This is a genomic window from Aeromonas schubertii (assembly GCF_000820105.1).
GTDB classification, from domain to species: domain Bacteria; phylum Pseudomonadota; class Gammaproteobacteria; order Enterobacterales; family Aeromonadaceae; genus Aeromonas; species Aeromonas schubertii.
Genome location: NZ_CDDB01000017.1, coordinates 57,672 through 108,810 on the forward strand (window position 1 = coordinate 57,672; position 51,139 = coordinate 108,810).

The following is a 51,139-nucleotide window of genomic DNA, read 5'->3' on the forward strand; positions in this document are numbered from 1 at the left end:
CACTCCGGCATCGGGCAGTGCCGCCAGGATCTGCCTGGCTATTTGACGACCCGTCTCCTGCACCTCGAGGGAGTGGGTGAGACGGCTGCGTACCGACGCCTTCACATCCAGGGGAAAGACCTGGGTCTTCTGCTGTAACCGACGCACGGGCGCTGCCTGGACAATGCGGGCCCGATCCCGTTCGGTCGCCTCGAGCAACCCCTCCCCGACCGGCCGTAAAGAGCGCAGGGGGGGGATCAAACGTGCATACATGGGTCTCTCCTCAGCTCTCTAGCCAGCGCCGCAGCGCCTTGAGATCCGCCGGATATTCACGGCGCATCGCCTCGATCCAGTCCTCCACGTTCTCCCACCAGGCGGGGAGATCGGGGCTCTGGATCTGCTGGGCCAGCCCCTGAATGCGGCGCAGCCCGATGGAGCCCGCGGCCCCTTTGATTTTATGCGCCTCCTCGGCAATCCCCTTCTGATCCCGCGCCGTCATGTTGGAGTCGAGCACCGCCATATAGTCGGGCATCATCTTCTCGAAGAGATCGACGCTGGATCGCATCAGCGGCTTGCCCACCGCCCCGGCATAATCCTCCAGGAAGGCGAGATCGAGCACACCGCTGCCACCGCTCTCAAGCGGCGCCTCCTCATCCATGCCTGCAAACAGCCGCCCCAGCACATGGCGTACCGCCGCCGAACCGATGGGTTTACGCAGCACATCGACCATGCCGGCATCGAGGTAGGTCTGGCGATCGGTCACCAGATTGGCGGTGAGGGCCACCATGGGGGGCAACACCTCCCCGTATCGCTCGAGCAGAATGCGGGCGATATCGAAGCCGGTCATATCGGGTAGCTGAATATCGAGCAGGATGAGATCGAAATCATCCGGATTGGCCTTGGCCAGGGCCTCGGCCCCGTTTCGGGCCACCTCGACCCTGTGGCCAAACTTCTGCAGCAGGGCACTCGCGACCGTGATGTTGAGCTCCACATCCTCCACCAGGAGGATATCGAGGCTCGGTATCTCGCCAAGCTCCCCCGGTGCCTCCGGGGCATCGGCCAGATCGACCTCCAGCTCCACGGTGAAACAGGCCCCCTCTCCCTGATCGCTGTCGACCATGAGACAGCCCCCCATGGCCTCCACCAGCTGACGCGAGACCGCCAGACCGATGCCGGTGCCGATGGCGTGCTTCTGCTCCCCCTTGACCTGATAGTACATGGCGAAGATCTTCTCCTGCTCCGCCGGGGCGATACCGATGCCGGTGTCCTCCACCTCGAAGTGCAGCGCCAATCGCTGCTCGTCGTCACCCGGATGAACCAGACAACGCACCGTCACGCCGCCCTCGTCGGTAAACTTGACCGCATTGCCCACCAGGTTCCAGAGGATCTGTCGCAACCGGGTGCCATCGGCCATGACGAAGCGAGGCACATCCCCATCCCGGTCGAAATGCAGATAGAGCCCTTTCTGCTCCGCCTGAATACGCGACAGGGTTTCGAGTTCGTCGAGGAAGGCCGGCAGCTCGAGACGGGCCGGGGCTATCTCGAGGCGACGGCGGTCGAGTTTGTCCAGATCGATGATGTCGTTGAAGATATTGCCCAGGGTCACGGCGCTCAGGTGGATGGTCCTGAGCTGCTGATGACGGGTCTCGTCGAGGGGGGTATCGAGCAGGATGCGGCTCAAGCCCACGATGCCGTTGAGCGGTGTACGCAGCTCGTGGCTAATGGTGGAGATGAAGGTGGTCTTGTCGCGGCTCGCCTTCTCCAGCTTGTCCTGATACTGCTTGCGCTCGGTGATGTCACGGCCAAAGCCGAGCAGGCCCAGGCGCTTGCCGAAGCGATCGTAGAAGGGAACCTTGCGCAGCTCGAAGTAGGCCTTGCGCCCGTCCGGATACTCCAGCCACTGCTCATAGGTGAGCGGACTGTCGTCGTTAAAGACCTTGCGATCCGTCTCCACGATACGGGCCGCGATATCAGCCTTGTAAACATCGAACGGGGTGAGACCGATAAGCTCCGACTCGCTGCGCCCGGTCAGCTCCTCCATGGCCCGGTTACAGCCGGAGAACTGCTCCTGTTCGTTGCGGTAATAGACCAGATCCGGTGAGCAGTCGATAAAGGAGCGCAGCAGGGCGGTGCGCTCCTCCAGATGGAGCTGGGCCTTCTCCCGCTGGAACACCTCGTTTTCGAGATCCTCGATGGCCTGCTGGCGGGCCTTCTCCAACTGCTGGGTCTGGCCAATCTGGGCATTGAGGCGGGTGATGTTCTCCTGCAGTTGGCGGTTAAGCTCCAGATCCCGCTCACGCATCTCCTGCAGCTTGGTCACCATACGACTCAGGCGCTGGCGGGAGTCTTCCAGCTGGTCGACCACGATGGAGAGAAAGTAGACGGCCCAGGGGGTCACCAGCAGGCCGAAGAAGATGGAACGCACCAGATCGACCATGTCGACCGCATTGCGTAAAAACAGGGTCACCCCCATCTGTATCGACACCGCCAACACTATGATGCCGGTCGCCAGCAACATGCTGAAACGCACCAGACCGAGCTTGGTCATCAGGTCGACGTAATACTGGGCCCACGACTTGATCTGCTTCATCCATCCGATCCCTTCTCATATTTGGCCAACAGCATACCAGTCGGCGCGCCCGGACTCACCTGCCCGAATGTCGCCCAGCTCGCAGGGAATTGATTTAATATGGGCCGGGTCGCGCCCTGGTCATCCCGGATTCATCACAGATGGCTATCATGCGCGCCCGATCCCCACCCTGCTCAGGAGACCACTGAATGAAATATGCCTTGCTGCCACTGGCCCTGCTCGGCGCTCACCCGGCGCTGGCCGATGTGACCACCATCCCCACCCAATCCGGTTTTTCCGGGTTCGTCATGGGGGGCGTGACGGCCCGCCAGTATGAATCCAATCTCTTCAAGGGAGACAAGGGGGACTCACGCCTGGATGCGCTCGACACCAGCCCATCCCGGCATGACGCTCTCAAGCCCCTGTTCGGGGCCGATCTTCGCTACACCTTCGCCGAGACCGGTACCCAGATCTTCCTGGGTAACCTGATCCAGGATGCGGTGCGCTACGATCTCACCCAGCAGCTGGGCATTCGCCAGCAGTGGGGCAATCTGGGCATCTTCTCGGCCGGCTATGTCTTCTCGGCCATGCCCACCGAGACCTGGAGCGATCCCTATTTCGTCTCGGGTGAGCGCAGCGAAACCGACTACAGCACCCGGGGTGTGCGGCTGGGCTGGGACAACATAGGCCACAGCAAGGTGAATGCGGCCTACACCTGGCGACGCAGCCAGGTCGACGACGAGCAGAGTGGCCGGCAGTTGGTGAGCCAGGGGAAACTGAGCCAGGAGCAGGCGGCCATGCTCGATCGCAACGGCGATCTGCACCGACTCGAATTCTCCTACGACTGGCAGCTGCCTTCGGGCCACTTGTTGAGCCCGGCCCTCATCTACAAGCGGGCAGAGCTCGATGGTGCCGCCGAGCGCAGCGACACCCTGCATCTGCAGTTGACCCATGCCCTGCGCGGACCACAGTGGAGCCTGGTGTCAAACCTCTACGGGGGGTGGCGCCACTACGACGAGGCCAACCCCATCTACGGCCAGAAGGCCGATGCCAACGAATGGGGCGCCAGCAGCACCTTCTTCTGGCACCGTCTGTTCGGGGTTGAGCCGCTCAGCGTCTTCGTAAGCGCCTCGTGGGGCAGTGCCGACGCCGATATCGACTTCTACGACTCGACCATGCTCGCCGTCAGCACCGGGCTCATGTACCGGCTCTGACAGCCGACCCCGTTTAGAGCAGATCCTTGAGACGGTACCAGAGCATACCAAGTGCCAACAGGGGGGAGCGCAGATGAGGTCCCCCCGGGAAGCGCAGATGGGGCACGGCGGCGAAGAGATCGAAGCCCCGGCTGTGGCCATGGATCGCCTCGGCGAGCAGGCTGGCAGCCAGGTGGGTCGCATTGACCCCGTGCCCCGAGTAAGCCTGGGCGTAGTAAACATTGGGATGATCCGGCAAGCGCCCGATCTGCGGCAATCGGTTGGCGCCGATACCAATCATCCCTCCCCATTGAAACTCGATGGCGGTCTCGGCCAGCTCGGGGAAGACCCGTAGCAGCTTGGGTTGCATGAAGGTCTTGATGTCCTTGGGGTCGCGCCCAGAGTAGTTGCAGGCTCCCCCGAACAACAGGCGACCGTCCGCCGAGAGACGATAGTAGTCCAGCGCCACATTCTGATCGCACACCGCCATATTCTGCGGCAGCAGCCGCTCACGGACCCGCTTGGGCAGTACCTCGGTAGCCAGAATATAGGAGCCTGCCGGCAGCACCCTGGCCCCCAGCTCCCGATCCAGTTCGTTGAGATAGGCGTTGCAACCGAGCACCAGGGTATCGGCCTCGACCCTTCCATGGCGAGTGGTCACCCTGACCTTGCTACCGTAGTCAACCCGCGTCACCTGGGAGTGCTCGAACAGGCGCACACCTAAAGAGGCGGCGGCGCGGGCCTCACCGAGGGCCAGATTGAGGGGATGCAGATGGCCAGAGCCCATATCCACCATGCCACCTATGTAGCGATCCGAGCCGACGATGGCGTGGATCTCCTCCTTCGGCACCTGGCGCACCTCGAAGGGGTAATCGAGTGATTCCAGGTGACGCTGGGCCGCCTCGAAATCCACCAGGTGGCGCCACTTGGTTGCCAGATCGCAATAACCCAGGGTGAGATCACACTCAATCCCGAAACGGGCAATGCGATCCTTGACCAGCTGCACCGCCTCGATCCCCATCCGATCCAGCTCGCGCACCCCTTCCTCTCCGATATAGCGCGCGAACTGGCTGGTATCGTGGCCAACCCCGCGAATAAGCTGGCCACCATTGCGCCCGGACGCTCCCCAGCCGATGCGTCGCCCCTCCAGCAGAACCACGTCATAGCCGAGTTCGGCCAGATTGATGGCGGTGTTGAGGCCGGTAAAGCCCCCCCCGACGACGCAGACATCGGCGCGGATCTCCCCCTCCAGTTCGGGCCAGAGGGTGTCGTCATTGCGGGTTGCGGCGTAGTAAGAGTGGGGGTGTTCCTGTGCTCCAGGGGTCATCATCAGCATCCTGCCAGTGAATAAGATGTTTACCAAACTAAACGAATTTGGCCGCTATGCCCACTACTCCGGCTGTGATGTTTATCAAACAAAAACAAAAGGCGCCCCGAAGGGCGCCTTTTCATGCAATCGAGGTGCTGTAACGAATTACAGTACGTCGATGGCGTTCAGGTCGGAGAAAGCCTGCTCCAGACGCTTGATCATGGAAGTCTGGCCTTCACGCAGCCATACGCGCGGGTCGTAGTACTTCTTGTTCGGCTTGTCGGCACCTTCCGGGTTGCCCAGCTGGCCTTGCAGGTAAGCTTCGTTCTTCTTGTAGAAGTTCAGCAGACCTTCCCAGGTCGCCCACTGGGTGTCGGTGTCGATGTTCATCTTCACCACGCCGTAGGAGATGGACTCGCGGATCTCTTCCAGAGTGGAGCCAGAGCCACCGTGGAACACGAAGTCCAGGCTCTTGGCCGGCACACCAAACTTCTCGGAGACGTACTTCTGGGAGGCGTCCAGGATGGAGGGGGTCAGCTTGACGTTACCCGGCTTGTAAACACCGTGCACGTTGCCGAAGGAGGCAGCGATGGTGAAGCGCGGGCTGATCTTGGACAGACGCTCGTAGGCGTAAGCCACGTCTTCCGGCTGGGTGTATAGGGCGGACTGATCCATGTGGCTGTTGTCCACGCCATCTTCTTCGCCACCGGTGCAACCCAGTTCCAGCTCCAGAGTCATGTCCATCTTGGCCATGCGGGTCAGGTACTCGCAGCAGATGTCGATGTTCTCTTCCAGAGACTCTTCGGAGAGATCCAGCATGTGGGAGGAGAACAGCGGCTTGCCGGTCTCGGCGAAGTGCTTCTCGCCGGCTTCCAGCAGACCGTCGATCCACGGCAGCAGCTTCTTGGCAGCGTGGTCGGTGTGCAGGATCACCGGCACACCGTAGGCTTCGGCCACGGCGTGAACGTGCTTGGCACCGGAGATGGCACCGATGATGGCAGCCTTCTGACCTTCCAGCTTCAGACCCTTACCGGCGGTAAAGACGGCGCCGCCGTTGGAGAACTGAACGATGACCGGAGCCTTCACCTTTGCGGCCGCTTCCAGCACGGCGTTGACGGAGTCGGTACCGACGCAGTTGACCGCCGGCAGGGCAAAGCCGTTCTCCTTGGCGACAGCGAATACCTTCTGAACGTCATCACCGGTGATAACGCCGGGTTTTACGAAGTCGAAAATCTTCTTAGACATGTTTCTCGTCCTATTCTCGTATGCCGATAAAAAATTGTGGGGGTTCATCATGAACCGGCATGGGCGGGCACATGATAGACGAAACGGGAGGCTTTTGCCCCCCGTTTCGGGTCACGATCAGGCTTTGGCGCGCTCTTCCAGGATGGCGACGGCCGGCAGCTTCTTGCCCTCTACAAACTCCAGGAAGGCGCCGCCGCCGGTGGAGATGTAGGAGACCTTGTCGGCAATGCCGAACTTGTCGATGGCGGCCAGTGTGTCACCACCGCCAGCGATGGAGAAGGCCGGGGATTCGGCGATGGCGCGGGCGATCACTTCGGTACCCTTGGCGAACTGGTCAAACTCGAACACGCCGACCGGACCGTTCCACAGGATGGTCTTGGCGTTCATGATGATGTCGGCCAGGGCCTTGGCGGAATCCGGACCGATGTCGAAGATCATGTCGTCGTCAGACACGTCAGCCACAGACTTGGTGGTGGCCGGGGTGGTCTCGGAGAACTCTTTACCCACGACCACGTCGGTGGTGGCCGGGATGGAGGTCTCGGCAGCCAGCTTCTTGGCGGTGTCGATCAAGTCGTGCTCGCACAGGGACTTGCCGACGTTGTGACCGGCAGCGGCGATGAAGGTGTTGGCGATGCCACCACCGACCACCAGCTGGTCAGCGATCTTGGAGAGGGACTCCAGTACGGTCAGCTTGGTGGAGACCTTGGAGCCACCGACGATGGCAACCATGGGACGAGCCGGGTTGTCCATGGCCTTGCCGAGGGCTTCCAGCTCACCAGCCAGCAGCGGGCCGGCACAGGCAACCGGCGCGTACTGAGCCACACCGTAGGTGGAGCCTTCGGCGCGGTGGGCGGTACCAAATGCATCCATTACAAAGACGTCACACAGGGCGGCGTACTTCTTGGCCAGCTCTTCGGTGTTCTTCTTCTCACCCTTGTTGAAACGGCAGTTTTCCAGAACGACCAGCTCACCGGCGGCGACGTCCACGCCATCCAGGTAATCCTTGGCCAGGCGAACTTCGCAGGACAGAGCGTCTTTCAGATAGTTGACGACCGGTTGCAGGGAGAACTCTTCGTTGTACTCGCCTTCGGTCGGACGACCCAGGTGGGAGGTGATCATCAGCTTGGCACCCTTCTCCAGCGCCAGCTTGATGGTCGGCAGGGTGGCTTTGATCCGTGCATCGGAGGTGACCTTGCCGTCTTTTACCGGCACGTTCAGGTCAGCACGGATCAGGACGCGTTTACCAGCCAGATCCAGGTCGGTCATCTTGATAACAGACATATTCAGTCCTCTATATTTTTCCAGGTAATGTTAAAAACAGTAACCTTGTCCCCGGGGCAGGCTCAGCCTGCAACCATCATGGCCCGGGTGGTATCCAGCATCCGATTCGCGAAGCCCCATTCGTTATCGCACCACATCAACATCTTGACGAGGTTGGCATCGCTCACCCGGGTCTGGGTACCATCAATGATGCACGAATGGGCATCATGATTGAAATCGACGGAGACCAGGGGCTCTTCCGTGTAATCCAGAATACCCAGTAATGTACCTCTGGATGCCCGTTGCAGGGCTTGATTTACGTCAGAAACCGACACTTTTTTTCGCACCGTGATACTCAAATCCATGGCGGTGACATTGATGGTGGGCACCCGTACCGCGATCGCTTCGAACTTGCCGGCGAAGTGGGGCAGGATACGCTCCAGCCCCTTGGCCAGCTTGGTGTCCACCGGGATGATGGATTGGCTGGCGGCCCGGGTTCGGCGCAGATCACCGTGGTAGGCGTCGATCACCTGCTGGTCATGCATGGATGAGTGAATTGTAGTAATAGTACCACAATTTATTTCGAATTCTCGATGCAATGTTTCGATGACGGGGACCACGCAGTTGGTGGTACAGGAGGCGTTGGAGACGATCCGTTCACGCCCGCTCAGCACCCCGTGATTGACCCCGTAGACGATGGTCGCGTCCACATCCGCATCGGCCGGATGGGAGAAGAGCACCTTGCCAGCCCCCGCCGCCAGATGCTTCTCGGCATCCGTGCGCGAGCCAAACACGCCGGTGCAGTCCAGCACCACATCAACCTTCAGTGCCCGCCACGGCAGATTGGCCGGATCACTCTCGGCAAACAGGGGGATGAGATCCTCGCCCACCTGCATGCTGTTGCCCGCCAGCTCGACCGGGAAGCGGAAACGACCGTGACTGGTGTCATAGCGAGTGAGGTGCGCCATGGCCTTGGGATCGGCCAGCTCGTTGATGGCCACTATCTTGATGTTCTTGTCGCGGCCGCTCTCGTAGAGGGCGCGCAGCACGTTGCGGCCGATGCGGCCATAGCCGTTGATGGCAATGCGGATCATCGGAGCAAAGCCTCCTTGAAGGTGCCTCTGGCCAGCAGGGCCGCACCGAATACGCCGGCGCTGTCACCCAGGGTTGGCCTGATGATAGGGGTGGTGAATCTGGGGTTGAAGAGATAAGGCAACACGCTCTGGCGTCCGGCGCTGTACAGGCTCTCGATGTTGCCGACACCGCCACCGATGACGATGACATCGGGGTCGAGGATGTTGACCACGTTGGCGATGGCCTGACCAAACAGGCGGTGCAACCGGTCCAGGGTCTGACGGGCATGGGCATCGTGAGAGGCCGCTGCGGCAATCTGGGGCAAGTGGAGCAGGCGCTGGCTCTTCTCCCGGTACCAGGCCTCCAGGGCCGGACCCGAGATGAAGGTCTCGACACAGCCGCGCTTGCCACAGTAACACTCGGGACCGTCGGGGGAGAGCACGTTGTGGCCCCACTCGCCGGCGATGCCGTGGTGACCGTTGAGGATGCGACCATCGACCACTATTCCGGAGCCGACCCCGGTGCCCATGATGATGCCAAACACCACCCGCGCCTCGGGAAACTGATCACGCACGGCGCCCAGGTGGGTTTCGGCCAGGGCGAAACAGTTGGCATCGTTGGCGATGAGGACAGGCATGGCGAGTCTGGCTTCCAGATCTTCCTTGAGGGGACGGCCGTTGAGCTCGGTGGTGTTGCAGTTCTTCATCACCCCGGTCTGGGGATCCCGTGCCCCGGGAGTCCCTATGCCGAGCCGCTCGGGGCGAGCTCCCAGCATGGCCACACAGCGCTCGACCAGGGTAGCTATCCCCTCAAGGATGCCCGCATACCCCTGATCGCGGGGAGTGGCCTGCCGCTCGCGCAGCACCACCCTGTCCCCCTCCAGCACCACGCACTCCATCTTGGTGCCACCCAGATCGACTCCCCAGTCCTGGCTCATGCTCACTCCTGATTCCATGCCCCCGGCAAAGGGGGCAGTGTAACACCTTGCCGAAAACAAGACAGGGCCCGCAGGCCCTGTCTCTTCATCATGGCAATGGCTTACTTCTTGGCCTGCTCTTTGGCGTCGTCGGCAGCCGGCTTCTCGATGGCCAGCAGCTCAACGTCAAACACCAGTACGGAGTTGGCCGGGATGGAGCCAGCACCGTGCTCGCCATAGGCCAGCTTGGACGGCAGGACGAACTTGAACTTGGAGCCGACCGGCATCAGTTGCACGCCTTCGGTCCAACCCGGGATCACCTGGTTGAGGGGGAAGGTGGCCGGCTCACCACGATCGACCGAGCTGTCGAACTTGGTGCCGTCGATCAGGGTACCCGTGTAGTGCACCTTGACGATATCGGTGGCCTTGGGCTTGGCGCCCTCACCCATCTTCTCGACCTGGTACTGCAGGCCGGATTCGGTGGTCTTGACCCCTTCCTTCTTGGCGTTATCGGCCAGGAAGGCCTCACCCTTCTTCAGGTTGTCGGCAGACTCTTGCTCGGCCTTGACCTTGGAGAGCTCGTTGATCTTGGCATCATAGGCCTGCAGGGCCTTCTGGATCTCCTCGTCGCTCATGGAGGCGCTCTTGGCCAGACCGTCGGTCACCCCTTTGAGGATGACGCTGTTGTCCAGCTTGATACCCAGCTCCTGCTGACGCTCCAGGGTATTGGCGATATAGCGCCCCATGGAGAGACCGATGGCGTAACCGGATTGCTCCTCAAAGCTCTTGGCGTCGGCCTTGGCACCCTCGGCCGGCTTGGCGGCTTCGGTCTTGGTCTCGGCGGGAGCCGCCGGCTTCTCGTCCTTCTGGCACGCAGTCAGACCTACGGATACGGCAGCAGCCAGCAGGGACATCTTCAGAAATTTGTTCATCAGTTTCTCCAAAACGTAAAACCGCTCTCGATTCCTTCTTGAAATGAGAGGTTTATGGCAACAAACGCCTTATACTAACCCTCGAATTCGGGCGAACAAGAGCATGAGACAGGAAAAATGCAAAAAAGTGCCATCCTATTTCTGTTGTGCCCCCTGCTGCTCTATGGCTGCGACAAAAACGCGGTGCAGCCCCAGCAGACCCGAGAACTCTCCTACCAGGGGGCGCTGACCGCCGATCTCTCTGCCGATAGCCACACGGCACTGGTTTCCACGGCTCAGCAGATGACGGTGTGGGACCTGAAAGAAGACAGGCAACGCTATCGTTGGGAGATGCCCTCCCCGGATGGCAACCTGGTCTTCGTCACCCGCTTCTCCCCCGCTGCAAGCCATGCGGTCACGGCCACCCCCACCACCTTCTCGCTCTGGAGCCTCGCGGATGGCCACTCGGTCGGCTTCTACTCCCTGCCCGAATCACGTCTGCGCGACATCACCCTCTCGGAGAGCGGGCGCTTCGTGCTGATTGGACGCGAGGATGGCAAGGCGGAGTTTGTAGACCTCACCACAGGCCGACGCTTGCAGTTCCTTGGCCACAGCGAGCAGGTCAATACCGTAGACCTTTCCGCCAACGGCCGCTATGCCCTGACCGGGGGTAATGATTACACCGCCTACCTGTGGGACACCCAAAGCGGTCAGGTGATCCATCGCTTCAACCATGGCAGTCGGGTCACCCTGGTACGCCTCGATCCCCGGGGGCGCTATGCCTTTACCGCCAGCAGCATGGGCCAGGCTCGCATCTGGGAGCTGGTCAGCGGCAAAGAGGTGAGCCGGTTGCAGATGAAGCATCGCCAGGAGATCTACAGCGCCGCCCGGTTCGTCAACGACGGCCAGTGGCTGCTGACCGGCTCGCCCTCACGCCAGGCCAACCTGTGGCGGGTGAGTGACGGAGCCCCTCTGGACGAGTGGCTGGTCACCCCCAGAGAAGGCCCCCGCCCCTCCAGCGCTGTGGTCTATGGCGTGGCTTTGGGCGACAATAGCCGGGTTGTCACTGTCAGCTCCAGCGGCCTGGCCGAGACCTGGAGCCTCAAGTAAAGGAAGGTTATGGAAAAGCAGCAGTTGCTCGAACGCATCGAAACCCTGGAGAGCCGTCTGGCCTACGCCGAATACACGGTGGAGCAGCTCAACGAAGAGGTGACGGTGCAGGGGCGCGAACTCGACAAGATGCGCCAACTGGTCCATCTGCTGGCAGATAAGTTCAAGGCGATGCAGCCGACCCAGATTGCCAGCATGGCCGAAGAGACACCGCCGCCTCACTACTGAGCGGCGACAAAAAAGCCCGCATCACGCGGGCTTTTGTCATTCTGGCTATCAATGATGATGGCCCTTGCCACCACAACCGCCACCACCGCAGCAGCCGCCATGGCCTTGCTCTTCGTCATCATGATGGTGGTGACCACCGCCACAGCAGCCGCCGTGGTCATGATCGTGGTCGTGATCATGATGGTGATGACCGCCGCAACCACCTTCACCATGAACATGGCCATGAGCCAGCTCTTCGGCGGTGGCCGGACGCACATCCTTGATCTCGACCTTGAAGCCCAGGGTCACGCCCGCCAGGGGATGGTTGCCATCGACCTTGACGAACGCCTCGGAGACCTCGACCACGGTCACCGGACGGTGGCCATCGTCGGTCTCGGCCACGAAGGTATCACCCTCGGCGACATCCATGCCGTCAAACAGCTCACCGGGAACCTCTTGAACCAGCCCCTCATCGTATTCGCCGTAGGCCTGCTCGGGGCTCAGGGTCACCTCAAAGGCATCGCCCACGGCGCGACCTTCCAGAGCCGCTTCCAGGCCGGAGACCAGGTAACGGGTACCGTGCATATAAACCAGCGGCTCTTTGCCGACCGTGGTATCGATCACCTCGCCGTGCTCGTCGGTAACCGTGTATTCCAGCGTAACTACGCTCAGGGGAGCTACTTTCATGTCAGGAATCCTGCTGAGTGAAAAAACGGCCCAAGCATAACCGAAAACCACCGCCTCGCCTATGCCTCATCAAGGGCGAAAGACGCCGATCACCTCCTCCTCTGCCCGGGTCACCCGGGTCACCTCTTCGCTGGGGCGCACCTGAGTGTCACCGCACTCGCTACAGGTCACCTTCTCGACTCCATGCTCCAGATACAGCATCATGGTGTCCATTTTGCCGCAGGCGGGACAGACCGCCCCGGCGATAAAGCGTTTTTTACGTCGGGTTTCCATTTGTGTTACCTCCCGGCAGCATCATATCAGGGTTTCCTCATGCATCACGCCATCGAATTTCTCACCGGTCACGCGGCCGCCCTCTCCTTTGGCAAGCGCCTGCGCCTTCCCCAGGGACGATTGCTGCAGGTTCGCCACGGCATGGGGTTACTGCGCCTTGGCAACCGGGAGCAACTGCTCTGTGACGGGGAGTGCTTCTGGCTCCCGGCCGACTGCCTGGCCGCCTTCACGCCCTTGCGCGGTAGCCAATGGCGGGAGGCTCGCTTCTCGGTACGTCAACCCCAGCCCTCCCTGTCGGGCTGGCTGCGCCCCTCCCCCCTGCTCGAGGCCCTGCTCGACGATCTGACCCAATGGCAAGAGGAGCGAGAGTGGCAAGGCCCCTATGGGGATCGTCTGCGGGTCCTGTCCGACCTGCTGCTGCGTCACCCGCTGCACCCTGAGCCGACACCCACGACGCTGCAACAGGAGTGGCAAGGGCTCAACCAGGGGCTCATCCCCGCCGAGGTGAGTGAGGATCTGGCGGCACTGGTGGCCCAGTATCGCCTGATCCGTGCCGATCGTCAGCTCAAGGGAGGGCAAGCTATCGCCCCCGTACTCGCGGCGCTGGGCTACCCGGATGAACTGAGCTGGCAACAAGAATTAGCCTGCTGGCTACAGGAGTGATCGCCACGCCTCCCCTATGCTGTTAACAGTGAGCAGAGGAGGCAAACCATGAAAGCATGGTGGTTGATGGTTCTGGCGGTGACCTGTGTCGAGGCCAACACCCGGGTCGAGATCTTGACGGACTCCAGTTATGCCCCTTACTCCTGGCAGGAGGGCCAGGAGGCACGTGGCATTTATCCCGACATAGTGCGGGAAGTGGCCAAGGCGATGCCCGAGTTTGAACTGGTACTCAAGCCCGTGCCCTGGCGCCGGGCTCTTAGCATGGTGGAACAGGGCAAGGCCTTTGCCGTGCTGCCCCCCTATTACAATCAGGAGGAACGCCCCTGGATCTGGCCCTACTCCCAACCCCTGCTCGACGAGGAGGTGGTGGTGCTCTGTAGCGACAAGCTCGCCAGCAACACCGACGAGGCTCGCTTTCCCGACGACTATTTCGGCCTGCGTTTTGGCATGAATGCGGGCTTTGCCATCGGAGGAAAAGCCTTCTGGGAGGCGGTCTCTGCCGGCAAAATTGAGCAGGAAGAGGCCAAGAGCAACCGTGAGAATTTGCTCAAGATCCTGCGTGGTCGGGTCGATTGCACCATCAATGACAAGCTCTCTCTGCTGGCCGAGATGCTGACCATGATAAAGGATGGCCACCTCGCCCTCGAAGACATGGGTCGCCTGCGCCAGGGCCCGGTGGTAACCCGTGAACAGGGCTTTCTGGGCTATGCGGCCAACGACAAGGCCTTTCCCTTCAAGGAGCAGTTTGTGAAGCAGTTTGATCGCGCCCTGCACCAGTTGCGCCAGCAAGACGGCATCAACCGCATCGTGGAGAGCCATGTGGGAAAGTCCCAACGCTGAGGCCGGCTCCGGAAAAGCCCCAGCAAACACCATTGTCTCCGGATAACACTTTTGAGAGAGCACCCGCCCCATGACTCCTTTTTTTCGTTATGCTAGGAGCGCCCTCTCTCCTATCTACTCGGGATATCAACCATGAAGAGCAAGGCGAACCAGTCGCAAGGGATGCTGCTTTTCCGACTCACCCGGCAACAGCTGTTTGCCATCGGCACCCTCAAGGTCAAAGAGATTGTGCCCTACACACCGTTGACCGCCATACCCAAGAGCCATTCGACCGTGCTCGGCGCCGTCAGCCTGCGCGGCCATACCCTGCCCATCATCGACATGGCCAAGGCGGTGGGCTATCAACCGCTCCGGCAAGAGGAGTTCAAGGATTGTTTCATCATCATCACCGACTGCCGTCGCACCCTGGTCGGTTTTCTGGTGCGGGGCATAGAGCGGATCGGCGAGTGCAACTGGCGCGATATCACGCCACCACCGGCGAGCCTTGGGCATAACATCTTCGTCACCGGCGTCACCCGTATTGGCGAGCAACTGGTGCAACTGCTCGACGTGGAGCTGATCCTCTCCCGGGTCTTCCCCGATGCCCCCGACCACCTCTATCCCCTGCTCACCGATGTGCAGCGGGAGATCCTCAAGCCCATGCAGATCCTGATGGTGGATGACTCGGCGGCGGCCCGTAAGCAGCTGATGGTCGCCCTCGACTATATCAACATCCCCTATCGGGTCTGCGGTAATGGACAGGATGCCCTCAACCTGATGCAGGAGGCCGCCAGTCAGGGGGCTCCCATCGACATCCTGGTGAGCGATATAGAGATGCCCGGGCTCGATGGTTATGAGCTCTCCTTCGAGGTACAAAACGATGCCCGCCTCGCCGGGGCCTACATCATTCTGCACACCTCCCTCTCGAGCGAGATCAGCGTAGAGCGAGCCCATCAGGTAGGGGCTCACGAGGCGCTCACCAAGTTTGAGGCCAACGAGCTGATCCAGGCCATGCTGCGCGGCGCCGAACATCACAAGACGCTGGTCGGACAATGATAATAGAGAGTCGCTTCCGGGCCCCCTGGTGGGCCCTCAATCCTCATCTGCAAACCATCTTACCCAAGTGGCTGCGCCGGATGCCGGCCCGCTTCATCGCCGAGCGCTTCGAGCTGAGCGACGGAGACTTCGTCGATCTCGCCTGGAGCGGAGCTGTCACCCCCGACAATCGTCCTCTGATCGTGGTCTTTCACGGCCTGGAGGGGAGCATCCACTCCCACTACGCCAAGGGGCTGTTCACCCATCTGCAGCAACAGGGAAGGGAAGCCGTCTTGATGCACTTTCGCGGCTGCAGTGGTGAACCCAACCGCCATCTCGAGGCCTACCACTCGGGCGCCATCCGGGATGCCCAGGAGCTCATCGCCGAGCTGAGCCGCCGCTTTGCGGGCAAGCCGTTGATCGCCATCGGTTTCTCCCTGGGGGGGAACATGTTGGTCAACCTGCTGGCTCGTGCCTGCCCGGCGGCACTGACCGCGGCCGTAGTGGTCTCGGCCCCGCTGCAATTGGAGAGCTGCGCCGATCGCGTCAACCAGGGCTTCTCCAGGGTCTATCAGACCTACCTGCTGCGCACCATGCGCCGCAATCTGCTGAGCAAGATCCGGCAGCAGCAGAGGGCGAGCGAGCGCTGGCAACCGAAACAGGTGGAACAGATCGCCACCCTGCGCGACTTCGACGAGCGGGTCACCGCCCCCCTGCACGGTTTCGAGAGCGCCAGCCACTACTACCAGCGTTGCTCTGGCCTGCCACTGCTGGCCCAGATTCCCATTCCCACCCTTATCCTCCACGCCGCCGACGACCCCTTCATGTCACAGAGCGTGATCCCGCGCCCGGAGCAACTCTCTCCCCTGGTGCGCTACGAGCTGAGCCGACGCGGCGGCCACGTGGGCTTCCTGCACGGTACCCCATGGCGTCCGCGTTTCTGGCTCGACGAGCGGATCGACCAATGGCTGCAAGAGGTCATGCCCTAAAAAGGGGTTGCAGAGCCCAACGTGCAGGGCACAATAGGCCCTCTTTTCAGAGGGCCCCTTCCATGATCATCCCCTGGCAGGCCATAGAGGCCGATACCCTGCACAACCTGATCGAATCGTTCGTGCTGCGCGAGGGCACCGACTACGGGGAGGCGGAAGCCAGCCTGGAGGAGAAGGTGGCCGCGGTACGCCTGCAGCTCGAGAGCGGCAGTGCCGTCGTCGTCTACAGCGAACTGCACGAGAGCGTGGACATCATCCCGCGAGATCGCTTCCCCCGGGAGGCTTGACCGCTTTCCCATCGGCCCCGTATAACGGAGATTATCAAGGAAGAGGACTCCCCATGTCGGCCAAACACCCCATCATCGCCGTGACCGGCTCCTCCGGTGCCGGAACCTCCACCTCCACCATCGCCTTTCGCTCCATGTTTCATCAGCTGGGCTACAAGGCGGCCGTGGTGGAGGGGGACAGCTTTCACCGCTACACCCGCCCCGAGATGGATGTCGCCATTCGCCGGGCCCGGGAGCAGGGGCGTCACATCAGCTACTTCGGCCCGGAGGCCAACGACTTCGCCCTGCTCGAGCAGTTCTTTCAAGAGTACGGCCAGAGTGGACAGGGACAATACCGACGCTATCTGCACACCTTCGACGAGGCGGTGCCCTTCAACCAGATGCCGGGGACCTTCACCCCCTGGCAGACCCTGCCCGACGAGACGGACCTGCTCTTCTACGAGGGACTGCACGGGGGCGTGGTCACCGACGAGCACAACGTGGCCCGCCATGTGGACTTTCTCATCGGCGTGGTGCCCATCGTCAACCTGGAGTGGATCCAGAAGCTGGTACGCGATACCTCGGAGCGCGGCCATTCGCGGGAGGCGGTGACCGACTCCATCGTCCGATCCATGGATGACTATATCAATTTCATCACCCCCCAGTTCTCCCGCACCCATATCAACTTTCAGCGAGTCCCCACGGTCGACACCTCCAACCCCTTCAGCGCCAAGGTGATCCCGAGCCTGGACGAGAGCATGCTGGTGATCCGTTTTCGCGGCATCAAGAACGTGGACTTCCCCTACCTGCTCTCCATGATCGATGGCAGCTTCATGTCCCGCCTCAACACCATAGTGGTGCCGGGGGGCAAGATGGGCTTTGCCATGGAGCTGATCCTGCGGCCCTTGATCCAGCAGTTGCTGGAGACAGGCAAAATCACCTGACACCGGGAGTCTTGTCATGCGCACTCTGCTTCTGCTCTTTCCCCTGCTATTGGCCGGTTGCAGCACGGGGCCGGCCAGCATTCCCCCCTCCACCGGAACCCTGGTGGTCAAACCCGCCGTCAGCTGGCCCTATGGGCAGCCGGTGCGCTTTGCCATGGCCGAGCAGTACCAGTACGCGGGAACCAGTGCCGAGAGCTGGCTGACGCCGGTGCAGGAGGCGGTCGTTCGGGGTCTCAAGGAGCGCGGCTGGCAGCCGGATAGCCTGGATCGGGCCGACGTGCTGGTGGCAATCGGCGTCGCCGGCGCCGCCGACATCTCGAATGGGGAGATCTTCAGCCGGCTTGGAATGACACCGGGACAGATCACAGATCAGGCACGGCGAGCCGGTACCCTGGCCGTGGTGCTGCTCGACAGCCAGAGCGAGAAGCCGGTGTGGAGTGCCTCCATGCAGCTGGAGGTAGGAAGCCGCATTCCCGATGAGGAGCGCGCCCGCTTCAGCCAGCGTTGGATAAACCAGATGCTGGCATCCCTGCCGGGCGGCCAATAACAACATGGCCTGCATCGGCAGGCCATGTCGCTACACACAACGGCGCGTTATGGCTGACGGCAGGTGAGCACTGTCGCCCCCTGCTGGGCGAGGGTCGCCTGCTTGTCCTTCACCCACAGCTCGGTCAGACCAAAGCTGTAGCGATCACCCTGCTGCTCGGAGCTCTCGGCCAGCAGCAGCTTGTACCACACCTCTCCCTGCTCAAACTGCACGGTCTGGGCCTGACGGTCGAAGGCGATGGACAGGGCCTGCTCGCCACACTGGTACTGCACCTGCTCATACCGGGTCGGCTGGGGAGAACTGCAGGCGGCCAGTCCCAACACGGGCAACAGCATCATCACTCTTTTCATCTGCTCTTCCTTCTTGTTGTGTGTAAATCCGTTGCTCCCGCGCTCAGGCGGCCACGATGCGATAACCGTGAGTGATCTCGACCGATTTTTCCAGCATCAGCGAGACAGAGCAGTACTTCTCCATGGAGAGATCGACGGCGCGGGCCACCTGCTTCTCGGCCAGCTCCTGACCGGTGACCACAAACTCCAGATGGATCTTCTTGAACACCCGCGGCGCGCTCTCGGCCCGCACGGTGTCAATGTTGACCTTGCAGCCAGTCACCGCCTGGCGCCCCTTCTCCAGAATAGAGACCACGTCGATGGAGCTGCAGCCACCGATGGCCATCAGCACCAGCTCCATGGGGCTCGGCCCCTCGCCCGGGTTGGCCCCATCGAGCACGATGCGGTGGCCCGAATCGCTGACCCCTTCAAATTTCATGCCCTCGACCCAGGTCACTTCCCCTTTCATCTCTCTCTTCCTCTGGATAGCAATAATGTGATCCGTAGCATACCACTCTCCCATGGCCCGCACTTAGTGGCGTGTAAATAGATCAAAATCAACACCTCCGGCCAGTGGAGTTCCTAGAATGCCCTGCACTGGCGGCAAGCCTTGTCTCTATGGGCAAAGGCTCTTATGCTACTGCCACTTATAAACAAGGAATGGCAAGCGTGGCACCTTGCCGGGACTTAGAAGTCCAGATAATCAACAGAGGAATACTCATGGCTATTGGCAAACCGCAAAGCGATCCCACTCTCGAATGGTTCCTGTCGCATTGCCATATTCACAAGTACCCGGCGAAGAGCACCCTGATCCATGCGGGCGAGAAGGCTGAGACCCTCTATTACATCGTCAAGGGGACAGTGGCCGTTCTGATCAAGGATGACGAGGGCAAGGAGATGATCCTCTCCTACCTCAACCAAGGAGACTTCATCGGCGAGATGGGCCTGTTCGAAGAGAACGAGAGCCCCGAGCGGACCGCCTGGGTGCGCGCCAAAGGCTCCTGCGAAGTGGCCGAGATCTCCTACAAGAAATTCCGCCAGCTGATCCAGGTCAACCCCGAGATCCTGATGCGCCTCTCCGGCCAGATGGCCAAGCGCCTGCAGCACACCAGCCAGAAAGTGGGTAACCTCGCCTTCCTCGACGTGACCGGTCGCATCGCCCAGACCCTGCTCAACCTGGCCCGCCAGCCGGACGCCATGACCCACCCGGATGGCATGCAGATCAAGATCACCCGTCAGGAGATCGGCCAGATCGTCGGCTGCTCCCGCGAGACCGTTGGCCGCATCCTGAAGATGCTCGAGGAGCAAGACCTCATCTCCGCCCACGGCAAGACCATCGTCGTCTTCGGCACCCGCTGAGCCTGACACCGAATAACGGGCTGCCCTCTCGGCAGCCCTTTTTGTTGGATGATCCCATGCACCTGCAATGCCCCTTCTGCCGAGCCCCCCTCCATCGCCACACCCCCTCCGGGGGCGCCTACTGCGATAACAAGCACCACTTCGACAAGGCCCCTGAGGGCTACCTCGACCTCATCCCCGGCAAGCACTCCCCCAAGGAGGGCGAGAGCCGAGCCCTGATGCGCGCCCGTCGCCACTGGCTCGAGCAGGGCGCCCTCTCCCCCCTGGCCGATGCCCTAGCCGCCCTGCTGCCGGCCGAAGCCGGTGAGCTGATCGTGCTGGGTGCCGGTGAGGGTTATCTCTGTCGTGCCCTGGCCGAGCGCCGGCCAGAGTGGCAACTGAGCGGCCTCGAGCGCGCCAAAAACGCCATCTTCGCCGCCGCCAAGGCGCAGCCCGGTGCCGAATTGGTGCTGGCCGATCCCCTTCACCCGCCGCTGCAGCCCGGGCTGGCTCACGCCCTGCTGCTCGAGGCCGGTCACAAGAGCCGTCCCGCCGACCTGGCCCCCCTGCTCGCCCCCGGCGGCTTCTTGCTGCTGGTCAGCCAGGGCCCGCGCCACCACTGGCAATTGCGCAGCCACATCAACCCGGATGCCAAAGAGCACCCGGCTGCCTGGCCAAGCGTCGCCCCCCTCACCGAGCTGGCCCGCCAGCGCTGCCACTTCGACGTCGCCATGGATGCCGAGACGCGCGAGCTGATGCTGGCCACCAGCCCGCTGGCCTGGCGTGCCAACAACGCGGTGCGCCACGGCTACCAGCAGCAGGGAGATGAGCGCCTCGAGCACGACTACCTGCTCACCCTGTGGCAGCGGCCGCACTGAGGCCCGCAAAGCACAACGCCTCCCGAGGGAGGCGTTGTCATATTGGAGCCGGGCTCAGTCGTTGCGACCGATAAAGAGATCGGTCACATGGCAGCTGGTGCGCGAGGCGAGGGCATCGAGCATGTAGGCCGCCGCGTCCTCGGGAGTCATGAAGCGGCTGGGATCCACGTGATTGCTGTTGTCCCAGAACTCGCTGCGAATGCCGCTCGGATAGAGGTTCACCAGCCGCAGCGGCCCCCCTCTCAGCTCGGCCCGCAGGGATTCGAGAAAGCCGCGCATGCCCCACTTGGAGGCGCAGTAGAGGCTCTCGTTGGCCTTGCCCACCTGGGCCGCCGAAGAGAGCACGTTGGCCAGCACCCCGCCCCTGTCGCCGAGCAGACGCACCGTCTGCTGGGCCACCAGTATGGTGGAGATGAGGTTATTCTCGACCACGGAGCGGATCTGCTCGGCGGTGTAGACGCCGACCGGACCGAACTCCCCCACCCCGGCACAGTGGATCACCATGTCGGGCAGGCCACCCCACTCGGCAGCGGCCGAGAAGGCCATCTCCACCTCCTCCAGGTGCGAGAGATCGGCGGCGATGCCGATCACCTGCTCCCCGAAGCGCTGCTCCTGTGCCTGTAACTTCTGATGCCGGCGCCCCATCATGGCTACCCGATGGCCCCTGGCCACCAGTCCGTCGGTCAGTGCCTTGCCAAGGCCGGTACCGGCCCCCGTGACTATGGTGTAACCCATGATGGTACGTCCTTATCAGAAGCTGAATTCGGCACCGACGAACCAGCCATCCACGCTCTGGTCGACGCGGTCGAAGTCCATCTTGGCCTCACGCCAGCCGGCACGAACCTTGACCGGGGCAGAGGAGAACTTGTAGGCACCGCCGAGACGGTAGTCGTAGTTGTCACCGTCCTCGACACGGGCATCGGCGAAGGCAGAGAGACCGGTACCCGGCAGCTTGACCTCGGTGGCGGCATAGGCCATCAGCACGTCCTTGTCGTAGGAGTAGTGCAGGGTGTTGAAGTCACCGTCGTAGCGGCGGCCGGTCAGGCCCAGATCGATCTTGAACAGATCGTTGTTGAACAGGCGATAGTAGAGGCTCAGATCATAGGCCAGCAGATCGTTGTTGAAGGCGCCACCCGAGCTGCCCATATCGCTCATCTCGAACTTGGCGTTCGGCAGCAGGAAGATGCCGTGCTCGAGCTGCAGGTAGCCGTTCCAGTTGTAGTTGTGGTCATAGCTGGACCCCACACCGGACACCTGGCCACTGCCCTGGGCATTCCATACGTCGGCACCGGCGGCGAAACGCCAGTCGTTGGCAGCCATGGCGGAGCTGCTCATCAGGGCCAGCAGGGAGGCGGCAATCAGGCTCTTGTTCATTTTCTTATTCTCCATTCTTGGACAGGGAAGCCCCATATTCTACCGCGCCGAAACGGAATACCCAGTGACAAACGCTGAACAGCGACCAAATATGTCAGTGCTGCATCCCCTTCATGGGCTCGACCCCCCTGACCGGCAGGGAGAGGGTCAGGGTCTGGCCATCGTCGAAGGTGAGGGTCAGGGGGAAGGGGGTTGCCTGGCTCAGCACATCGCGCAGCTCGAACAACATCACATGCAGGCCACCCGGCTGCAACTGCACCATCCCCCTGGCGGGCACCTCGATAGAGTCCACCTGGCGCATGCGCATCACGCCGTTGTCGTGCAGGTGGGTGTGCAGCTCGGCGCGGGCCACCTCGGGTGACGCCGCCGCGACCAGTTTAACCGGCTTATCCCCGTCGTTCTTGAGCATCATGAAGGCGGCGGTGTTGGGTGCCCCGGGGGGAAGCAGACGCACATAACCGTCGACGGCCTCGACCTTGGCCAGGGCCGGCGCGGCGATCAGGGCGGCGACCAGGGGAAAAAACGCGCGTTTAAACATGGTTGAAATCCCTTTATGATGTTGTTAACGGGGGTAAAGGTTACCCCAACGAGAATCTTTTGCCAGCCCCCGAATTCAAGGAGTGGGAGATGGAGCAAGTTATCAAACGGCACTGCCAGGAGGGAGTGCTGACCCTCACCCTGACGCGACCCGAGAAGCGCAACGCACTCAATACCCGAATGTATCAGGAACTGACCCTCTCCCTGCAAGGGGCGAAGGAAGATGAGGCCATTCGGGTCGTGTTGCTGCAGGGGGACGAGCACTGCTTCACCGCCGGCAACGATCTGGCCGACTTCCTCGGCAAGGAGAGCCTGGGGGAGGATGACCCCATCCTCATCTTCCTGCACACCCTGGCCGACTTCCCCAAGCCGGTGGTGGTGGCCGCCGCCGGCCCTGCGGTAGGCATAGGCACCACCCTGCTGCTCCACTGCGATCTGGTCTGCCTGGCCGACAATGCCCGCCTCTGCCTGCCGTTTGTGGATCTCGGCCTGGTGCCCGAATTTGCCTCCAGTCTGCTGCTGCCGCGCGCCGTGGGACATCTGAGAGCCAGCGAGCTGCTGTTGCTCGGCGCCCCCTTCGGCGCGGCCGAGGCGCAGGCCATGGGGCTGGCCAATCGGGTGGTCCCCGCCAGCGAGCTGCTGGCCACCGCCCGGGCGCTGGCCACGGCGCTCGCCGCCAAGCCACCACGGGCCCTGCAACAGAGCAAGGCGCTGCTGAAACAGGAGCTGCGCCAGGCGGTGCACTTCACCATCGATATGGAGGCTCGCGCCTTCGCCCTGGCCCTGCAGGGGGAGGAGGCGCAACAGCGCATCGCCAGCCGACTCGCCCGCAGCAGCCAGTAGCCAGGGACCGAACCAAGGATGGAGCGGATGAGAGAGGGACAGCGGGGGCTGCTCTTCGCCCTGTGGGCCGGGCTGATGGTGGTGCTGACCCTGTCGGCACGCCACGTCGGGCTCGAGAGCCTGCACCGGGAGGCCAGCCAGCACAACGATAACCTGAGCGGCAAGCTGGAGGTGGAGCTCGACAAGTACCGCCGCCTGCCGGCCCTGATCGCCACCCGCCCCGAGTTGATGGCACTGTTGCAGGGGCGTCTCGCCCCGGCCGCCCTCCACCCCTTGCTGGAGCAGTTCAACGAGATTGTCGGCACCGATGCCATCTACCTGATGAGTGGCGAAGGAAACGTGCTGGCGGCCAGCAACTGGCAGCGGGATGACAGCTTCGTCGGGGATAACTACCGCTTTCGCCCCTACTTCCTGCAGGCCATGAGCGGTCAGGCGGGCAGTTACTTCGCCCTCGGTCAACGCTCGGGCAAGCGCGGCTACTACTTCTCCTATCCCATCATGAGCCGGGAGCGCCCCATCGGCGTGGTGGTGGTCAAGGTCTCCCTCTCCCTCATCGACGAGGGGAGTGCCCGCCGCGACTACCTGCTCACCGACGAGCACGGGGTCGTCTTCTACAGCTCCCGTGCCGAGTGGCTCTACCGCCCTCTCACCCGCCTCGATCCCGCCACCCTGGCCCAGCTCGCCCTGGAGCGCAAATACGGGGATCGCCTGGGTGAGCCCCTCACCCCCTTCGACTCCCTGGCCCAACTCAGGCGTCAGGAGCACTGGGAGTGGGGCCAAGGCTACCTGTTCGCCGCCCGCACCATGCCGGAGGCGGGCTGGCACCTCTACACCCTGGTTCCCCTCAAGGCCCTGGGCCCCCTGATCGCCCGGGTCCTGACCGCCGGCACCCTGATCTTCCTGCTGCTGCTGATGATCTGGCTCTACTGGCGCCAGATCCTGCTCGGGCGGGAGCGGCTGGCCCGCCTCAACAACCAGCTGGAGCAGAAGGTGGCCGAGCGCACCCGCGCCCTCTCCGACAGCAACGGGGAGCTCACGGCGACGGTGGAGAAGTTTCGCCACACCCAACGCGAGTTGATCGAGACCCAGGAGCAGCTGGTTCAGGCCGCCAAGCTGGCGGTGCTGGGGGAGCTCTCGGCCGGCATCAATCACGAACTCAACCAGCCCCTGGCGGCCATGCGCACCTACGCAGAGAACGCCCTGCGCCTGCTCGACAAGGGGCGTCTCGACACCTGCCGGGACAACCTGGTGCAGATCAACGACCTCAATCGCCACATGGGTGAGCTCATCGCCCGCTTCAAGGTATTCGCCCGCAAGGGGCAGCAGACCCTGGGGCCGGTGCACCTGCAGGGGGTGATCCAGGCCACCCTGGCGCTGCTCCACAACCAGATGATTCGCCAGGGGGTACTGGCGGAGCTCACTCAGCCCGAGCCCCCCCTGTGGGTCGAAGCGGATCCGGTCCAGCTCGAACAGGTGCTGGTCAACCTGCTGCACAATGCCCTGCAGGCCACCGAGCAGAGCCACCCGCCACGGATCTGGCTGCGCGCCCGGGCGGAGGGGGGAGAGGTGGTGATCGAGGTGGAGGACAACGGCCCCGGCCTTGCCGCCGCCGGCCCCCGCCTGTTCGAGCCCTTCTTTACCACCAAGGCCCAGGGGCTGGGACTGGGGCTCGCCCTCTCTCGCCGCCTGGTGGAGGGATTTGGCGGCCGCCTCGAGGCGCAACCGGCCCGCGGCGCCCTCTTTCGCATCACCCTCAACCCGGCGGCCACGCCAGGCCAGGAGCCCCAATGAACCAGGTCATGCTGATCGACGACGAACCCGCCCTGCGCCACTCCCTCGGCCAAACCCTGGAGCTGGAGGAGATGCAGGTCAGCCCCTTTGCCAGCGCCCGGGAGGCGCTCGCCCGCCTCACCCCGGACTGGCCCGGGGTGGTCATCTCCGACATCAATATGCCGGGAATGGATGGCATCGCCTTCCTCACGGCGGCCTTGGCCCGGGATCCCGAGCTGCCGGTGATCCTCCTCACCGGCCACGGGGATATCTCCACCGCGGTCAGCGCCATGCGCCTGGGGGCCTATGACTTCATCGAGAAGCCGTTCGGTACCGATGAGCTGCTGGAGGTGGTGCGCCGGGCCCAGGAGAAGCGCCGTCTGGTGCTGGAGAACCGGGAGCTGCGTGAGGAGCTGGAGGCCCAGAGCGGCCCGGGGCCGCGCCTGCTGGGCCGGACCGAGGGGATCCGCCGCCTGCGCAAGATCCTCACCCGCATCAAGGATGCCCCGGCCGACGTGCTGATCCATGGGGAGACAGGGTGCGGCAAGGAGTTGGTCGCCCGCTTCCTGCACGATCACTCGGTGCGTGCCGCCGCCCCCTTCGTCGCCATCAACTGCGGGGCCATCCCCGAGAGCATGATGGAGAGCGAGCTGTTTGGTCACGAGGCGGGAGCCTTCACCGGGGCCCTCAAGCGGCGGGTGGGACGCATCGCCTGGGCCAACGGGGGCACCCTGTTTCTCGACGAGATAGAGAGCATGCCCATGAGCCTGCAGATCAAGTTACTGCGGGTGCTGGAGGAGCGCAGGGTCGAGCCCCTCGGCGCCAATCAGGGGATCCCTCTCGACATCCGGGTACTGGCGGCCACCAAGGCAGATCTGCGCCAACTGGCGGACCGGGGACGCTTTCGCGCCGACCTCTACTACCGCCTCAACGTGGTACGGGTGGAGATCCCCCCACTGCGCGAGCGCAAGGAAGATATCCCCCTGCTGTTTGAAAACTTCCTGCGGGTGGCAGCCACCCGCTACCAGCTCGCACCGCCTCGCCTCGGCCCCGAGCAGGTTGCCTGGCTGCTCGCCCACGACTGGCCCGGTAACGTGCGCGAGCTGCGCAACCTGGCCGAGCGCTGTGTGCTGATGGGGGAAGAGGGGGCCTTCGCCGACGTCAGCCTGAGCAGCCACCCCCTCACCCTGGCCGAGCAGGTGGAGCGATTCGAGCGCACCCTGTTGACCGACGCCCTCGGCCGACACGGGGGGCGTCTCAAGGAGGTGCAAGAGAGCCTGGGGCTGGCGCGCAAGACGCTCTACGACAAGATGCGCAAGTACGCCCTGGACAAGCAGGACTATAAAACGGGTGAGGAGCCCCCCGCCGCCAATCCGTAAATGGGGGGATTTCCCCCCACGCCCGATGGCCGTCATACCGGGCTGACGGCCCGGGAGGCGCGCCGTTACTGGATTGTTTCATTTTTGTTTCTTCTGGCATGCCCCTTGCCATTGTCTTGAGGCAAACCCTACACCTCAAGGAAGAAAACGAGATGAAAAAGACACTGCTGGCCCTCGCCCTGTGCAGCGGCCTCGTCCAGGCGGCCCCCATCGAGCTGAAATTCTCCCACGTGGTGGCCGAGAACACCCCCAAGGGGCAGATGGCCACCCACTTCAAGACCCTGGTGGACGAGCGCCTCAAGGGGGAGGTCGAGGTCAAGGTCTACCCCAACTCCCAGCTGTTCGGGGATGGCAAAGAGCTGGAGGCCATGCTGCTCGGGGATGTGCAGATGATAGCCCCCTCCCTCTCCAAGTTTCAGAAGTACACCGACAAGCTGCAGATCTTCGATCTCCCCTTCCTGTTTAACGACATGGCCGCAGTGGACCGCTTCCAGCAGGGCCCTCAGGGGCAGGCCATGCTGGGTTCGCTCGAGCAGTACGGCCTCATTGGTCTGGGCTACCTGCACAACGGCATGAAGCAGCTCTCCGCCAGCAACCCGCTCAAGGTGCCGACCGATGCCAAGGGGCGCAAGTTCCGCATCCAGACCTCTGACGTGCTGGCCGCCCAGTTCGACAAGATAGGGGCCGTGCCGGTGAAAAAACCCTTCGCCGAGGTCTTCACCCTGCTCCAGACCCGGGCCATCGACGGCCAGGAGAACACCTGGTCCAACATCTACTCCCAGAAGTTCTACGAGGTGCAGCCCTACATCACCGAGTCCAATCACGGGGTGCTCGACTACCTGGTGGTGGTCAACGCCGAGTTCTGGAATGGCCTGCCCGAAGGGGTGCGCAGCGAGCTCAAGCGGGCGGTGGAGGAGTCGGTCACCTATGGCAACCAGGTGGCCGCCCGGAAGGACAAGGAGGACAAGGCGGCGATCCTCGCCTCGGGCAAGAGCCAGCTGGTGACATTGACCGACGCCGAGCGCGGCCAGTGGGTCGCCGCCATGAAGCCCGTATGGCAGCAGTTCGAGGGGGCCATCGGCAAGGATCTCATCGACGCTGCCGTCGCCGCTAACCAGTAAACCAGTGAGGGGCGCCGCCGGGCGCCCCGGGAATGTGATCATGAAACGACTCATCTACCGCCTCGAAGAGAGCCTCATCGGCCTGCTGCTGGTCAGCACCACCCTGCTGGTCTTCATCGAAGTGCTGCTGCGCTTCTTCTTCGACACCGGCCTGCTCTGGGCCCAGGAGGCCACCCTCAACCTGGCGGCCTGGATGGTGCTGCTCGGCGCCTCCTGGGGGGTGCGCGAGGGGGCTCATATCGGGGTCGATGCCGCCATCCGGCTCTTCCCTGCCCCCTGGCAGCGCCGCCTCACCCTGCTCGCGGTGGCCCTCTGCCTCGCCTACTGCGCCCTCTTCCTCTACGGTGCCTGGATCTACCTGAGCAAGCTCAAGCTGATCGGCATCGAGATGGAGGATCTGCCCCTCAAACGCTGGCAGGTGATGAGCATACTGCCCGTCGGTCTGGGGCTGCTGGTGCTGCGCTTCCTGGAGGTGGGCATCAAGGTGTGGCGTGGCCAGATGCAGGGCTTTGCCCTGGCCGATGAGGCCCGCGACAGCATGCATCTGGTTTCGGATCAACAGAAGGTGTGACCATGGCGACCCTGACCCTCTTTACCCTGCTTATTCTCTGCATGCTGCTCGGCATGCCCATCGCCGTCGCCCTGGGCCTCTCCAGCGTGGTGACCGTGCTCGCCTTCTCCAACGATTCCCTCGCCTCCCTGGCCCTGAAGCTGTTCGAGTCTACCTCCGAGCACTACACCCTGCTGGCGATCCCCTTCTTCATCCTCTCGTCGGCCTTCCTCTCTACCGGTGGCGTGGCCCGGCGCATCATACATTTCGCCATGGACTCGGTGGGCCATATTCGCGGCGGCCTGGCCATGGCCTCGGTGCTCGCCTGCATGCTGTTTGCCGCCGTCTGTGGCTCGAGCCCGGCCACCGTGGCCGCCATCGGCAGCATAGTGATCGCCGGCATGGTGCGATCCGGCTATCCCCAGGCCTTCGCCGCCGGGGTGATCGCCAACGCCGGTACCCTCGGCATCCTGATCCCCCCCTCCATCGTCATGCTGGTCTACGCGGCCGCCACCGAGGTGTCGGCCTCACGCATGTTTATGGCGGGCTTTCTCCCCGGTCTGATGATGGGGGGGCTGCTGATGCTGGCCATCTATGTGGTGGCCCGGATCAAGGGGCTGCCGAGCCAGCCCTTCCCGGGGCTGGTCGCCCTGCTGGGCAGCGGTGCCCGCGCCCTGGGTGGCCTGTTTCTCATCGTGCTGGTGCTCGGCTCCATCTACGGAGGGATAGCGAGCCCGACCGAGGCCGCCGCCGTGGCCGCCGTCTATGCCTACTTCATCGCCGTCTACGGCTACCGGGATATCGGCCCCCTCAAGGGGGTGCCCTGGCGCAAGGAGCGCGAGAGCCGGGGGGCAGCGCTGGTGCGCAACCTGACCCTGCTGCCCCTGGCCCTGCTGCGCTCCCCCTTCGATCGGGAGGTGGGCCAGGTGGTGAGGGACGCCGCCAAGGTGAGCATCATGCTGCTCTTTATCATCGCCAACGCCATGCTGTTCGCCCACGTGCTCACCTCGGAGCGGATCCCCCACGCCATCGCCGAGACCATCACCCACTGGGGGCTGCCGGCCTGGGGCTTTCTCATCGTGGTGAACCTGCTGCTGCTGCTCGCCGGCAACTTCATGGAGCCATCGGCCATCGTCCTCATCATGGCCCCCATCCTCTTCCCCATCGCCACCCAGCTCGGCATCGATCCCATTCACCTGGGGATCATCATGGTGGTCAACATGGAGATAGGCATGCTCACTCCGCCGGTGGGGCTCAACCTCTTCGTCACGGCGGGGATCACGGGGCGCAGCATGGGCTGGGTGATCCAGGCCTGCCTCCCCTGGGTGGGGTTGCTGCTGCTGTTCCTGATGATGATCACCTACATCCCCCAGATCTCCCTGTTCCTGCCCACCTATCTGGCGGGTTAGGGGATCAGTTGAGGCGAAAGCGTCCGATCAACTCGCACTCCTGCACCTTGTCCTGGGTCTGGATGAGGCGGGCAATGTCGGGATTGGGATGACGCTTGAGAAAGGCGAGCAGGGCGGCGCGGCAGCAGCCCAGCTCGCCGATCAGGGCCGCACACTGGCGGTGGGGACACTGGGGGACCAGGGCGGTCACCAGCTCGGAGGCGAGCTTGAGGTAGCGCAGCTCAAAGGCGGGCTCGCGCATCTCGCCCCAAAACTGCGCCAGCCGGTGGCAACTGGCCACCTGCATGGTGGCCTGCTCCACCAGATCCAGCTCGGGATCGGGCTCCAGGGCCAGCTCGAGGGCCCGTTGGTAGAGACAGACGGCGGCCCCGAAGGCCCCGTTATTCTGGGCCACCCTGGCCTCCAGCATGTACTCCTGCCAATGTATCCGGTTCATCTGTGACTCCTCCCCTGACGATGGCCCTATTGATCTCTAATTGAGAATAAATATCAACACCAGACTTGTCAGGGGAATCTCGGCTACCCCTTGCTGCACAGCCGCCCCGGGTAACCGGGCAGATGGGCGGCGCGGCGACTGCAGGCCAGCAGCTTGGCCTGCTGCAGCCGCTCGGCCACACTCTCCCGGTTCACCGGCGCCCAACCCATCTGCTCACCCAGCCAGGTCGCCCAGGCGAACTCGATAAAGTAGACCTGCTGACTCTTGTCGATGTAGCCCGCATCCTCCAGCAAGCCGGCCAGGGTGCGATAGGGGTAGTCGGGCAAATCCGCAACCCGGACCGGCAGGCGAGCGGGATCCAGGGGGCGGCCTCGCTCGTCCTGCAACCAGGCCCAGTGATTGGCCCGCATCTGTGCCCAGAAGTTGGCGGGATCGCGCAGCCTGGCGATGACCTTCACCCGCGCCTCGCGCACCCCGCTGCGCCACAGGGCCGTGGTCAGGTGGTGGCGATCCACCAGCCAGAACTGCCCGTCGGGGGAGATGACCACGGGGATCTCTTTTTTCTTCATCAGCTTGTCGAGACGCTTGGGGCTCTTTCCTGCCAGCGACGCCCGGGTACGCTCAACCTGCAACATGCCGACCCCACCCTGGGTCGGGTGGAGCCGCTCGATGGGCAGACGGCACCAGCTACCCACCTCACTCTGCGCCGTGCAGGGGTCCAGAGCCCAGACGAGGGGACTCAATAACCAGAGCACAATCCAGAGAGCTCTTCCCATGACACACTCCTTTTTCTGGGGGATTTTTCCGTGAAGAGGGCTATCATGGCGCCACTTAGCACCTTATTTCACCTCTCAATTAAGGATCGGACCATGAAGGGATGGATACCCCTGCTTGTCACACTTTCCGCCTCCCCCCTGTGGGCCGCCGAGCTGCCGGCCGGCACCCGTCTCGCCCCGGATCAGAGCCTGGTGCGCCATCTCAAGGACGAGCCGGCCAGCCTCTCCCCCCTCGAGCTGGTGGGGCTGCCCGAGCTGCAGGTGGCCCGGGATCTCTTCGAGGGGCTCCTCAACCAGGACCCGCAGGGGAACCCGGTTGCCGGCACGGCCCAACGCTGGGAGCAGCAAGACCCGCTCCACTATACCTTCTATCTGCGCCCCGAGGCGCGTTGGAGCAACGGTGACCCGGTCACCGCCCGGGACTTCGTCTACGCCTGGCGCCGCCTGGTCGACCCGCGCGAAGGCGCCAGCTTTGCCTGGTTTGCCCGCCTCGCCGCCTTCGAACACGCCGACGCCATCCTGGCGGGCAAGCTGCCCCCCGAACAATTGGGGGTCGAGGCGGTGGGCGAGCATACCCTGCGCATCACATTGGCGCGCCCTGTGCCCTATCTGCTCAACCTGCTGACTCATCCCAGCCTCTATCCCCTGCACCGGGCCAGCATCGAGAAGGAAGGCAAGCGCTGGACCCAGCCGGGCAAACTGGTGGGCAATGGCGCCTTCGTGCTGGCCCACCGGGTGGTCAATGAGCGCCTCGAGCTGGTACCCAATCCCCACTACTGGGACAAGGCCAATACGGTGCTGACCCGCGTCACCTTCCTGCCCATCAACCAGGAGAGTGCCGCCACCAGCCGCTACCTGGCCGGCGATCTCCAGATCACCGAATCCTTCCCCAAGGAGCAATATCAGAAGCTGCTGGCCGAGCACCCGGACGAGGTCTTCACCCCGCCCCAGCTCGGCACCTACTACTACGCCTTCAATACCCGTCAGGCCCCCCTTGACGATGTGCGGGTGCGCAAGGCGCTCTCCTATGCCATCGACCGTCACCTCATCGCCGACAAGGTGCTCGGCAGCGGCGAGCTGCCTGCCTGGCGCTTCACCCCGGACGTGACCCGCGGCTTCACCCCGACCCCCAACGACCTGAGCCAGACGCCTCAGCCCGAGTTGGACCAACAGGCCAGGACCCTGCTCACCGAAGCCGGCTACGGCCCGGACAAGCCGCTGACCCTGACCCTGCTCTACAACACCGCCGAGATCCACAAGAAGATGGCCGTCGCCATTGCCAGCATGTGGAAGCAGAAACTGGGAGTGAAGGTGGCGCTCACCAATCAGGAGTGGAAGAGCTATCTCGACAGTCGCCAGAGCGGCCAGTTTCAGGTGATCCGCTCCTCCTGGGTGGCGGACTACAACGACCCTTCCGCCTTCCTCGGCCTATGGCAGAGCCACCACAGCGGTAACATGGCCGGCTTTGCCAACGCCGATTACGATCGCCTGTTGCAAGAGGCCGAAGGGGCCAGGGGGGATGGACGTGCCGCCCTCTTCAACCAGGCCGAGCAGCTGCTGACCGAACAGATGCCCATCGCCCCCATCTACCAGTACACCAACGCCCGCCTCATCAAGCCCTGGCTCAAGGGCTATCCCATCGACAACCCGGAGGACGTGGCCTACAGCCGCCAGCTCTATCTGGTGGCCCACTGAGCAAGGAGAGGGGAGCCGGGCTCCCCTCTCTTTTTTTCAAGCCCTCTTCTCAAATGGTCGCTCTCTCTCTACAATGCGCCGCCTGCTGTTTTTATGAGCACACCATGACCCGTTTTATCCTCCTCAGCCTGCTTCTACTCTCCCCCCTGACCCGGGCCTCCGACGAGGTGCCCTGCCAGGAGGCGTTCTCGGCCTGGATGCTGGAGCAGCATCAGATCTTTGCCAACCGACAGCTCGGCAAGATGGAGCGGCGTCACGCCGAGCGGTCCATCGACAAGGCCCGCACCCTGTTCAACAAGAGCGGCGATTTTTGCAAGACCATGGCCGAGCTCGAGGCCTTCAAGGACAAGGATCCCCGTTTCACCGCCCGTGGCGGCGAGATCCACGACTTCACCCCGGTTCTGTGATCCCCAAAACAAGGCGGCGCACCCTGGGGTGCGCCGCTTTTGCTTATTCGCCTGCAGCCTCGCGCGGCTGCCACTGCTCCGGCACCTTGGCCATGGCGTCCAGCACCACCTGGATGCCGGCCCCCGGCTTGGTGGCGTTCTCGCTCAGGTGACGACGCCAACCGCGCGCCCCCGGCAGATTCTGGAACAGCCCCAGCATGTGGCGGGTGACGTGGGAGAGATAGTTGCCCTTGGCCAGCTCCTGCTCGATATAGGGCAGCATGCGGCGCACCACCTCGTGGCGGGTCAGCTGAGGCTGGCTCTCGCCGAAGATGAGGTTGTCCACCTGGCTCAGGATAAAGGGGTTCTGATAGGCCTCGCGCCCCACCATGACCCCGTCCAGATGGGCAAGATGTTCCTGCGCCTGCTCCAGGCTGGTGACACCGCCGTTGATGGCGATGGTGAGCGCCGGGTACGCCTGCTTGAGCCGGTAGACCCGCGGGTAGTCAAGGGGCGGGATCTCGCGGTTCTCTTTGGGGCTTAACCCACTGAGCCACGCCTTGCGGGCATGCACGATAAAGGTGTCGCAGCCGGCGTCACGCACCTGCTCGATAAAGGCCTGCAGAAATTCGTAGGAATCTTGCTCGTCGATGCCGATGCGGGTCTTGACCGTCACCGGAATATCCACCACGTCGCGCATCGCCTTGACGCAGTCGGCTACCAGGGCCGGCTCCCCCATCAGGCAGGCGCCGAAACGACCGTTCTGCACCCGATCCGAGGGGCAACCCACGTTGAGGTTCACCTCGTCGTAGCCACGCTCCTGGGCCAACCTGGCGCAGCGGGCCAGATCGGCCGGGTTGCTGCCACCCAGCTGCAGGGCGATGGGGTGCTCCTCCTGGTTGTAACCCAGGTAATCCCCCTTGCCGTGGATGATGGCGCCCGTGGTCACCATCTCGGTGTAGAGCAATATGTTGCGGCTCAGCACCCGGTGGAAGTAGCGGCAGTGACGGTCCGTCCAGTCCAGCATGGGGGCGATGGAGAATCGTCCGCTCCAGTGGGCGGTATGGGGACTGGCGGGGTGCTTCTGGCTCATGGTGATCGGGTCTTCTGGTTTTGTGTTCACAAAAAGCCGGCCAGGCCGGCGACAGGGGGAGGGAGTATACCGAAATTGCGGGGTGAGTTCAGCCACACAGCGCGGTGAAGAGAAGCCCCCGGGAGGGGGCTTCGGTGGCGGGGACGCGAGAGGGCGTCGGGGCGAGCCATCACACCCTCAGGCTCTGACCAGGATCGCCGCGCACCTCATCCGCACTCAGACCATCCAGAGCGAGCTCGGCCTCCCACTCATGGGCACGCTCCAGCAAAGAGGCGAGGCGCTCCTTGATGAGATGGGGGCGATAGCTCTCCAGGGCCAGGCTGGCGAAGAAAGAGACTTTGCTCGTACCCGGGTAGATGCCGACCCCATCACCGTGGCGCAAGGGGGCGAGGGCATGCTCACCGAAGCGCAGAAACAGCGCCCGCGAGAGGCGCTCGGGCAACTCGCTCGCCGTGGTGACCGAGAGCACCAGCGCCCTCTCCTCCCTCCTGGCCACCAGATTGACCACGAAGGGGGTCGCCTGCTCCCCTGCCCGCTGGATCTCGAACGTGCAGACGCCGCTCTCATCGAACGCCAATGCCTCCACCGACAGCTCGTCCACTATGCCTTGATAGATATCCACACAACACACCTCTTCACGCCTCCCGTGATAGCGGGAGGGGAGATAACAACCCGACGGCCCTGCCACCCCGGTGGCAAGGCCGTCACTTATCATCCGCATCACACCTTGATGGCAGCGTCCCGATCAAACACCCGGGTCTCGCTCACCGGATTCTCGGCAAAATGCACCCTTCTTTCATCCCGCTCGAATACCCGGGTCTCACTGACCGGATCCTCGTTAAAATGCACACGCTTCGCCCCCTTGCCTGACACCGGCTCAGCCGCCGTTGATACCGACCCCTCTTCGACTTGTAACCCGTTGGCGCGGGTGTTCGCCTCGGTCAGTGTCTGCAGCTCGGCAGCGGCCCGCTGCTCAAACAGCTGAACATAGCTGCGATTGAACTCGGCATTCACCTTGGCACTGAACGCCTCAGACTCATGTCCCAAGATATTCAGGGCCTCACCCAGCGCCTTGGGGTCGCCGGCCAGCGAGGTATGCAGCGCCAGGGTCTTCTCGATGACGCGAGAGCTCAGCATGCTGAAGATGGCCTCTTTACCGTTGATAAAACTGGGGAAGTGCTCTTTGACAAAGCTCAGGGAAGCCTTGTCCAGAGTCTCCAGACCCAGCCGCTTCTGATTGGACTCGGTGATGTCGGACAGGGTCGCCGCACTGGGGTCGCTGCCCTGCTTGAGATACTGGGCCTCATTTTTGAACTCGCCGATCGGCTGATAAAAGGCCTTGTGGACCATCTCCTTGACCTGGCTCAGTTCGCTCAGTTGCCGCTGCACCTCGGATTGGATCTGGGTAGCCCGGGTGGTGAGCGCGCTCTCCCCTCGGGTGGTGGCCCGGCTAAAGAAATCGACCACTGCACTCTTGATGCGGCCCACCGCGCTTAAATGGTTGAGATCCCGCGCAACCGAGACATCCCCCCCCTTGCCGATCTGAATGGTGTAATCCTTCCCCTCGCCCAGATGCAGGGCGAGAGTCTGTTTGCTACCGGGATTGACGTTGGCAAGCTGCAGGCTGTCGATAGCCTTCAGCATGGTCGGGGTGGCACCGTGAATGGCCATAAGCCTTGCTCCTTCTGTCACTATCAGTGATACATCTGGCGTGCATCATACCGAACAGTGGAAACACCGTTTATTAGCCACGGTTGCACTATTTTAGTTTTGATTTTTCGCCCCGGTGACGGGGCTCCTCCTCAGCCGCCCCATCACTGCACATCGGAGTAGAAGTGACCCGGGTCCAGCTGCCAGCGCTCGACCATCTGTGCCCGACACTTGCGCACCATCTCGGGGCGGCCGCAGACATAGAGATCCGAACGCGAAAAATCGAGCCCCAACCCATAGGTGACCTCCAGCAGGTTTCCCCTGTGCCCACCCGGCGGCGGCACCCCCTCCAGCACCACTGGAATGACGGTGAGGCGCTCGACGCCCTGCTCCAGGTGGCGCAGCCACTCGTACTCATAGAGAGCCGAACAGCGGCTGGCTCCCCAGATCAGGGTCAGCGACCTGTTTCGAGAGGAGCGCAGCTCCTCCATCAAGAGGGCGCGGGCATAGGTGTAGCCACTGCCCCCCGCGATCATCACCAGGGGGCGATCGGATTCGCGCAACGCGGCGTCACCGCCGATCCCCTCGCAGTGGGCGTAGTGAGCCAGCCTGAGTTCGGCGACCAGCCCATAGGCCGGGGCGCCGGCCTCGACCCCTCCTATCTGAATCACTATCTGCCCCCCCGGCAGGGGAGCCGAGGCGATGGAGAAGTAGAAGCGGGTATCTGTGACGGGCGAGCGCAGGATCAGATACTGGCCCGCCCGGTAGTCGAGCGCACGCTCAGGCGAGAAGATCACCTCGACGGTGGCCATCCCGATGTCGCGGATGGCGATGACGGATAAAGGTGTCATGGCATCCTCCGTCAGCCCAGCAGGGCCGTCACCTCACAGGGTTTGCCGGTCGCCCCCCCCGCACGGTCAAAACGAATAGAGACCCCCTTCATCTGCCCGGCAATCGCCTCGGTCATCCGGATATTTTCGATGACGAAGCAGTCGTGATCCTCGCAGCGTCGATCGAAGGAGATGTGCTCTTCCCCGTGGGCACCGATGCCGTAGCTGTCGATCAGAATAAAGGCCGCCCCCTGCCCCAGCATCTGGTCCAGCACCTCACTGGTGAGGTGGGTGGCGCACTTGCCATAGGCCGGAGTGCCGTAGTCGTGGCGCTCCAGATTACCCGTGTAGAGCACCACCCCCTTGCCCCCCATATCCAGCCCCTTGACCATCGCCATCGTGGGCATGGCGATGCGGCAATCGATCACCACAGTCTCAACCTGGTATTCGCTCTTCTGCGGCCCCTTCGAGTAACAGTCAATATGGGTGCCGATATGGCCGAACGCGGCCACCGAGTCAGACTGACGCTTGGCCCATTGATAGGCCGGGTGATCCTCATTGACCTCGATGCTGAGTCTTTGTGTGTTGTTCATGGTATGTCTCCTTCTCTTTTCGCCCTCCATGTTAGGGAGAAGTCACAGCGCAAGTTACAAACATTCAGACATAAAACATCAAAAATCGGACATTGGGAGGCGCTCGGGCCAAGCTCCTTGCCTATGGCAAGCATCTTGATGCGGCGCTGCCGCACGGGAGAGAGCAATTGGCGCGGCCCATTGCACCGGTGAAGTTAGATGCGGCTACGCCGCATAGGGGTTTCGCCCGCCAATCTGGAGGAGCTCAGCCAAGCTCCTTGCCTATGGCCGGCATCTTGATGCGGCTGCGCCGCATAGGGGTTTCGCCCGCCAATTCGGAGGAGCTCAGCCAAGCTCCTTGCCTATGGCCGGCTCTTTGATGCGGCTGCGCCGCATAGGGGTTTCGCCCGCCCTGCGGGCTGTGGCGAGTGACTTCTTGCTGGCCCAAGAAGTCACCAAGAAGGCCTTCCCCCGCCAATCCGACCGCGATGCGGTTCCCCTCGGCTCAGTCGCAAGGTCGGACGGACCGCCGCAGATGGGGCATCCCTGCCCCGCTGCGGCTGCGCCATCATCCCTGATGGCGCTCCTGACCTTGCTCCCTCACCTCGGCGGATTGAAGGGGGGGCCAATACCCTGTCCCTCTGATTCTCTATCTGTGTTGTGATGCCCTGCTACACGCTGGTGATTAATTTATTGATCTTGCTCAGGAAACCATCGCGTCCCGCTTCCCTCTCCAGCACGACTCGCTACCATTGCCGCTTGGCAACCGCCTCGTTGGAGTCACCCATGAGTCTGGCCAGAGCAACAGCGCGGGTAAACAGCAGCAGACTGGGAGCTGAAATTCAGGGGCGGTAGCCTTGCCGGATGGAATGGATAAGCGAACGTTGCCCACAACGACCGACTCAACATAGTGACGGCCTTATGCTGATTTCTGAGCTGTTCACGCAGGCGTGCTGTGACGACACTTTCCAAGAGGGCCCTGAGCACTGTTTTTTACACAGCAGTAACGGTGGCGCAAAAAGAGGAAATCAAGCGAATACGCTCGGTCACCTGATGTAATCTGTAACATTATGATTTCATAATCAATTTTACTTGGCGGCGATTGAGATGTTACGGAGTTAGATGGAATTCTCTGTTAACGGATTAGTACCGCCTTCCATCTAATCACTGTTATGCGCTAAAGAGCCACTATGACAACGCGATATTACGACTATATTGTTGAAAAAATACTCACCGCCCAGCGCACTGCAAATGCATTAGCGAAGCGTATGGAACATCATGGCTTAGAAGGTCAGATTCGCGAAATTGCAGTAAAAGAATGCATTGAGCCTTTCCTTACCCACAGTTTTCATTGTGGCACCGGGAAAATTATTGACAGCCTCGAAAATCTAACAGACCAACTAGATCTAGTTATATACCAAACGAAAGCAGCCCCTCCAATTCTAATAAATCAGGATCTAGGTCTATTCCCTGTTGAGTGCTGCAGATACGCTATCGAAGTCAAATCAACATTAACCGCAACAGAAATCAAAGACTCAATTAAAAAGTTCAACTCCATTAAAAAACTTATTTCATATCCACGAAAACAAGAAAATGGGGAAATAGTGCGCGGCGGCCTGCCTGCAACTGTCTTGTTTGCCTTTGACTCTGATGTAACTGGCAGTGAAATAGATCGCTTTCTTAAATATGAAGCATCCGATCTCCCCGCAACTACTGTCTTGTGCGTACTGGGCAAAGGCTATTGGTTCTATAGAGATAATGCTTGGCATGGAAAAGCGGCCTCTAGCGAGAAACCATTCCATGAGTTTTGCATGTTCATCACTGGCTTTATGAACACCTTGGCAAGTGAAGAGACTATTATGAGAGGCTTCACTCCTGGCGGCTATGTTAACGTCGATGAATCACCGATTCCGAGCGTCATTACAAGCGCATAACAACTGGTTCAAACCGTTCGCTTCGCTCACTGGGGCGGGCTAAAGCCCGCCCCTTAACCAAACGTTAGCACTCAAGAGGAGATATAGGTTAGGTGTGCACAAAAAAAGAAATAAAAAACATTGTCGAAAAAGCTACAAATCATTGGTTTTTTCCGGATTTTACCAACAAACTCACGTGGTTCGTGGCAACGCTTGGTGGCACTGTGTTAGCAACACCAACAGCGTTTAAAGAAATTTTCTACAATTTCTTAGTAGATACATTCAATCTAAATGGTGGGGAATATTTCACGCTTGCAGAATTACAATCAAGTTCTGTTGAACCACTTGTTGGGTTCGGTTTGATTGTATTCGCGTTAATCCATAATTTGGCAAATAAGTTTTTTATATACAAATCATCAGAGTTCGCTCTTGAAGATAGCAAGCAACTCAGACAAGTAGATGTCGATTTATTCAACCGGTTTCTAACCGATTTTCCATCAAATGGATATTCAGTTCCATTTTTAAGAGACCATGATTTAGGTAATTCTTATCATGACAATAGCTTGAAAGACATTAATAAATTTGTTGATCAGTGGGACAATGTGGAACATCACTTTTTGAACGAAGAGATTGAGGCAAAACGTTCCGAACTATGGAAAAAGTGTCATTCATTTGTTCATCTACTCGCTTTGCGTTCATACGACTTGAATGGTGGCCCCATATTTTCATGTGTCCCAGACGCCTATAGAGGAGCTTGGGATTATCCGGCACATGTTGATGAAAAACTCCGAGAGCTTAATGAAATGGCAACAGAGTGTCATGAATTACACCAGAAATTTGTTCTCTTTGCTCGCCGGAAATTAAAGTACTAACAAACGCCTCAAGAGGGACTGTCAACGCGCGGAGTTTCCAGTCCCATTGAGCCGCGGTGGTTACAGTTGTTGTGGTTGAGTTTAGTGTTATGCGTTGCCAGCCCCTTAGGCGGGTGTTATATTCTTAATCAATTTTCGAGTCAAAATCATGGATGAAAGAAGTAAAGTCTACCTGGAACAATATCTGAACTCTTTACCTGATGAAGTCGCTTCAAAATACACTTCGTTCAGCTCAGGCTATTTCTGTGCAGATGAACACAATGCTAATCTCTGTGCCGAGTTAATCCTTCGCGGTGAAAAACGTGCATCATGCAGCTTAGACTATTGGTACAGTGAAAAAGGCGAACCAATGCCAGTCGCTGGACACCTTCAAGTGGTGACAAATTGGGATGGCATACCGATCTGCATTATAGAAATGACATCTGTAATCAAGCAAAAATACAGCGAAGTAACACAGGATTTCGCGGCTTTAGAAGGTGAGGGTGACAAGACTCTAGCTTGGTGGCGGGAGGCGCATTGGAACTTCTTCTCAAAAGAGTGCCTAGAGCTAGGAATATCACCATCGGAAGATATGCTGCTGGTTCTAGAGCAGTTCAATGTGGTGTACAAATAAAATATAACAAAGCGTTTAAGTGGAATTAATGCCACGTGGCATTTTTGGTATGCTGTGGTTTTTAGTGGTGAATGTGGTCTGCGGTAAATTAGGACACCCACTATTTTGGAGGCATACTGGTTTCAAAATTAGGACATCCACCGTTTTGAGCGCCGCGTGGCCACCAACAGGCCTGCGCCCCCCTTGTCACAGCCGGGCACGGTCTTGCGGCCCCCTGCAAGCCGCCGAGGTGAGTTGAGCGAGTCAGTAGCGCCGTCAGAACGTAATTGGGACACCCGCCATTTTGTATCGGGTGTGAAGGCACTGAACGACTTTGATTTAAAGGGGTGGCAATACGTTACCTGTCTGTAACGAAGGGGCTATGCACTGATCCACTGGCGGCGGTACGGATCTCAATACGACAAGCACCGCACTTGCTCCCCTATTTACTCTTTCCAGTTCGTATAACAATCACAGGGTATGTATGCGTTCTTCAAATAAAAAAGGTATATCTGGTTGGTTAATGCTGGTGGCCATTGGCCTGGTTGCCTCACCATTAATGCTGTACTTGACAAGACTGTCGGTATACCCAGGAGTGTTCGAGAGTGGTGGATGGTACGTACTCACCAATCCCGACTCGGAAAAATATGTAGAATGGTTTGCGTTGTTACTTTGCTCAGAAATAGCATTCAACCTTATTTTGTTTTCAGGTGTCATCTACTTAAATTTTCTTTTTTTCTTAAAAAAGAAGATCTTTCCAAAAGCATATATAGCTTTTGTGACGGCGAGTTTGCTATATATCACGATTAACATCTACTTGACTCATCTTCTTTTTCCTCAGACCACTTTATTTAACGGGGAGGCCATTAAGAGTATTTGTATTGCTTTCATATCTGCTTTAATTTGGATTCCCTATATGTTAATGTCACACCGGGTAAAGAATACATTTATAGAGGAATATGATGCGAAGAAGATGGTCATTTCTTTTCTCACTATAATTAGCATATTTTTTATTGGTTACTCCTCATATTTAAACAAAATAAAATACAAGCCGGAAAACATGACGATTGAGGATAAACTGATACTGTTCTCAATGACCATCAATAAGAATCTACCCAGGATATTAGACTCAGAAACCCAATTGGACTCTGTTTACGCTGACGCTAACAATCTCCAACACTATCACTCGCTTTTAAACTATAGTGTCAGTGATATCAACGCCCATACTCTACAACAAAACCTTCGTCATAATATAGTTCGTTCAGCCTGTGCTGACAGCACCACCTTAACATTTCTACAAGGCGGTGCGACCCTCTCTTATATTTACAACGATAAGAATGGAGCATACATAACCTCGGTTCAGCTCAATAACTCTGATTGTTCAGGTTACGTTAAATGAAAATATAACCAGTGAGATCATGCCCATCTTCATCGCCACAGACAGGAGGGATCTTTTATGAGTGATCATATGGCTCATCAAACATCCCCGTACACTTGGTGCCGATGCTAAAAAAATGGATAATACCCACGTACGCGCCTGCATAAAGCGTGTACCTTGTCAGCTGCACAACAATACCAAGAAACGAGGAAGATAATGATAAAAAAGATATTAACCGCCACCACCATGCTCGCCGTTGCCGGATGTTCATCAACCTATCATCACACAGCACTCCAAACACCGGCAAAAAGGCTTGATGCAAACCTTGGTGTCTTGATTTCGATACCGGATGATGGCTTTTACGAAACACAGACATACGCGAATTCCGGCATGATGACGGCAAATGCCGTGAGAGCAGCCTTTGCCAAAAAGGCACGCAGCGTTGATATCACCAATAGCTGCAAGAGCAACCAGTGTCTTGAAAGCATTGACACCACCCGGTATGGCTACTTCGTAAAGCCCACCATACTGCACTGGGAAGAGCGAGCGACCGAGTGGTCAGGAAAGCCAGATCGCATCGAGATCCAATTAGTTATTTATGATGCCATCACCAAAAAAGAATTGGCCAATTCCTCTTATACCGGTAGAAGCAAGTGGGCGACTTTCGGAGGCGATCACCCGCAAGATCTGCTTCCCGACCCCACTAACGCCTACGTCTCCGGGCTTTATCAGTAACTCCATGGGTAGCCACGACGCCATCTGTGGTTACCCTGCCAAGCGCGCTGTTTACTCATGACTCCTGAACGCATCACGACATCCCAACTCTTTGGCAGCTTTACATCTACTCACTGGAAAGCTGCAATCTCAGGCATGTTTATTGTTCTATCCACTATTGCTGGCGGTGCATTTTGGGTCGGCCAAAAACTCACAGAGGCCCAATCGCTTTTACAACAAAGCGAGCTAAAAGGCGCGCTTACCCAACTACAGACCAAATTGGAAGTTGCACACTCGCAGGTTGGGTCACTTGTCAGTGAAAATGCACAATTGCACAAAGAAAATAAGGCGTTAGAGAGTATTGTTAAACAGAAGGATGAGAAAATATCCAACCTGATTGTTTCACTCAATCAGACAGATAATTGCAAGTTTATTCATGAGCAAATACGTGCAACCCTGGTTGAGATAAACAGTACTGGAGGCATTGTCGTTTTTAATAACGATGAACATTGGGAAGAAAAACAGAAGATGCGTAGAGCCATGCTCGAAAAGCGCCTTGAAGGCTATCAGCTTCGCCTCGGGAGCTGTAATAAGTAATGGGCTCTCCCATCCAATGAGCAACAGAATACAAAAATTCGACACCCACCGTTTTGAGCGCCGCGGAGCGGCCAACAGCGCCGCAATCTGCCACCCCAGTCACTCTCGGGCACGGTATTGCAACCCCCCTGCAAGCCGCCGAGGTGAGTTGAGCGAGTCAGTAGCGCCGTCAGGGATGACGGCGCAGCGGACGGCTTGCCGGGGGAGAAGACCTTTGGTGACTTTGGGTCTTTCCAAAGTCACTCGCCACAGCCCGCAGAGCGGGCGAAACCCCTTCGGGCGAAGTTGGGAGGGCGAAGTTGGGACACCCACCATGTTGCCCAGAAACGGCAAAGCCCGCACAAGGCGGGCTAGAAACAAAAAGTCCAGGGTCGGTAAGACTCTGGCCATCATTAGGATGATGCTAATCCTGAGTTGATGGGTATTCAACCAGCAGATTCTGTAACCCATGTCGGCTGGTGGTTAACAATGAACTCTCGCCACTCAGGTTCTAGATCTAAGGCCGATTGCTCGTCTTGGCTTAACGAGCCCCAGAATGGTAACCAAAATTGATCCCACCAGTATTCGATCTCCCCTTGTAGAGCACCCATTACTTCAGGATCTATCCAGGGAAAGGAGTCACCAGGAAGAGGCGGATATAGCTTTGTTGTTTGCAATAGCGCCAATACATCTAGGTCATCACTTGCAATCGAGACGACCGTTCCAGAGAAAGAAGGATGTAGAAACAACATCAACTTTCGACCGGTCTCATCCGCAGAGCGCCTCACTACCTGAGTTGGTAACTCAGAAAGGACCTCATAGCTTAAACCAGCAAGCAATTGCATCAGGGTATCTCTGTCATCCTCTGATACCAGAAACCGAACGATGTACGCTTCAGTCTCCGGATCTGCTGGCAATGGTTTGGGGTATCGACTGTATGCTGGGTCTGGAGCTATGGTGAATCCAGAGCCTCTAAATACGTCCCGAATCTGAGGAGGATGTGACATCTGGCTGCGCCACAACAGCCCCCTCAAAAAATCCTTTATTTTAGTTTTCATACACCGAGCCCACTAGCAATTCATCCCCTTGAGTCAAATGGAGACAGGATCATGTCTCCACCACTTTTTGTGCTTGGAGCTTATATTCAACTCACCATTATATTCGTCATCAAAAACAACGAAGCTATCAAAAGGCGAAGTTGGGCCACCCACCATTTTGAGCACCGCGTAGCGGCCAACAGTGCCGCAATCTGCCACCCCAGTCACCGTCGGGCACGGTATTGCAGCCCCCTGCAAGCCGCCGAGGTGAGTTGAGCGAGTCAGTAGCGCCGTCAGGGATGACGGCGCAGCCGCAGGCGGCACAGGGATGTGCCGTGTGCGGCGGTACGTCCGACCCGCTCAGCGAGCCGAGGGCATCCGCGCAGCGGACGGCTTGCCGGGGGAGAAGACCTTTGGTGACTTTGGGTCTTTCCAAAGTCACTCGCCACAGCCCGCAGGGCGGGCGAAACCCCTTCGAGGACAAAGTCCTCGCATCCTATGCGGCGCAGCCGCATCAAGGTACTTGCCATAGGCCAGGAGCTTGGCTGAGCTCCCCCGCAAGGCCGGGCCCCTAGATCTGAAACCGCTCCACCAACCGGTGCAGGGTCCTGCCGGAATCGGCCAGCTCCTCACAGGTGTGGCGAGTGGCATCGGCCCCCTGGCTGAGCTCGGTCACGATCTGCTGAATGGCCACCAGGTTGCGGTTGATCTCCTCGGTCACCGCATGCTGCTGCTCGGCGGCGCTGGCGATCTGCAGGTTCATGTCATTGATGGTGGTGATGGCGCTGCTCATCTGGTCGAGGTTGGTCACCAGGGCGCCGGTCTCGGCCAGGGTATTGCTGTGGCGGGCCTGGCTATCGCCCATCAGGGTGCCGGCGGCGGCCACTATCTGCTGCAACCGCTGCAACATGGTGCCTATCTCCACCGTGCTCTGCTGGGTGCGCGAGGCGAGCTGGCGCACCTCGTCGGCCACCACCGCAAAGCCGCGCCCCTGCTCCCCGGCCCGCGCCGCCTCGATGGCGGCATTGAGTGCCAGCAGGTTGGTCTGCTCGGCGATCCCCGAGATGACCCCCACCACGTTCTGGATCTGATCCGTCTCCCGGGTCAGGGTGCCAATCTGATCGTGGATGGCGTTAAGGTCGGTGATCAGGGTGTCGATGCCGTCCATGGCCCGGGTGATCACCACCCGGGTCTGGCGCGACAGATGGTCGGCATTGCCGGTGGCGGCGGCCGCATCCCCCGCATTGCCGGCCACGCTGTGGGCGGTAGAGCTCATCTCGGTCATGGCGGCCACCACCTGCTCGGTCTCCCTGTGGTGAGAGCCCATGCGGCTGAGGTAGTCGCCGGACTGGCGCTGCAGGGTCTCGACCGACTGATAGACCCGATCCGAGGCGGTGCTCACCTGCTCCACCAGCTGATGAATCTTCTCGATAAAGCCGTTGAAGCTGTGGGCAAGATCGCCGAGCTCATCCCCCTGATCGAGCCGGATCCGGCGGGTGAGATCCCCCTCGCCGTGGGCGAGATCGTGAAAGCTCTCAACCAGGGTCTGAATGGGACGGGTGATAGAGCGCGATACCCAGAGACCGCCGACGATGGCGAGCAGGGTGAGCAGCAGCGAGGTGAGCAGGGTGTCGCCCATGGTGGTGACCAGCTCGGCCTCCCCCGCCGCGCGGGCCTTGGCCACCGCATCGTCGATGTCGTCGATATAGAAGCCGGTGCCGAGCACCCAACCCCACTGGGGCAGCAGCACGGCGTACCCCAGCTTGGGCTGCTCGCTCCCCTTGGAGGGCTTGTCCCAGATAAATCGGGAGTAGCCGTCGCCGCTCTGGGCCGCCTTGATGATATCGAGGATCACCCGGTTCCCCTCGCTGTCGGTCATGGCGGAGAGATCCTTGCCCTCCAGGGCCGGCTTGATGCCGTGGGCGACGTTGACCCCCCGGGTGTCATAGACGTAGAAGTAGCCGTCCTCGGCATAACGCAGGGCGCGCAGTATCCCCTTGGCCTGCTCGCGGGCCTCGGGGCCCTCCTGGTTGAGCAGATGGGCGATGGCGGTCCTGGCCATCAGCACGTGTTCGGCCAGGGCCGCCTTCTTCTGCTCGAGGGCCGTGGCGCGGTAACGATCGAGCTGGGCCGTCAGCGTCTGCTGTTCACGCCACCAGATCCCGACGTTGAGCAGCAGCGCCATCATCAAGATGGGCACGATGGCCAGAGTCAGGGTCTTGGCCCTGATAGAGATATGTTTCATCTGCGTATGACATCCTTTCTTGCTCGTTTTCCAGACATCATACGGAGCCTATTCATCCGTGACTGTTAACAAGCTCAAGGGTTTGTGCATCAGGCGTGCCCAAGCGGGGGGATGAGGGCCATCGGGGTGTGCCCGATGAAAGACCCCTCCTGGCAGAGGGGTCTGTGGGCATCGACTAGCGGATCCACTCCTGGGAGAGGCGGGTGAGCCGCTCGGCGACGGTCGCCAGTTCGCGCAGCTGCTCGCGCTGGAAGGTCAGCCCCTCGTCTGCCAGGGTGCTGCGTCCCAACTGGGTCAACAGGGGGGTGGCCGCGGCGGCAAAGTGGCGCATCTCGCCGGCAAAGCCCGCTACCTCCTGCAAGGTGGTGGCCGCATGGGCCGCGATCATGCTGCGGTGAACGGCCGTATCCTGATCCGAGCCAAACTTCACGACCGGGCGAATGCTATCGAAACGCTGCAGCGCCTGACGGGCGTCGCCGGCCCAGGCGGTGGCAGCACGCATCAGGGTAGACAGCTCGCCGTGCGCCCTCTGCTGCTGCCCCTTGAGGTCATCGAGCCGTGCGCCGAGAGAGCCCTTGACCTCGGCCACCCGGTTGAGGAAGTCATACGCCTCGGGCGACACCTTCTCCTGGGGGGAAGAGGGGACCAGCACCGTCAGCAGGGTCTCCAGATGGTGGTGGGAGCGCTCCAGGGTGGCGATATCAACGAGGCCGTGGCGCTGGGCCAACTGCCCCTGGATCTGCTTGAGCGTGGGCTCGGCAACCGACTTCATGATATTGCCGCGCAGCTGGGGCGAAGGCTCCCCCTGAGGGGTCTTGCTCTCACCCAGCTCCCCTTTCACATAGCGGGCGATCACCCCGTATCCCTTCAGAATGAGGCTGTTGAAACTCTTGAGCTGACCCTGATCGGCAAACTCCTGACGCTCGGCCTTGTCGAGCACCGCCGACATGGCGGCGAGATCCGACAGGGCCATGCCCACATTGAGCTGCCGGGTCGAGGCGCTGCTCAGATGTAGCCGCAGGGTGTCGGAGAGCTCGCGGATCTTCCTCGGCGTCACCCGCCGCGCATCGGCAGGAGAGGCGGCCAGCTCGCCCGAGAGGGTCTCTTTGAGGATCTGCCTGGCCCGCCCCTCGTCAATGGCGCCGTCGCTCAGGAACTCGTGCAGCCTGGCCTCTGCGGAGTCGGGTCGCAGCTCGGCCGGGGCACCGATAATCTGGTCGACGAAGCGGGTGTAGGCGGTCTCGACGCCGGCCACACCGGGCCGATGCACCGGATTGCCCCGCTCATCGAGCCCATGAGCCGCCCCCCTGGTGAGACTCAACCCTTGGTTGGGCTTTCTCTCCAGATCCCGCTCGAAGCCTTCGATGCCGTGCAGCAGGGTCGAGACCACGAGGAAGACGTCGCTCTTCTCTGACGCCGAGGGGCTGCCGACCGCCAGCTCCGGCGCCTTGAAGGAGTCGGTAAACCCCTTGGGCTGCTCCCCGGGGCGTGAGTGCAGCCCCAGATCGATGACCACAGGCTCGCCGCTGTGCTTGTCGAAGACCACGTTACCCGGCTTGATGTCGTTGTGGACTATCCCGGCCTTGGCGAGGTGGCCGGTCACATCGAGCAGCCGGTGGGCGATAAACTTGACCGTTCCCCAATACTCCTCGCTACTCACCTTCCCCTGCTTCCAGTTGTCGGTGAGGGTCCGCATGGTGTCGGAGCCGCGCCAGCCATCCACCTCGTCCATCAGCAGCGCCTCCTCCTTGCGGCTGCCATAGGGCACCACGGCCATGCCGTGCACGTTGCCGAGGTTGGGATGCTTGCCCGCACTCTGGTAGATGTGCTGATAGGCCTCCAGCTCCCCCTGCAGGTGCCCCTCGGCGACCGAGCGTTCAATCTTGGCCACCAGCCGCTGCTTGTCGCGGGTCTCCACTATGCTGATGTGGCTCTCCCCTTCGGCAAACTTGTCGGTCTCGGCCACCCGCATCCCCTCCAGACTCGGGGCCCCGGGCAGGGGCTCCCCCTTCCAGCCGAGCGGCAACCTGGTCTGCGGCTTGAGGCCAAACAGGCCGCCGATCCCCTGGGGGGCCTCCCCCCCCGGGCTCTTTGGCGCTGCCTTGCGGGCGGCATGGAGCGTCTCGGTGAGGGCGCGAGCATACGAGGTGTCCGGTGCCTGCCCCGAGAAGAGCTTGCCCACCCCCTCCCGAAAGCGGGCGATACCGCCGTGGGGATTGAGGCGCAGCACCTGGTTATCGACGATCCTGTATCGCTTTCCCTCTATGTTGAGCTCGCCGACGGGATGCTGGCCGTGGTTGGCCACTCGCTCGTGAGCCTGGGAAAGGGTGATGGAGGGGGTGGCGGTTCCGATGATCTTCATGATGAATTACACCCAGCTTGCCGATGTTACCTGGGCTTGTTGCCCATCCAGTGCGCGCTCCTCGCCGGCAGCCTGACTCAGCCACTCGAACAGGCCGGCCAGGGCCTGGCAGACCCGTTCGGCATTGAGGCCGTGAAGCGCAAGGTGGCAAAAGGCGATCAGCCCCTGCTCCTCACTCCAGGCGAGATGGGGGGCATCATGGGTCAGGGCGGCGATGCTGTGACCCATCCACAGACGGCAGGCGGCCTCTTTCGCCTCGGGACCGCTCATTCCCGAGACAGGCCCGAGCAGCGTCAGCCGCTGCAATGACTCATCCGCCCTTAGCATGATGACGATGCGATCATTGAGGATCAGCTCGCACAGGCCGTGCTCATCCTGGCTTAGCGCCTCCAGCCCCAGCTGGTGCGCTATCTCTTGAAACAGGCCGGTGACGGCGGTAGTGGTCATGCAGGGTCCCTTCAATCTGGTGGTCGGTTGGGTGGTTAACGCCATCCATGATTGATGAAATCCGGCGCCGCATATATCACTGAGAGCCGCGAATTTTGGGACCAGGGGTCGCCGGGGCGGCCGTGCCCGGCCTGCATGGCACCCGGCGTCGCCCCAGCACTGCCCCCTCGCCAGAGGCCGCAGAGCCCCTTGGCCCGCTCCCGCCACGGGGGTAGCATAGCCGCGCCACCACAGAGGAGAAGAAGATGGAGTACCCAAGAGTCGGGGTCGGGGTGATCCTGGAGAGCCCGTCCGGATTGATCCTGATGGGGCGACGCAAGGGAAGTCACGCCCCCTACTGGTCGATTCCCGGCGGTCATCTGGAGTGCGGCGAGACCTTCGAGACGGCGGCGCTGCGCGAAACAGAGGAAGAGACCGGGTTTCGCATCGAGGCCCCCCGGGTGGTGGCGCTGACCAACAACCTGGAGACCTGGCGCGAGAGCGGCCTGCACTATATCTCGGTGATCCTGCATGCCAGGGTGGACGGTGAGCCCGAGCTGCGCGAGCCGGACAAGTGCGAGGGGTGGTGCTGGTGCGATCCGCGCGCCCTGCCCGAGCCCCTGTTCGACGCCTGCCGTCAGGGGGTGGCCGCCTGGCTGGCCGGGGCCCACTACCTGCCGGGGGCGTAATCGAACTGTCATCGAACTGTCATAGGATGGGCCCCCATCCTCAGGAGGCCCCATGCTGACCCTCTTTATCCGTTTTCTCACCCTGGGCTGTCTCGGCTTCGGCGGGCCGGCCGCCCACATCGGCCTGTTTCGCCAGACCTTCGTCGAGCGCCTGGGCTGGCTGAGCCAGGGCGAGTTTGCCGAGCGCCTGGCCCTGTGCCAATTCCTGCCCGGCCCGGCCTCGAGCCAGCTTGGCTTTGCCATCGGCTACCACAGGGCGAGACTGCCGGGGGCCCTGGCCGCCTTTGTCGGCTTCACCCTCCCCTCGTTTGCCCTGATGACGGCCCTGGCCCTGCTCGGTGGCCACCTGCTGGATCGGGCCTGGTTTCCACTCTTGCTGCAGGGGCTCAAGCTGCTGGCCCTGGTGGTGGTGGCCGACGCCGTGCTCGCCATGGGACGCCAGTTCTGCACCACGCCCCTGCGTCAGGGGCTGATGGTGGGCAGTGCCGCCGCCCTCTGGCTGCTGCCCCATCTGATCACCCAGTTCGCCGTACTGCTGCTGGCCGCCACCATCGCCGCCTGGCGCGAGGAGCCGACTCAAGGGCGCGCCCCCCTGGCCCGGCCGGGCTGGGGCTGGCTGACCGCCTTCTTGCTGCTGCTGATCGCCCCTCCCCTGCTCGGCATGCAACACTTCGCCGACTTCTATCTGGCCGGATCCCTGGTGTTTGGTGGCGGTCATGTGGTGCTGCCCCTGCTGCAACAGACGGTGGGGGCGAGCCTGGGGGAGAGCCAGTTCCTCGGCGGCTATGCCCTGGCCCAGCTGGTACCCGGCCCCATGTTTACCCTGGCCAGCTATCTCGGCGCGTTAAGCATGCCCGAGGCGCCGCTGCCGGGAGCCCTGCTCGCCACCCTGGGCATCTTCCTGCCCGGCTTCTTGCTGCTGCTGGCCCTCACCCCCCTGTGGCAGGCCCTGCTGGCCCGCCCCCGCTGGCAGGCGGCCGCGGCCGGCCTCAACGCCGCCGTGGTGGGACTGCTGCTGGCGGCCCTCTACCAGCCGGTCTTCACCAGCGCGGTGCAGGGGCCGGCCCAGCTCGCCCTGGCCACCATGGGACTGTTTGCCCTGCGGGTGCTCAAGTTGCCCATCTTGCCGCTGGCGACCCTGATGGTGGGGCTCAACGCCCTGATTTAGCCTCCCAATCGGGAGGCGCTCGGCCAAGCTCCTTCACCTGTATCAAGCATCTTGATGCGGCGCTGCCGCATAGGGGTTTCGCCCGCCCACTTGGGGGAGCTCAGCCAAGCTCCTTCACCTGTGTCAGGCATCTTGATGCGGCTGCGCCGCATGGGGGTTTCGCCCGCCCTGCGGGCTTTGGCGAGTGACTTTTCTTTGCGTGGCC

54 protein-coding genes (1 of these 54 running past the window's edge) are annotated in these 51,139 nt (G+C 61.1%); 28 read left to right on the plus strand and 26 right to left on the minus strand.

The annotated features are described in order from the left end of the window. Positions 1-252: the start of a dGTPase gene (gene dgt, locus BN1133_RS03565; protein ID WP_050665180.1), read on the minus strand. It extends 1,086 nt beyond the left edge of the window; 252 of the gene's 1,338 nt are visible here — the first part of the coding sequence; the start codon lies at positions 250-252; its stop codon lies beyond the left edge, outside the window. Positions 253-262: 10 nt separating this feature from the next. Then, positions 263-2,569, minus strand: a complete 2,307-nt coding sequence (gene arcB, locus BN1133_RS03570; RefSeq protein ID WP_050665181.1) for an aerobic respiration two-component sensor histidine kinase ArcB — start codon at positions 2,567-2,569, stop codon at positions 263-265. Between the two features lie 188 nt (positions 2,570-2,757). On the opposite strand from arcB, the gene BN1133_RS03575 reads away from it, so the two are divergent. Continuing rightward, the gene (locus tag BN1133_RS03575) at positions 2,758-3,762 is read left to right on the plus strand and encodes a DUF2860 family protein (RefSeq protein WP_050665182.1); all 1,005 of its coding nucleotides are present in this window, start codon (positions 2,758-2,760) and stop codon (positions 3,760-3,762) included. 13 nt (positions 3,763-3,775) lie between these two features. Here BN1133_RS03575 and BN1133_RS03580 read toward each other — a convergent pair whose 3' ends face one another. The 6 genes from BN1133_RS03580 to fkpA form a co-directional block, all read right to left on the minus strand. Then, positions 3,776-5,068: an NAD(P)/FAD-dependent oxidoreductase gene (locus tag BN1133_RS03580; RefSeq protein ID WP_169793525.1), complete on the minus strand. Its 1,293-nt coding sequence runs from the start codon at positions 5,066-5,068 to the stop codon at positions 3,776-3,778. 147 nt (positions 5,069-5,215) lie between these two features. Next, complete coding sequence (fbaA, locus tag BN1133_RS03585; RefSeq protein WP_050665184.1) at positions 5,216-6,295, minus strand: class II fructose-bisphosphate aldolase; 1,080 nt, start codon at positions 6,293-6,295, stop codon at positions 5,216-5,218. A gap of 117 nt (positions 6,296-6,412) precedes the next feature. Continuing rightward, entirely contained in the window at positions 6,413-7,576 is a 1,164-nt protein-coding gene (locus BN1133_RS03590) for a phosphoglycerate kinase (protein ID WP_050665185.1), read from the minus strand. Positions 7,577-7,638: 62 nt separating this feature from the next. Next, positions 7,639-8,649, minus strand: a complete 1,011-nt coding sequence (gene epd, locus BN1133_RS03595) for an erythrose-4-phosphate dehydrogenase (RefSeq protein WP_050665186.1) — start codon at positions 8,647-8,649, stop codon at positions 7,639-7,641. Then, on the minus strand, positions 8,646-9,566 hold the full coding sequence (locus BN1133_RS03600) for an ROK family protein (RefSeq protein ID WP_050665187.1): 921 nt from the start codon (positions 9,564-9,566) through the stop codon (positions 8,646-8,648). Before BN1133_RS03600 ends, epd begins: the two co-directional genes overlap by 4 nt. Before the next feature lie 101 nt (positions 9,567-9,667). Further along, positions 9,668-10,477 (minus strand): FKBP-type peptidyl-prolyl cis-trans isomerase, encoded by an 810-nt coding sequence (fkpA, locus tag BN1133_RS03605; RefSeq protein WP_050665188.1) that lies wholly within the window; start codon positions 10,475-10,477, stop codon positions 9,668-9,670. A gap of 117 nt (positions 10,478-10,594) precedes the next feature. Here fkpA and BN1133_RS03610 point away from each other — a divergent pair, with 117 nt between their 5' ends. Together BN1133_RS03610 and BN1133_RS03615 are read left to right on the plus strand one after the other, a co-directional pair. Further along, positions 10,595-11,566 (plus strand): WD40 repeat domain-containing protein, encoded by a 972-nt coding sequence (locus BN1133_RS03610; RefSeq protein ID WP_050665189.1) that lies wholly within the window; start codon positions 10,595-10,597, stop codon positions 11,564-11,566. A gap of 9 nt (positions 11,567-11,575) precedes the next feature. Next, a complete protein-coding gene (locus BN1133_RS03615; protein ID WP_050665190.1) occupies positions 11,576-11,794 on the plus strand; it encodes a SlyX family protein in 219 nt (72 codons plus the stop codon). Positions 11,795-11,842: 48 nt separating this feature from the next. Here BN1133_RS03615 and slyD read toward each other — a convergent pair whose 3' ends face one another. Continuing rightward, entirely contained in the window at positions 11,843-12,460 is a 618-nt protein-coding gene (slyD, locus tag BN1133_RS03620) for a peptidylprolyl isomerase (protein ID WP_050665191.1), read from the minus strand. Positions 12,461-12,529: 69 nt separating this feature from the next. Further along, a complete protein-coding gene (locus BN1133_RS03625; protein WP_050665192.1) occupies positions 12,530-12,733 on the minus strand; it encodes a YheV family putative zinc ribbon protein in 204 nt (67 codons plus the stop codon). A gap of 39 nt (positions 12,734-12,772) precedes the next feature. Here BN1133_RS03625 and BN1133_RS03630 point away from each other — a divergent pair, with 39 nt between their 5' ends. The 7 genes from BN1133_RS03630 (at position 12,773) to BN1133_RS03660 (ending at position 17,996) form a co-directional block, all read left to right on the plus strand. Further along, on the plus strand, positions 12,773-13,396 hold the full coding sequence (locus BN1133_RS03630; RefSeq protein ID WP_050665193.1) for a hypothetical protein: 624 nt from the start codon (positions 12,773-12,775) through the stop codon (positions 13,394-13,396). Positions 13,397-13,444: 48 nt separating this feature from the next. Then, entirely contained in the window at positions 13,445-14,236 is a 792-nt protein-coding gene (locus BN1133_RS03635) for a substrate-binding periplasmic protein (RefSeq protein WP_050665194.1), read from the plus strand. 132 nt (positions 14,237-14,368) lie between these two features. Then, entirely contained in the window at positions 14,369-15,271 is a 903-nt protein-coding gene (locus tag BN1133_RS03640; RefSeq protein WP_050665195.1) for a chemotaxis protein, read from the plus strand. Beyond that, positions 15,268-16,239, plus strand: coding sequence for a hydrolase (locus tag BN1133_RS03645; protein ID WP_050665196.1), 972 nt, complete (start codon positions 15,268-15,270; stop codon positions 16,237-16,239). Before BN1133_RS03640 ends, BN1133_RS03645 begins: the two co-directional genes overlap by 4 nt. Before the next feature lie 62 nt (positions 16,240-16,301). Beyond that, on the plus strand, positions 16,302-16,526 hold the full coding sequence (locus BN1133_RS03650) for a YheU family protein (RefSeq protein WP_050665197.1): 225 nt from the start codon (positions 16,302-16,304) through the stop codon (positions 16,524-16,526). A 53-nt stretch (positions 16,527-16,579) separates the two neighbouring features. Next, positions 16,580-17,449, plus strand: coding sequence for a phosphoribulokinase (locus tag BN1133_RS03655; RefSeq protein ID WP_050665198.1), 870 nt, complete (start codon positions 16,580-16,582; stop codon positions 17,447-17,449). Between the two features lie 16 nt (positions 17,450-17,465). After that, positions 17,466-17,996, plus strand: a complete 531-nt coding sequence (locus tag BN1133_RS03660; protein ID WP_050665199.1) for a DUF4136 domain-containing protein — start codon at positions 17,466-17,468, stop codon at positions 17,994-17,996. Positions 17,997-18,043: 47 nt separating this feature from the next. Here the strand turns inward: BN1133_RS03660 and BN1133_RS03665 are convergent, their stop codons facing one another. Together BN1133_RS03665 and BN1133_RS03670 are read right to left on the minus strand one after the other, a co-directional pair. After that, the gene (locus tag BN1133_RS03665) at positions 18,044-18,346 is read right to left on the minus strand and encodes an MliC family protein (RefSeq protein WP_050665200.1); all 303 of its coding nucleotides are present in this window, start codon (positions 18,344-18,346) and stop codon (positions 18,044-18,046) included. 43 nt (positions 18,347-18,389) lie between these two features. Beyond that, a complete protein-coding gene (locus tag BN1133_RS03670) occupies positions 18,390-18,794 on the minus strand; it encodes an OsmC family protein (protein ID WP_050665201.1) in 405 nt (134 codons plus the stop codon). A 251-nt stretch (positions 18,795-19,045) separates the two neighbouring features. Here BN1133_RS03670 and crp point away from each other — a divergent pair, with 251 nt between their 5' ends. Further along, the gene (crp, locus tag BN1133_RS03675; RefSeq protein WP_050665202.1) at positions 19,046-19,684 is read left to right on the plus strand and encodes a cAMP-activated global transcriptional regulator CRP; all 639 of its coding nucleotides are present in this window, start codon (positions 19,046-19,048) and stop codon (positions 19,682-19,684) included. 56 nt (positions 19,685-19,740) lie between these two features. Then, on the plus strand, positions 19,741-20,541 hold the full coding sequence (locus tag BN1133_RS03680) for a putative RNA methyltransferase (RefSeq protein ID WP_050665203.1): 801 nt from the start codon (positions 19,741-19,743) through the stop codon (positions 20,539-20,541). Between the two features lie 54 nt (positions 20,542-20,595). Here the strand turns inward: BN1133_RS03680 and BN1133_RS03685 are convergent, their stop codons facing one another. From BN1133_RS03685 to BN1133_RS03695, 3 genes are all read right to left on the minus strand, one after another. Beyond that, complete coding sequence (locus tag BN1133_RS03685) at positions 20,596-21,276, minus strand: SDR family NAD(P)-dependent oxidoreductase (protein WP_050665204.1); 681 nt, start codon at positions 21,274-21,276, stop codon at positions 20,596-20,598. Between the two features lie 15 nt (positions 21,277-21,291). Next, positions 21,292-21,915, minus strand: a complete 624-nt coding sequence (locus BN1133_RS03690) for a TIGR04219 family outer membrane beta-barrel protein (RefSeq protein ID WP_050665205.1) — start codon at positions 21,913-21,915, stop codon at positions 21,292-21,294. A 94-nt stretch (positions 21,916-22,009) separates the two neighbouring features. Next, on the minus strand, positions 22,010-22,453 hold the full coding sequence (locus BN1133_RS03695; protein ID WP_050665206.1) for a copper chaperone PCu(A)C: 444 nt from the start codon (positions 22,451-22,453) through the stop codon (positions 22,010-22,012). 89 nt (positions 22,454-22,542) lie between these two features. On the opposite strand from BN1133_RS03695, the gene BN1133_RS03700 reads away from it, so the two are divergent. The 6 genes from BN1133_RS03700 (at position 22,543) to BN1133_RS03725 (ending at position 29,524) form a co-directional block, all read left to right on the plus strand. Further along, positions 22,543-23,295 carry an enoyl-CoA hydratase-related protein gene (locus tag BN1133_RS03700; RefSeq protein ID WP_050665207.1) on the plus strand — a complete coding sequence of 251 codons (753 nt, stop codon included), beginning with the start codon at positions 22,543-22,545 and terminating at the stop codon, positions 23,293-23,295. Between the two features lie 27 nt (positions 23,296-23,322). Beyond that, positions 23,323-25,086 carry a sensor histidine kinase gene (locus BN1133_RS03705; protein WP_050665208.1) on the plus strand — a complete coding sequence of 588 codons (1,764 nt, stop codon included), beginning with the start codon at positions 23,323-23,325 and terminating at the stop codon, positions 25,084-25,086. Further along, a complete protein-coding gene (locus tag BN1133_RS03710) occupies positions 25,083-26,444 on the plus strand; it encodes a sigma-54-dependent transcriptional regulator (protein WP_050665209.1) in 1,362 nt (453 codons plus the stop codon). The genes BN1133_RS03705 and BN1133_RS03710 overlap by 4 nt, the downstream gene beginning before the upstream one ends. A 152-nt stretch (positions 26,445-26,596) precedes the next feature. Next, positions 26,597-27,565 carry a TRAP transporter substrate-binding protein gene (locus BN1133_RS03715; RefSeq protein WP_050665210.1) on the plus strand — a complete coding sequence of 323 codons (969 nt, stop codon included), beginning with the start codon at positions 26,597-26,599 and terminating at the stop codon, positions 27,563-27,565. Positions 27,566-27,605: 40 nt separating this feature from the next. Then, positions 27,606-28,136, plus strand: coding sequence for a TRAP transporter small permease (locus BN1133_RS03720; RefSeq protein WP_050665211.1), 531 nt, complete (start codon positions 27,606-27,608; stop codon positions 28,134-28,136). 2 nt (positions 28,137-28,138) lie between these two features. After that, positions 28,139-29,524: a TRAP transporter large permease gene (locus tag BN1133_RS03725; protein WP_050665212.1), complete on the plus strand. Its 1,386-nt coding sequence runs from the start codon at positions 28,139-28,141 to the stop codon at positions 29,522-29,524. Positions 29,525-29,528: 4 nt separating this feature from the next. On the opposite strand, the gene BN1133_RS03730 is transcribed toward BN1133_RS03725, so the two are convergent. After that, entirely contained in the window at positions 29,529-29,960 is a 432-nt protein-coding gene (locus tag BN1133_RS03730; protein ID WP_050665213.1) for a DUF2753 family protein, read from the minus strand. 83 nt (positions 29,961-30,043) lie between these two features. Then, the gene (locus BN1133_RS03735) at positions 30,044-30,736 is read right to left on the minus strand and encodes a ParB-like protein (RefSeq protein ID WP_050665214.1); all 693 of its coding nucleotides are present in this window, start codon (positions 30,734-30,736) and stop codon (positions 30,044-30,046) included. A 93-nt stretch (positions 30,737-30,829) separates the two neighbouring features. On the opposite strand from BN1133_RS03735, the gene BN1133_RS03740 reads away from it, so the two are divergent. Both BN1133_RS03740 and BN1133_RS03745 read left to right on the plus strand, forming a co-directional pair. After that, positions 30,830-32,431 carry a peptide ABC transporter substrate-binding protein gene (locus BN1133_RS03740; RefSeq protein WP_050665215.1) on the plus strand — a complete coding sequence of 534 codons (1,602 nt, stop codon included), beginning with the start codon at positions 30,830-30,832 and terminating at the stop codon, positions 32,429-32,431. 104 nt (positions 32,432-32,535) lie between these two features. After that, positions 32,536-32,838 carry a hypothetical protein gene (locus tag BN1133_RS03745; RefSeq protein WP_050665216.1) on the plus strand — a complete coding sequence of 101 codons (303 nt, stop codon included), beginning with the start codon at positions 32,536-32,538 and terminating at the stop codon, positions 32,836-32,838. Positions 32,839-32,881: 43 nt separating this feature from the next. On the opposite strand, the gene dusA is transcribed toward BN1133_RS03745, so the two are convergent. The 5 genes from dusA to BN1133_RS03770 form a co-directional block, all read right to left on the minus strand. Continuing rightward, positions 32,882-33,910 (minus strand): tRNA dihydrouridine(20/20a) synthase DusA, encoded by a 1,029-nt coding sequence (gene dusA / locus BN1133_RS03750; protein WP_050665217.1) that lies wholly within the window; start codon positions 33,908-33,910, stop codon positions 32,882-32,884. 169 nt (positions 33,911-34,079) lie between these two features. Then, positions 34,080-34,532 carry a CesT family type III secretion system chaperone gene (locus tag BN1133_RS03755; protein ID WP_050665218.1) on the minus strand — a complete coding sequence of 151 codons (453 nt, stop codon included), beginning with the start codon at positions 34,530-34,532 and terminating at the stop codon, positions 34,080-34,082. A gap of 98 nt (positions 34,533-34,630) precedes the next feature. After that, the gene (locus BN1133_RS03760; RefSeq protein ID WP_231686234.1) at positions 34,631-35,581 is read right to left on the minus strand and encodes a hypothetical protein; all 951 of its coding nucleotides are present in this window, start codon (positions 35,579-35,581) and stop codon (positions 34,631-34,633) included. A 143-nt stretch (positions 35,582-35,724) separates the two neighbouring features. Beyond that, positions 35,725-36,411, minus strand: a complete 687-nt coding sequence (locus BN1133_RS03765) for a ferredoxin reductase domain-containing protein (protein ID WP_050665219.1) — start codon at positions 36,409-36,411, stop codon at positions 35,725-35,727. 11 nt (positions 36,412-36,422) lie between these two features. Further along, entirely contained in the window at positions 36,423-36,983 is a 561-nt protein-coding gene (locus BN1133_RS03770; RefSeq protein WP_050665220.1) for a cyclase family protein, read from the minus strand. Between the two features lie 1,169 nt (positions 36,984-38,152). Between BN1133_RS03770 and BN1133_RS19980 the strand changes: the two genes are divergently transcribed. The 6 genes from BN1133_RS19980 to BN1133_RS03795 all read left to right on the plus strand — a co-directional run bounded on the left by BN1133_RS19980 (position 38,153) and on the right by BN1133_RS03795 (position 43,028). Beyond that, positions 38,153-38,896, plus strand: coding sequence for a DUF6602 domain-containing protein (locus BN1133_RS19980; protein ID WP_153006692.1), 744 nt, complete (start codon positions 38,153-38,155; stop codon positions 38,894-38,896). 92 nt (positions 38,897-38,988) lie between these two features. Beyond that, positions 38,989-39,747, plus strand: a complete 759-nt coding sequence (locus tag BN1133_RS19505; RefSeq protein WP_082177884.1) for a hypothetical protein — start codon at positions 38,989-38,991, stop codon at positions 39,745-39,747. A 148-nt stretch (positions 39,748-39,895) separates the two neighbouring features. Further along, positions 39,896-40,360: an ASCH domain-containing protein gene (locus BN1133_RS03780; RefSeq protein WP_050665222.1), complete on the plus strand. Its 465-nt coding sequence runs from the start codon at positions 39,896-39,898 to the stop codon at positions 40,358-40,360. A gap of 463 nt (positions 40,361-40,823) precedes the next feature. Further along, positions 40,824-41,738 carry a DUF2569 domain-containing protein gene (locus BN1133_RS03785; RefSeq protein WP_082177885.1) on the plus strand — a complete coding sequence of 305 codons (915 nt, stop codon included), beginning with the start codon at positions 40,824-40,826 and terminating at the stop codon, positions 41,736-41,738. A gap of 195 nt (positions 41,739-41,933) precedes the next feature. Further along, on the plus strand, positions 41,934-42,452 hold the full coding sequence (locus BN1133_RS03790) for a DUF4823 domain-containing protein (RefSeq protein ID WP_082177886.1): 519 nt from the start codon (positions 41,934-41,936) through the stop codon (positions 42,450-42,452). Positions 42,453-42,509: 57 nt separating this feature from the next. Then, positions 42,510-43,028, plus strand: a complete 519-nt coding sequence (locus BN1133_RS03795) for a hypothetical protein (protein ID WP_153006691.1) — start codon at positions 42,510-42,512, stop codon at positions 43,026-43,028. Positions 43,029-43,453: 425 nt separating this feature from the next. Here BN1133_RS03795 and BN1133_RS19990 read toward each other — a convergent pair whose 3' ends face one another. The 4 genes from BN1133_RS19990 to BN1133_RS03810 form a co-directional block, all read right to left on the minus strand. Beyond that, positions 43,454-43,852: a hypothetical protein gene (locus tag BN1133_RS19990; protein WP_169793524.1), complete on the minus strand. Its 399-nt coding sequence runs from the start codon at positions 43,850-43,852 to the stop codon at positions 43,454-43,456. A gap of 763 nt (positions 43,853-44,615) precedes the next feature. Continuing rightward, on the minus strand, positions 44,616-46,289 hold the full coding sequence (locus BN1133_RS03800) for a methyl-accepting chemotaxis protein (RefSeq protein WP_050665225.1): 1,674 nt from the start codon (positions 46,287-46,289) through the stop codon (positions 44,616-44,618). A 175-nt stretch (positions 46,290-46,464) separates the two neighbouring features. After that, positions 46,465-48,651: a type III secretion system effector protein kinase AopO gene (gene aopO / locus BN1133_RS03805; RefSeq protein ID WP_050665226.1), complete on the minus strand. Its 2,187-nt coding sequence runs from the start codon at positions 48,649-48,651 to the stop codon at positions 46,465-46,467. Between the two features lie 6 nt (positions 48,652-48,657). Further along, positions 48,658-49,098, minus strand: coding sequence for a CesT family type III secretion system chaperone (locus tag BN1133_RS03810; RefSeq protein WP_050665227.1), 441 nt, complete (start codon positions 49,096-49,098; stop codon positions 48,658-48,660). Positions 49,099-49,343: 245 nt separating this feature from the next. Between BN1133_RS03810 and BN1133_RS03815 the strand changes: the two genes are divergently transcribed. Both BN1133_RS03815 and chrA read left to right on the plus strand, forming a co-directional pair. Then, complete coding sequence (locus BN1133_RS03815) at positions 49,344-49,766, plus strand: nucleotide triphosphate diphosphatase NUDT15 (protein ID WP_050665228.1); 423 nt, start codon at positions 49,344-49,346, stop codon at positions 49,764-49,766. A gap of 52 nt (positions 49,767-49,818) precedes the next feature. After that, positions 49,819-50,934: a chromate efflux transporter gene (chrA, locus tag BN1133_RS03820; protein ID WP_050665229.1), complete on the plus strand. Its 1,116-nt coding sequence runs from the start codon at positions 49,819-49,821 to the stop codon at positions 50,932-50,934. Positions 50,935-51,139: the final 205 nt, after the last annotated feature.

Bases quoted from the DNA above. Each gene is read 5' to 3' on its own strand.
- arcB (WP_050665181.1), bottom strand. From the start codon at position 2,569: ATGAAGCAGATCAAGTCGTGGGCCCAGTATTACGTCGACCTGATGACC.
- BN1133_RS03575 (WP_050665182.1), top strand. From the start codon at position 2,758: ATGAAATATGCCTTGCTGCCACTGGCCCTGCTCGGCGCTCACCCGGCG.
- BN1133_RS03580 (WP_169793525.1), bottom strand. From the start codon at position 5,068: ATGACCCCTGGAGCACAGGAACACCCCCACTCTTACTACGCCGCAACC.
- fbaA (WP_050665184.1), bottom strand. From the start codon at position 6,295: ATGTCTAAGAAGATTTTCGACTTCGTAAAACCCGGCGTTATCACCGGT.
- BN1133_RS03590 (WP_050665185.1), bottom strand. From the start codon at position 7,576: ATGTCTGTTATCAAGATGACCGACCTGGATCTGGCTGGTAAACGCGTC.
- epd (WP_050665186.1), bottom strand. From the start codon at position 8,649: ATGATCCGCATTGCCATCAACGGCTATGGCCGCATCGGCCGCAACGTG.
- BN1133_RS03600 (WP_050665187.1), bottom strand. From the start codon at position 9,566: ATGAGCCAGGACTGGGGAGTCGATCTGGGTGGCACCAAGATGGAGTGC.
- fkpA (WP_050665188.1), bottom strand. From the start codon at position 10,477: ATGAACAAATTTCTGAAGATGTCCCTGCTGGCTGCTGCCGTATCCGTA.
- BN1133_RS03610 (WP_050665189.1), top strand. From the start codon at position 10,595: ATGCAAAAAAGTGCCATCCTATTTCTGTTGTGCCCCCTGCTGCTCTAT.
- BN1133_RS03615 (WP_050665190.1), top strand. From the start codon at position 11,576: ATGGAAAAGCAGCAGTTGCTCGAACGCATCGAAACCCTGGAGAGCCGT.
- slyD (WP_050665191.1), bottom strand. From the start codon at position 12,460: ATGAAAGTAGCTCCCCTGAGCGTAGTTACGCTGGAATACACGGTTACC.
- BN1133_RS03625 (WP_050665192.1), bottom strand. From the start codon at position 12,733: ATGGAAACCCGACGTAAAAAACGCTTTATCGCCGGGGCGGTCTGTCCC.
- BN1133_RS03630 (WP_050665193.1), top strand. From the start codon at position 12,773: ATGCATCACGCCATCGAATTTCTCACCGGTCACGCGGCCGCCCTCTCC.
- BN1133_RS03635 (WP_050665194.1), top strand. From the start codon at position 13,445: ATGAAAGCATGGTGGTTGATGGTTCTGGCGGTGACCTGTGTCGAGGCC.
- BN1133_RS03640 (WP_050665195.1), top strand. From the start codon at position 14,369: ATGAAGAGCAAGGCGAACCAGTCGCAAGGGATGCTGCTTTTCCGACTC.
- BN1133_RS03645 (WP_050665196.1), top strand. From the start codon at position 15,268: ATGATAATAGAGAGTCGCTTCCGGGCCCCCTGGTGGGCCCTCAATCCT.
- BN1133_RS03650 (WP_050665197.1), top strand. From the start codon at position 16,302: ATGATCATCCCCTGGCAGGCCATAGAGGCCGATACCCTGCACAACCTG.
- BN1133_RS03655 (WP_050665198.1), top strand. From the start codon at position 16,580: ATGTCGGCCAAACACCCCATCATCGCCGTGACCGGCTCCTCCGGTGCC.
- BN1133_RS03660 (WP_050665199.1), top strand. From the start codon at position 17,466: ATGCGCACTCTGCTTCTGCTCTTTCCCCTGCTATTGGCCGGTTGCAGC.
- BN1133_RS03665 (WP_050665200.1), bottom strand. From the start codon at position 18,346: ATGAAAAGAGTGATGATGCTGTTGCCCGTGTTGGGACTGGCCGCCTGC.
- BN1133_RS03670 (WP_050665201.1), bottom strand. From the start codon at position 18,794: ATGAAAGGGGAAGTGACCTGGGTCGAGGGCATGAAATTTGAAGGGGTC.
- crp (WP_050665202.1), top strand. From the start codon at position 19,046: ATGGCTATTGGCAAACCGCAAAGCGATCCCACTCTCGAATGGTTCCTG.
- BN1133_RS03680 (WP_050665203.1), top strand. From the start codon at position 19,741: ATGCACCTGCAATGCCCCTTCTGCCGAGCCCCCCTCCATCGCCACACC.
- BN1133_RS03685 (WP_050665204.1), bottom strand. From the start codon at position 21,276: ATGGGTTACACCATAGTCACGGGGGCCGGTACCGGCCTTGGCAAGGCA.
- BN1133_RS03690 (WP_050665205.1), bottom strand. From the start codon at position 21,915: ATGAACAAGAGCCTGATTGCCGCCTCCCTGCTGGCCCTGATGAGCAGC.
- BN1133_RS03695 (WP_050665206.1), bottom strand. From the start codon at position 22,453: ATGTTTAAACGCGCGTTTTTTCCCCTGGTCGCCGCCCTGATCGCCGCG.
- BN1133_RS03700 (WP_050665207.1), top strand. From the start codon at position 22,543: ATGGAGCAAGTTATCAAACGGCACTGCCAGGAGGGAGTGCTGACCCTC.
- BN1133_RS03705 (WP_050665208.1), top strand. From the start codon at position 23,323: ATGAGAGAGGGACAGCGGGGGCTGCTCTTCGCCCTGTGGGCCGGGCTG.
- BN1133_RS03710 (WP_050665209.1), top strand. From the start codon at position 25,083: ATGAACCAGGTCATGCTGATCGACGACGAACCCGCCCTGCGCCACTCC.
- BN1133_RS03715 (WP_050665210.1), top strand. From the start codon at position 26,597: ATGAAAAAGACACTGCTGGCCCTCGCCCTGTGCAGCGGCCTCGTCCAG.
- BN1133_RS03720 (WP_050665211.1), top strand. From the start codon at position 27,606: ATGAAACGACTCATCTACCGCCTCGAAGAGAGCCTCATCGGCCTGCTG.
- BN1133_RS03725 (WP_050665212.1), top strand. From the start codon at position 28,139: ATGGCGACCCTGACCCTCTTTACCCTGCTTATTCTCTGCATGCTGCTC.
- BN1133_RS03730 (WP_050665213.1), bottom strand. From the start codon at position 29,960: ATGAACCGGATACATTGGCAGGAGTACATGCTGGAGGCCAGGGTGGCC.
- BN1133_RS03735 (WP_050665214.1), bottom strand. From the start codon at position 30,736: ATGGGAAGAGCTCTCTGGATTGTGCTCTGGTTATTGAGTCCCCTCGTC.
- BN1133_RS03740 (WP_050665215.1), top strand. From the start codon at position 30,830: ATGAAGGGATGGATACCCCTGCTTGTCACACTTTCCGCCTCCCCCCTG.
- BN1133_RS03745 (WP_050665216.1), top strand. From the start codon at position 32,536: ATGACCCGTTTTATCCTCCTCAGCCTGCTTCTACTCTCCCCCCTGACC.
- dusA (WP_050665217.1), bottom strand. From the start codon at position 33,910: ATGAGCCAGAAGCACCCCGCCAGTCCCCATACCGCCCACTGGAGCGGA.
- BN1133_RS03760 (WP_231686234.1), bottom strand. From the start codon at position 35,581: ATGGCCATTCACGGTGCCACCCCGACCATGCTGAAGGCTATCGACAGC.
- BN1133_RS03765 (WP_050665219.1), bottom strand. From the start codon at position 36,411: ATGACACCTTTATCCGTCATCGCCATCCGCGACATCGGGATGGCCACC.
- BN1133_RS03770 (WP_050665220.1), bottom strand. From the start codon at position 36,983: ATGAACAACACACAAAGACTCAGCATCGAGGTCAATGAGGATCACCCG.
- BN1133_RS19980 (WP_153006692.1), top strand. From the start codon at position 38,153: ATGACAACGCGATATTACGACTATATTGTTGAAAAAATACTCACCGCC.
- BN1133_RS03780 (WP_050665222.1), top strand. From the start codon at position 39,896: ATGGATGAAAGAAGTAAAGTCTACCTGGAACAATATCTGAACTCTTTA.
- BN1133_RS03785 (WP_082177885.1), top strand. From the start codon at position 40,824: ATGCGTTCTTCAAATAAAAAAGGTATATCTGGTTGGTTAATGCTGGTG.
- BN1133_RS03790 (WP_082177886.1), top strand. From the start codon at position 41,934: ATGATAAAAAAGATATTAACCGCCACCACCATGCTCGCCGTTGCCGGA.
- BN1133_RS03795 (WP_153006691.1), top strand. From the start codon at position 42,510: ATGACTCCTGAACGCATCACGACATCCCAACTCTTTGGCAGCTTTACA.
- BN1133_RS19990 (WP_169793524.1), bottom strand. From the start codon at position 43,852: ATGCAATTGCTTGCTGGTTTAAGCTATGAGGTCCTTTCTGAGTTACCA.
- BN1133_RS03800 (WP_050665225.1), bottom strand. From the start codon at position 46,289: ATGAAACATATCTCTATCAGGGCCAAGACCCTGACTCTGGCCATCGTG.
- aopO (WP_050665226.1), bottom strand. From the start codon at position 48,651: ATGAAGATCATCGGAACCGCCACCCCCTCCATCACCCTTTCCCAGGCT.
- BN1133_RS03810 (WP_050665227.1), bottom strand. From the start codon at position 49,098: ATGACCACTACCGCCGTCACCGGCCTGTTTCAAGAGATAGCGCACCAG.
- BN1133_RS03815 (WP_050665228.1), top strand. From the start codon at position 49,344: ATGGAGTACCCAAGAGTCGGGGTCGGGGTGATCCTGGAGAGCCCGTCC.
- chrA (WP_050665229.1), top strand. From the start codon at position 49,819: ATGCTGACCCTCTTTATCCGTTTTCTCACCCTGGGCTGTCTCGGCTTC.